This window comes from Cohnella sp. 56 (assembly GCF_037963805.1).
In the GTDB taxonomy this organism is placed as follows: domain Bacteria; phylum Bacillota; class Bacilli; order Paenibacillales; family Paenibacillaceae; genus Cohnella.
On sequence record NZ_JAZDQE010000003.1, the window covers coordinates 1 to 57,671 of the forward strand.

Below are 57,671 nucleotides of genomic sequence, written 5' to 3' on the forward strand. Positions count from 1 at the left end.
CACCTCCGCGTGATTTGTAGTTTACGGGTATCCCTGCAACTCCAGCATACAAAAAACACGCCCAAAGCCAACGGATTTCATGCCGTTTTGTGCCTTGAGCGTAGCGAAAGGAATGGGTATAACGATGGAGAAGATCGAACGCGTAATTGTAATCGGTTGGGACGGCGCGGGGATTTTTGTACAGGATGCGAATACGCCGAATCTGGACCGCTATGTGTCCATGGGCACATTCACGTTCGAGGCACAGACCGAGTCGCCGTCGATCAGCGCGGAGTGCTGGGGGTCGCTCATGCATGGCGTGTCTCCCGACAAGCACGGCCTGAACAACGACAAGGCGGACCGGGAGACGTACCCGGCCGATTCTCCGTATCCTTCGATCTTCCGGGTCGCGCGGGAGGCGTGGCCAGAGGCGAAGCTGGCGGCGTTCAGCGCCTGGCGGCCGATCAATTCGGGCATCGTCGAGGATGGGATCGGCGTGTACAAGGCGTCGATGGACGACGCCGGACTGGCGCAGGCCGCAGCGGATTATATTCGGACCAATCCGGACTTGAAGCTGCTCTATATCGAGCTTGACCTGCCGGATGCGGCCGGGCACCAGCACGGCTACCATACGCCCGGCCAGCTCGCGGCGATCGGGGAGACGGATGCGAATACCGGCGTCATTCTGCGCGCGATCGAGGAAGCCGGTCTGTCCGGCGACAGCCTGCTCATCTTCGTCACCGACCACGGCGGCGGGGGCGAGGACAAGTACGGTCACGGCAGCGATCACCCGATGGACAAGACGATCTACTGGGGCTGCGTCGGTCCCGGCATCGCCGCAGGCGCCGCGCTTCGGGCTGAATTCTCGATCAGGGACACGGCGGCCGTCGTCGTCCATGCGCTCGGGCTCGAGGCGCCTGCGGCTTGGGAAGCGAAGCTGCCGCAGGGCTTGTTCTCGCCGCAGTGAAGGCATGCATGGCATGGCGTGTCATGTCGTGCGTTCGTGGGCACCGCGCACAAGTGCACGATGGATAGCGCCGGCAGGTTTAAATGTCGCTGACGAGACGCTCGACCCTGCACTTTTGGGCGATAGCAGCCCGCGACTCGCCCAACTGCGGCGCTACCTTGTACTTTTGCAGGATCGCCTCCGTACGACGAACGGTGATAGGAGACTCACCCCTCGCTCCAGGCGCAAATTGCACCAACATGCAGGAAGATATTCAGGGAGGAAACCCAAATGACGAGCCGACTGCGCTACAGAGAAGACGGGACCTTTAAGATCGTGCAATTCACGGATGTGCACTGGCAGAACGGGGAGGCCGAGGACCGGCGGACGGAAGACCTGATGCGTCTCGTGCTGCGCGAGGAAGCGCCGGATCTGATCGTCTTCACGGGAGATATCGTATACAGCGAGCATTGCGAGGATCCCCGCCGGTCTCTGCGCGAGGCGGTCAAGACTGCGGACGAGAGCGGCATCCCGTGGGCGGCCGTGTTCGGCAATCACGATGCCGAGGCGAAGGTGACGCGGGAGCAGCTGCTGGACGTGCTCCTGGAGCACGACCGTTGTCTGGCGCGCCACACGCCGGGCATCAGCGGGTTCGGTAATTATGTCTTGACGGTAGCGGGCCCGGACGGGGCAGACGCCGCCGCGCTGTACTTCCTGGACAGCGGCGACTACTCCCCGCTTCCCCAAGTCGGGGGCTACGGCTGGATCCGCAAGGACCAGATCGACTGGTACGCGGCCGAATCCCGCAAGCTCGCGGCGATGAACGGCGGGAGCCCGCTGCCGGCGCTCGCCTTCTTCCATATCCCGCTGCCGGAGTACGCCGCCGTATGGGAAGGCAGCGTCTGCTACGGTACCAAGCACGAAGGCGTGTGCAGTCCGCAGCTCAACTCGGGCTTTTTTACGACGATGGTGGAGATGGGGGACGTCATGGGCACGTTCGTCGGCCACGATCATATCAACGATTATTGGGGAGAGCTGCACGGCATCCGCCTCGCCTACGGCCGCGCCACCGGCTACAATACGTACGGCAAAGAAGGCTTCCCGCGCGGTGCGAGGGTCATTCGTCTGACCCGGGGCGTGCGCGGCTTCGAGTCGTGGCTTCGCCTGGACGACGGCAGCGTCGATCCGCAGCCTACCGCGAACCGCGCTGAAGCCGAAGTCTAGCCGCGGCGAATGATTCGCCCACCGGACCGCTCGGCGCGGTCTTTTTAATACTGCATCATCAGCTTGCGGTATTGGCGGGGAGAGATGCCCTCTGCCTGTCCGAATATCCGGCTGAAGTAATGTCCGTCGGCGTAGCCAACCTGCTGCCCGACCTCTTGAACGGACAAGCTCGTCTCCCGGAGCAGCCTCCTCGCTTCCCTTAACCGCACAGTCTGAACGAAGGCGCCCGGGGCTTGTCCGGCCAGCTTCTTGAACAATTTAATCATATAATCCTCGCTTAGATTCAGCTTGGAGGCAAGCATCCGATTCGTCCACGGCTGGTCTGGCGCCGCTTCGATCTGCTTCAAGAGATCCCGAATGCCATGGGCATGCTGCGAGTCGAAGGCATCGGGCCGGAGCGCCGTGCGGCTGCGGAGCAGCAGGCCGAGCATCTGAAGCAGCAACGCCTTGCAGATAAGCTCATACCCGGGATTTCTCTGATTGAACTCCGTCACGAGGTCTTCCATCAGTTGGACGAACGCCGGCGGGGGCGTCGCCGACACTTCGCCGAATAGCGGAGCATGGCCTTCGGCGACCGCTTCGACGGCGAATCTATCCGGCGGCGCAGCCGTCTCCCGCACGATCATCTGCACGTCGGTCTTGATGTCGAGCTCGTCGAAAAAGTCGAAGTGAATGCCGATGAGCGTCGCGTGAGGAAGGGAGACGATCTCGTTCCGGTGCCGGACGCCGGGCGGGATGCACATCATCTGTCCGGCGCGGCAGACGTGGCGCTGTCCGTCGATCGTCGTCGCCGCCTCCCCTTGCTTGACGTACAGAAATTCGAAGTCGTAAATGCGCCGCTCAAGAAGCTCGCACTTCGGCAACGTCTGCACTTGGGCGTAATGAATGCTGGGCGACCATTCGTGAAACGGAGCGATCCGGCGGCGGGGGATACGGATGTCGGAATCGTCCACAAATTGAACTCCTTTCTCTACATCGTTCTCGCAGGCAACATGATAAAATCGCGTTATCCTTACATTACAATTGAAGATCACTGTCTGGCAAGAAGCGGAATTATGCACGACGGAGGTGCTGTGTATCGGGTGGGGAGCATGCTCCCGTTGCTATAATCGATTCACCTCGTTCGGACGGCGCGCTGCAGGCGTTCACGAACTCCGTTCTCTACGGCCCGCGCGCCGCTGCTGTGAGGACGTGGCGGCAGCTGCTGGAACGGGCCGGCTTCGAGATGCCGGTACATGGAAGTTCTTAAACTGAAGGCCATAAACTGAACGAGAGGTGGGCTAACGCAAGATGAGTCAATATGCGCTCCAAACCCAATGCTTGAGCTCGTTGTCGAAGGTGTTCGCGGACGAGGAGCTTCGGGACGCGCCCGTCGGCCGGGCGTCCGCGCTCCGGAACGAACGTTTCTCCTATCAGGTGGCTTACCGCTCGGAGGCGCTGCTTAAGCCGTTGGAGGTCAGCGTCGTATCCGAGCTGGCGCCGCGCATCTCCATCCGAACCGTCGGGCTCGTCCCGTCGGAGCTGCCTTGCCATGCCGATCACGATAGCGACGTGCTGCGGACGACGCCGGGGCTGTATCCCGATCCGTTGTACCCGCTCGAGCGGGGCAGCGTGTTCGCCGCGATGCCGGGTCAATGGCGTTCGCTCTGGGTGACGATCGAGCTCGACGACTCGGTCGAACCGGGTACGTACCCGGTCGAGATCCGCATCCTCCGGGAGGACGGCGAAGTCGCGGGTGCCGAGACGTTCGAGCTGGAGGTCATCGCCGCGGCGCTTCCTCCTCAGCAGCTCATCCATACCGAATGGTTCCACGTCGATTGCATCGCCGCTTATTACCGCGAGGAGGTCTGGAGCGAGAGACTGTGGGAGCTGCTCGGCCAATATATCCGGACCGCCGTTCGCAACGGCATGAACATGCTGCTGACCCCGCTGTTCACGCCCCCGCTCGACACCAAGGTCGGCGGCGAGCGGACGACGGCGCAGCTGGTCGACGTCGAGCGGACCGGGGACGGCTACCGGTTCGGCTTCGACAAGCTGCAGCGCTGGGTGGAGCTGTGCCTGACAAGCGGCGTCGAGTACTTCGAATTTTCCCATCTGTTCACACAATGGGGAGCGAAGCATGCGCCCAAGATTATGGGGACGGAAAACGGGACGTACAAGCGGCTGTTCGGCTGGGAGACGGATGCGGGCGGGGCGGAGTACCGCAGCTTCCTGGATGCGTTCCTCCCCGAGCTGGTCGCCTTCATCGAGCGCCATGGTCTGAAGGAGCGCAGCTACTTCCACGTCTCCGACGAGCCGGCGATGGAGGCGCTGGATGCCTACCGGGCGGCGAGCGGGATGATCCGCGGTCATCTGGCCGGCTATCCGGTCATCGACGCGCTGTCCGACTATGACTTCTATGCGACGGGGGCGGTCGACATCCCGATACCGGCGAGCGATCACGTGAAGCCGTTCATCGAGCAGGGCGTCGAGCCGCTGTGGACGTATTATTGCGTCTCGCAGAACAAGAAGGTGGCGAACCGGTTTTTCCATATGGCATCCTACCGCAATCGCATACTCGGCATCCAGCTCTACAAGTTCAATGCGGCCGGCTTCCTGCATTGGGGCTACAACTTCTGGAATTCGCAATTTTCCCTGTATCCGATCGATCCGTTCAAGGTGACCGATGCGGGCGGCGGATTCCCGTCCGGCGACGCGTTCGTCGTCTACCCCGGCGAGGACGGACCGATCGAGTCGCTCCGCCTGGTCGTGCTGCACGAGGCGCTGCAGGATCTCCGGGCGCTGCGGCTGCTGGAGTCGATGATCGGCAAGGAAGAGACGATGCGGCTCGTCGAGGAGGGCCTGGCGCAGCCGATCACGTTCGAGGACTACCCGCGGGACGCGAACTGGCTGCGGTCGCTGCGGGAACGCATCAACGAGCGGATTCAGTCGAGCGTGTCGGGCTTGTCCGACCGCGCGTAGGCGGCATTCTCGCGACAGCTCACATATCCGTCGAGCCGATCGCCTCTCGTAGTGCAGGCGATGCGTCCCATCGCGCGCCATCACATTAAGCATCATAAGATCGCCATTCCCGAGGTCTATTGGCCAAGTGGATGGCGATCTTTGTCGTTGAGAACTGCCGGATAGGTGTAAATAACGATAACAAACAGTTTGAACGTAAGAAAACCATTAGAGTATGCAGGTTAATCCGATAGATTTATCGAAAAGTTACAGACGGTGGCATTCCAGCATTAACCAATCAAATATTCGAGGAGAATTGTGATGGGAGAACGCGAGGAAATCGAGATTGAGCTTACGAGTCGCGATATGGTAGATTTCAATTTTTCGTATATGAAGCGCAACGGAGCGATATGGATTTTCCCCTTTTTGGGCATTATTTTTCTCATTAATGTCATTGCTCAACTGTCGCTCGGCAAACCGTTCGGATCTTATGCGTTCAGTTTGTTCTTCGTGATATTCAGTGTTTTGCTGCCGGTCACGATCTACCGAAGTGCGGTCCGCAGCTATCAAAACAAGTTTCTGCAGGAGAAAAAACGCTACGAGTTTACGCCCGAAGGCTTCCGGATGGAATCCGAGTCTACGACTGCCAAGGTGCTATGGCCGGATGTGCAGAGAGTTATCGTGAACAAGAAGGGGATCTATCTGTTCATCGCCAGCAATGCTGCGCATCTTTTTCCGCAACGGTTCCTGACGGGGAAGGATCGCATCCGGACGATGATCATGCAGTATACGACAACGAAAAGCCGTTCACGAGGCAAATCGAAGCTTTGGGTTAGCGTGGTGATTTACCTGCTCATCTTCATCGTCACAGTCGGTATCGTGCAATTTTATATAGCCAAACACGGCAGTTAGTGTCTCTCACCCAAAGTTAGGAGGAACAACGATGCTCTTCATGCTGATCGTCAAAGCCTCGAAAAATTCGGAGGCCGGAAATCTCCCAAGCCCTGCGCTCATGGATGCGATGTCGAAGTACAATGAGGAGTTGGCAGCAGCGGGCGTACGGGTTTTGGCGAAAGGGCTTCATCCAAGTTCGAATGGCATCCGCATCTCGTTTCCGAATCCGGGAGAGGAGCCTGTGGTTACGGAAGGGCCGTTTACGGAGTCGAATGATTTGGTTGCCGGATTCATTCTGATCGAGGTGAAGTCGCGGGAAGAAGCCATCGCGTGGGCCATGCGGATGCCGGACCCGCAGGGGTATGGAGAAGGCCGGATTGAATTGCGCCAAGTGTTCTAGGTGGCAGAGCCGGAGGAGCTGCAACGAGAGGATTTGTCGTCAGAGGTGATTATCATGGCTTGCGTTCATGAATTCGGGATATTAGCGTTCGATCATCAGACAGCAGACATCGATTATGAGCCGCACGAATACAACTGTATTTCTGTTGATGATGATATTATCAATAGTTTGATTCCGAATTTATCGATGATGAGAACCTATTTTCATTCATTTAATCGCCCTGAATATGGTTTGGCTCATTGGGGAATTACCATTATTCCGCCTGAGTCCTTGTCATTATTTTACGATGTAGTCACAGCTTCCAAGTATTTTAAAAGGTCCTCCGGGCTCCATGAACTGGCATCGAAAATTGTGCAGGCAAAAGCGGAAAATAAGCACATGATACACTTTGGAATTTGATGCAGGGCCATAGCGCTCCATAAAAGGAGAAATCGAATGGTAAAGCTGCTGAGCGGGTTAGCCATCTTTTTCGTCGCGGCGGGGATTTTCTCGGGCATCGTCCTGGGACTGTACGACTCCGACGGGTTTGGCTGGGGCCTCGCCATTGCGTATTGGATCGGCGGAGTGATCGCCGGCATCTTGTTCTTCGCGATCGCCATCATCATGGAGTATGTCGAAGATACGAATGCCCGCATACGGAATCTGGAATATGAGCTGCTCCACAAAAACGCATCCCCAACCGCACCGGCCAAAATCGGCAATACCAAAGCCAACCTGAGCAAGCTGCGCGGATTCCAACTTGGAAAGTCGGGTGAGGAATGATGGAAGTCAATGTGACGGAGCGTCTGCCAGACCCGGCAAGCTTAAAAAAGCTGATGAAAATCCAAGCGTCGCTCAACATTATTTTTTGCCAGGATGAATGGCTTCGTTATCATAGCTTTGTTCCGAATTGGGACGCAGATATCGATATGGCCAAAATCGATAATGGCGCGGGGGATCATCTCATTATTTTGTTTTCCCCCGAAGGGTCCATCATAAAAGGCTTCGATCATGAATCCGAATTAAGCCCCTACGCGCAAGATGAACATCAAGTATGGCCGGGAATTTATGATGATGTTCCAAAGGAATTATTAGGTTTGCTGGAAGACGATGCAATTGAACAGGACGATGCGACTTTTTGTATGTGGCGTAAAAACGGTGACACGAACTGGCACCAGGGGAACGTTGAGATTCCGGAAGGGGCAAGCGACGGCTCTGATTTTTTGGTGGGCTGTATATTCCAGACGCCGGAAAATTTTGCAGAGTTCGCAGCAGGTTATTTTGAATTATCACCCTCGTTAGAGGTTGTTGCACAGATTTACGATGGTGCCTCCATTACGGAAGAGATGATCCATACGTTAAATCCCGACTGCGATGTAAAGGAAGTTCTTCAAGAGTTAGAGTCGCTGCGCTTAAGGAATTAGTGAAGGTAAAACTAAAAGCGGCAGAGAGACACTTTACATGATAAATACAGGGAACTTTAAAACTGCGAAACAACTTGCAATTCTAGGCGAATATTATGCTGATTGTATTCAAACTCAAGTAGATAAATCCGTAAATTTTTTGTTCGGTCCTGCCTATAAAGAAATTCCACTAGCAGTTGCTGCATCGACTGCTCTATACAATAACTACTCGGTTGAAACCGATATTCACAAAATTCTTGTAGGCCATGTCCTCCTGTTTTGCTCGGGGACGAATGACCATACAACTGGTTCGTCTTTATATCCAAGTGCAGCGAGCAGATGCTTAACGCAATGAGGCTGTGTATAGGTCGCGCGTATAAAGCTTCAATTCGTTTTTTTTACTTTCGAATTCCGATCGGGCGATTCTTTCCACGTCTTGGTATTTTGGTACGTGATATGAGCCTCGTCCAGAATGACGCGTACCGTTTCAACGGAAATCGCAGGCACGATTTTCTTCTGCTCCACCGCTTCTTTCAGTTTGGCCAGGGACCAATGGGTAAAAGGGTAGCCGAGCACCTTGGGAGGAATTCAATGATGTCAGCCCGCTGCTCTTCGGTAGAGGTGGCAGCCGTCCGCCGCCGTAATTCGGTTTCAGCGAGGCCATCCCTTCCGTGTTAAAACGAAGGATGGTTTTCCGAATATGTTCGCCGGAAATGTGATACAGGCTGATTTCCGGCACCTTCATTTTTTGAGCCGAAGCCAAAATCAGAAGGGCTCGCCGTACCTCAACCGGATCAGCGCCTTTCCTTGCGATTCGCAGCAAGCGATTCCCTTCTTCGCTGCTCAAATCTCGTACAAAAATCGTCATGACTCTCACCCCGTTTGCAAATGCTGCATTCGCCGAGAAAACAATAAATAGGATTGCAATCATCGTTACAAACAGTTTCTTTTGAATTTACATCACAGTCTCCTCCGCTTCATATTTTGATAATCAACTATTCTACCCTCCTTCTTATCAAGCCACTAGGAGTGGTCAATGGAACTGTACGCGCAGCAAGCGTCTGTTCAATGCAGGGAGAAAGTTTGAGGAGATCCCCATGGGCGTACTTGCGGTGTCTATGTTGGAGGAGAACCGCAAAGAAGTCTTCGATGAGACACGCAGGTCCATTGAGCTCATGAAGCCGGACAGATGGTGCCTTTCAATTTCGCTTTATAGATAATACGGAGAACCGTACCACAAGTGACGGCAAGTTTTTTTGGAAAAACTCGCATTGGACGTGAATAGGGGCTTTGCCGGGCATGGTTTGGTTTGACGGCAAAGTCGCCGCAAACGGGCTTCTGTGAGCTTTTTGAGGTCACAGAACGATGCGGCATCTGGAGGGGGACTTTTGCTTGCGGAAAGCAAAAGCCCCCTCCGTCTGTTTGGTGGAAGGGGTAAGTTCAAAAAATGTTTCTGGATGGTCGGGTTAAACTCAAGCTCGATGCCGGACACCTTTTTCCGGTCCTTCATGTGAACATGCTGGGGTGTGGAGCAGCTTCTTCTGCGTCTCGGGAGGGGAGTCCTTCAGCAGCTTGTGGAACTGGGTCAACGCTTTTCGCACTTGCTGTAGGGGAACGGGTTCCGACACGTTGTCCTCCAGTCGGCCCTCGATCTCGCTTCTCCGGGTCAGTAGCCGCTCTTGCCACTCCTTCAACTCGCTAAGCCGCTCCAGAAACAGATCTTCGTCGACACTGCTTGCTTCGAACAGCTTGAAGAAACGATCCCGCTGGCTCTTGATGCTTGAGAGTTCCTTGTCGATCGAAGCACGTTCCCTCTCAAGCGGAACGATGCTCAGGGCGCGATCCTTGTTGATCTTGGTCACGACATCCTCCAGCACTTTCGGCTTCTGAAAGGCTTGGGCGATTCTTTCAAAAACAATGCTCTCGACCAGGTCAGCGCGGACGGAATTCGAACTGCACACCCTACGTCCGCCGTCTTCGCGGTTCAGCCCGACGTTGCCGAGGTTGAGCACGTTGTCTCCCGTTTCGAGAATGACGATGTAGCCGCACTTGTCCAGGCAAAAATCGTTACTATCTTCGTCCTCTTGTTCGTCTCTTAGCTGATGGAAGTATTCCTCGATACGATCGAGAAGTGCCGCCGGAAGTGCTCCGGCGCCGCGCAGGACGTCGAAATCCTGCTGTGTCTTGATGATCCTCATTCTTACATCCCTCCTGAAAAAGTTGAAGACCCCTCGTAGAAGAGGTCTTTGGGTATTCATAATCATGAAATATGTTTTTTTGGTTGGGACTTTTCGAATTTTCTGAAACGCAGCAAAGCAGGACCTTTTCTATGTTCATTAAACGCTTTACAAATCCTGGACTTGGTCATACAATTACTTTATTGTGGTAAAGTGGTAGTGTGATGAAGCATAAAGGGGGGGATTCATTTTGTTTAAAGCGATTTTTCTTGATTTTTATGGCACAGTTGTTCATGAAGATGATGTTTACATTGAAGACATTTGCAAACGTTTATTAAGTTCTTCATCGGTTTCAGCTAATCCCAAGGAAATCGGTGATTATTGGTGGAAATCAATGTCATCCAATTTTAAGACTTCACACGGCAATCATTTTAAATTGCAAAGAGAGTTAGAACTAGAATCTTTAAGTGACACCATCCAATATTTTAGGTCATCCGAGAACCCACATGAAATTAGTGATATTTTGTATGAACATTGGATGCGGCCAGAAATTTTTGAGGATAGTAAGGAATTCATAAAAAGAAATACTATTCCTATTTATGTTCTTTCCAACATTGATCGCTCTGATATAACGAGTGCGATCGCGTATAACAATTTAGAATTTAATTATATTATTACAAGTGAAGATGTCCGTTCTTATAAGCCTAGACCAGAAATGTTCGAAAGAACGCTTAAAGATTCAGGATTGAATCCGAATGAGGTTTTACATGTGGGCGATTCTCTGACGAGTGATGTGAGTGGGGCTAATAGCATGGGAATTCCAGTAGCTTGGGTAAATCGTAAAGGAAGACAAATTCCGGAATTTGTTCGTCCTGACTATGTTATTACAAAACTGACCGAACTACTTACTTTGTAACCGAACTGGACTTAACGAAGGATGTTTGTAAAGTTTTGATGTGAAAGGCCTTCAGTAAAGGATGGCCTTTCTTCAAACTTGCCGTACAGACAGAGCGGAGAACCGTACCACAAGTAGGGCGAAAGAAGCGGGAGTGTTATTGGCAAGCTACCGTTTAAAATGCGCAGTCCGCTACAGGAGAAGCGGGCGTTTTGTCGAATTGTAGCCTATAGTAACGTTAAATGTGGAGGACTCCCATGATCGTGCGGACGAAGCTCTATATCCCCCATATGCGTCACGAGGTGGTGGCTAGACCGAGGCTGACTCGTAAGCTCAATGCGGGAATGCAAGTCAAACTGACGCATATCTCCGCGCAAGCCGGCTATGGCAAAACAACCGCGTTAGGCCAATGGGCGAAACAAGGCGACGCGCTTGTCGCCTGGCTTTCACTGGATGCGAGGGATAACGATTATATTCAATTTTGGAACGGCGTTACGGCTTCGATTCAGGAGGTAGTCCCAGGCTTTGGAGAGGAGATCCGCTCATTCCTTGAAAAGGGGCTTGGGGCGTCCCAGGCGTATGCGGTGCCTTCGCTGCTGAACGATCTGGATCGAATAACGAACGAGCTGGCGGTTGTTCTTGATGACTATCACTTCATCGAGAGCGCTATTATTCATGATTCTTTGGCTTATCTGCTTGAACATCTGCCCTCCCACGTTCATCTCTATATCACGAGCCGCAACGAGTTGGCGATACCGACCGCCAGACTTAGGGCCAAGGGCGAGTTCAATCTCATCACGATGCAGGACATGCGCTTCCTGCTGGACGAAGGGCATGTCTTCTTCCGGAACATGACCGATTTAGGGTTAACTTCAGAGCAAGTGGCGGAGCTGCTTCATCAGACCGAGGGCTGGATCAGCGGGCTGGAGCTGGCGGCGATCTCTCTAAGGAACAGCGATAATATCGCTGAATCCATCCGTCAATTCAACGGGCGACAGCATCATATATCGGATTATTTGCTGGAAGAAGTCTTCCGTCATCTAACGGAAGATATGCGATCCTTTCTCCTGGCAACGTCTATACTAAGTCGAATGAATGATTCCCTATGTCAGGCTGTAACCGGCCGGCCGGATAGCGGGCGCTATCTGGAGAGATTAGAGCAGTTGAACTTGTTCATCATCCCCTTCGACGACCAGAGGAGCTGGTATCGGTATCATCATTTGTTCTCGGACTTTCTGCAGCGCATGGGGGCGAGGACGGATACGAACGACTGGGTGCAAGCGCATGGGAATGCAGCTTGCTGGTTGGAGCGCAATGGACTGGACGAGGATGCGATGGAGCATTACCTGGCAGGACATCACTATGCGGATGCCGTTCGATTAATCGAGAAAAATCTGGATGCGCTGGTGCAGTCCGAGAGTATTGCGTTTATCAGATGGATGAGGGCGATCCCGGAGTCCTTTTTTGCCGAGAAGCCCCTGGTCGAATTGTTCTATATCACGGTGCTGTCGGGCATAGGGGATCATGAAGCGGCTTCGCTTCGGATCGGACAGGCCAGGGCTCGGTTCCAAGCGCTGAAGGAGAAGCTGAATGAGCCGGAATGGAAGCAGGCGATGGGCAATATTTACTTTTTCAGCGCGGTCGACGCTTTTCTGATAAAGGACTTGGTCAAAACCTCCGAATACTATGAGCGATGTGAGCGCTATATGCCGGAGGGGAGCGTCTTCCAAACGATGTGGCGCTACCAATATGTCGGCTATGACCCCTTTACGGATTTTTTGGCGCATATCAATGATCTGCATGCAGCCGATTTGTTCTTATCCCGGTGGGGCGATGCGTTGGGGAACAAGACGCAGTATCCGCTTGCGGGCACCTTCCTCGCGGCTTATAGCCGATTGCTGTACGAGTGGGACCGGCTGGAGGAGGCGGAGCGGTATGCCAATCTGGCGCTTGGACGGAGAGATGTCAAGCCCTACGTACGGATCTTCATTCAGGTCGCCACCAGCGCTTCGTGGATTCAACAGGCCCTGGGCCGCCCGGGCCGGGCGGCCGAGCTGCTGGAGGACTTGAAGTCGCAGCTTGACGCGCCCGAATATCGATTATTCATATTGAAGATCGAAGCCGAGCAAGCTTGTCTGGCGCTGCGTCAAGGCGCTGTCGCAGAGGCGCTTGCATGGCTGCGAGGCTGCGGTTTGTCCCATACGGACGAGGTCGCGCTGCTGCAGGTTCAAGCGTATATGGCCTATGCCAGGGTGCTCTCAGCCGGCGGACAGTGGGAGGAAGCGCTGGGCCTGTTGGACCGGCTGGATGCGTTGCTGCGCAGGGAGGATCGTCTCCGGGACCGAATCAAGGTGCTCATCATGCAAAGCGTGACCTTGCAGCGCATGAGCCGGGCGGCGGAGGCGCTGGCCAAGCTGGAGACCGCGCTCCGGCTGGCCGAGCCCGAAGGCTATATTCGGAGCTTCGTCGACGAGGGCAAGGAGATGGAGCTGCTGTTGTCCGCTTATGGGAATACAAGGCCGGCGGCTCACGTTCGAGATCCGGCAGGAGATGTCCGGGCCTATGCCAAGCGGCTGCTTCAATTGATGCAGTCCGCGGCGGAACCGATGAGAAGCGTGCTGACCGAGCAGGAGACGAAGATCCTGCAGCTGATCGCGGACGGCCTGCCGAATAAGGAGATCGCCCTTCGCCTGAATATTACGGGGGAGACCGTCAAGACGCATATCAAAAGCGTGTACAGAAAGCTTGAGGTAAACAACCGCGTACGGGCACTTCAGCGTGCCAGAGAATTAAGGATATTGGGCTGAGCTCATTCTCCCGCGCATCCCCCGGACGGGGGATTTTTTTTTGTACCATATCGTTTTATAGTAGGTTGAAGTTTCAAGAATCGACAAGAAGTCACCTGAGTAAGCAGTCACCAGAATAAAGAAGTGGAGTGAATGACAAGTTGCTGAAGAAGGGCGCTATCCTTTTATTACTGGCGTTGATGGTGTGGTCCTCATTTTCGTTTGCGTCGCCGGCTTCGGCCGATACGGGTTCCATTGACACGAGCAAGATGTTTAAGTGTGCAGATGAGCTTGACTATTGCAAGTTTCCGGGGACGCAGGTTGTCTATTTTGGCGCGAACGGAGCCTATAATTCTGCTACGTTTACCTCAGGTGTGACATGTATGATCGATTATCTCCATGTCAGCGATCCCATCAATGGTGTAAAGAAAGCGTGTTACGTCGCCAAAGGGAGTGTGGAGTATTACAGCACTGGCGCTGCAACCGGGAGTGCGCCAACCGATAGTAATTCATATGAAGTGGGGGCAACTGTTACGGTTCCGGACCAAGGGGGGCTGGAGAGACCGGGTTTTATCTTCGCGGGCTGGAATACGATGTGGGATGGAACGGGGACTCTCTATCCTGCAGGCACTACCTTCACGATGGGGAATGCCAACTTGAGGTTGTATGACTGGTGGAAGTGGGGAGAGCCTGCAGCGTCCGTGTATAGTGGAACGGGAACAGCGAATGATCCGTTTCAGATTGCAACTCCCCTGCAATTAGATAAGCTCAGAAACTACTTCTTGGAGAGTGACTTGTATTTCAAGCTCACGGCCGATCTGGACCTGAGCGATTATCAGTCAGGAGCAGGCTGGGAGCCCATTGGGGGAGAAAATACGCCATTTAGGGGGAATCTGGATGGCAATGGACACAAGATCACAAACCTCTTTATTGATCGGTCAGCCGGTTTTACAGGGCTATTTGGCTTTATTAACAACGAAAATGCCAGCGTGACCAATCTGAAACTAGTGGATGTGAATATTAAAGGATCTAACTACGTTGGTGGTTTGGCGGGTTGGAATAGCGGAACGATGAGCAACATCTATGTTACGGGAAGTATAACAGGCGTTACGAAGACAGGCGGTTTGGCAGGTGGAAGTGGAGGAGCAATTACCAACAGTTACGTTGCAGGAAGTATATCAGGAAGCTATACTACCGGCGGCTTCGTAGGGCAAAATTATGGTCCGATTGACCAAAGCTATCATACGGGAAGTATAACAGGGATCGAAAGTGTCGGCGGCTTGGTCGGCGAAAATAACGCTCCAATCAGCAACAGCTATCATACAGGGAGTATAACAGGGACCAACAATGTCGGCGGCTTGGTCGGTGAAAATTATGCTCCGATTGACAAGAGCTATGCTGCGGGAAGTGTAACAGGAAGCAGTGAAGCAGGCGGTTTGGTCGGTTATAATTATGCTACGGTTAGCGATAGCTTCTATGACTCGGAAACAACGAACCAATCGGATACAGGTAAGGGCATTGGCTTATTGACTTTAGATATGAGGAAGCAAAGTACCTATGCGGGCTGGGATTTTACAAGCATATGGGGGATAAACGCGTCAGGCAATAACGCATATCCTTATCTGCGTGCGATACAAAAATTTGTGACTTACGATGGTAACGGCAGCGATAGCGGGGTCACACCGGCAGATAGCAACTCGTATGAGCAGGGTGTCACGGCATCGGTGTATGGCAACACAGGCAGCTTGGCCAAGACAGGCTACACGTTCGCGGGCTGGAATACGCAAGCGGACGGCAGCGGCACGGACTATGCCGCAGGCGCTGCGTTCACGATGGGGACGGCGGATGTGACGCTGTATGCGCAGTGGACGAAGAATCCTACGTACACTGTGAGTTATGATGCCAACGGAGCTACGTCCGGAAGCGTACCTGCGGATAGCAGTTTGTACGAGCAGAACGCTGCGGTGTCGGTGTCCGGCAACGTCAGCGGCTTGGCGAGGACAGGCTACACGTTCGCGGGCTGGAACACGCAAGCGGACGGCAGCGGCACGGATTATGCTGCGGGCGCTGCGTTCACGATGGGAACGGCGGATGTGACGTTGTATGCGAAGTGGACGAAGAACCCCGTGCCCGTGCCGGCATACGCCGTGAGCTATGATGCCAACGGAGCAGCGTCCGGAAGCGTGCCTGCGGATAGCGGTTCGTATAAGCAGGGCGACACGGTGACGGTGCCGGGCAACACGGGCAGCTTGGCCAAGGCGGGCTACACGTTCGCGGGCTGGAACACGCAAGCGGACGGCAGCGGCACGGATTATGCCGCGGGCGCTTCGTTCACGATGGGGAAGGCGGACGTGACGCTGTACGCCAAGTGGCTGACGGCGAATACATCCAGCGACAGCGACACGGGATCGACGGGACCAACGGGATCGGCGGCTGCCGGCAATAACGTCGTCTCGTCGGACGGTACGCTCACGCTTCCCGTCGGCAAGTCAGGCGAGGTTAGCCTGGGGAACCGGGTCAGGGTCGTGATTCCCGCCGATGCTTCCGGCAAAGCGCTGAAAATCACGATCCAACAAGTGACGGACACGCAAAATCTGCTCACGAGCAATGACGTGCTGGCCACCCCGATCTATGAAATTCTGAAAAGCTTCACGGAAAACTTCGAGAAGGATATCACGCTGATCTTCACGTTTGATCCGCAAGTGTTAAAAGGCAATCAGATTCCTGCCGTATTTTTCTATGACGAAGCAAAGAAGACCTGGGTCAAGGTCGGAGGCACAGTGAACGGGAATACCATTACCGTCAAGGTGAATCACTTCACGAAGTTTGCGGTATTCGGCGTAGACGAAGGGGCAGACCCGACGGACGGCGCGACGCCGTCGATCAGCCTCGGCGACATCTCGGGACACTGGGCGGAGACGAATATCAAGGAAGCGGTCGGCATGCATATCGTCGGCGGCTATCCGGACGGGTCGTTCAAGCCAAATGCCGCGGTGACGCGCGCGGAATTCGCGGTCATGCTGATGAATGCGTTGAAGCCGCAGCAAGAGGGAGCGGCGCTCGCATTCGCCGATAAGGAGCAGATCGGCGCCTGGGCGCAGCGAGCCGTTGCACAAGCCGTACAGGCCAGCATTATTCATGGATATGAAGACGGCACCTTCCGTCCGAATGCGAAGATTACGCGTGCCGAGATGGCGGTCATGATCTCGAGCGCGCTGGGACAGTCCGTCCAAGCGACGACAACCGGCTTCGCGGATGACAAGGATATTCCGGCATGGGCCAAGGGAGCGGTCGCGGCTCTGAGCCAGCTGGGCATCATCGAAGGCAAGGGCGCGAACCGGTATGCGCCTGGGAACCCTGCAACGAGAGCAGAGGCCGTGACGGTGCTGCTGAACATGCTGGCGCAAGAGAGCAGATGAAAGAATTCGTGAAAGAGAATTCGACACTGATACCTGAAGAGGTCTTCTATGCCGCAAATGTTTGATCATTTTCCACACATTCATGTGTACGATTCACTTCGCAACCCGATCGTTTGCTGTTCGAGGGAAATCAGGAACGTCAAGATGATCCGGCGATAGTGGTCAGACATATCAAGGCACCCATCCGGGTGCCTTTTAATTTCGCTCTATGGATAATACGGAGAACCGTATCACAGAAAACTCAATTCATTACACTTCTAACGGAGAACGATAGCTCAACGCCGCGCTCACACCCCGCTATCCGCACCCCCCGCCTGCTTGCGGAACTGCTGGGGATTGGCGTGGTACACCTTCCGGAACATCCGGGAGAAGTAGGAGAAGTTGTTGTACCCGAGCGTGCGGGCGATCTCGGAGATCGGGAGCGCGGAGCGGGAGATGAGCTCCTTCGCCATCCGCATGCGTTCGCCGAGCAGATAGTCGGTGATGCTGAGGCCCGTCTCCTTCTTGAACAGGCGGGACAGATAAGCCGGGTTCAGGTGGACGTATTCGGCCAGCATCTCGCGGGTGACGTTCTCGCCCAGATGATCGGCGATGTAGGCGCGCAGACGCTGGACGACCGACTCGTTCTGGAACAGGCTGCGGTGGATGGCGCCGATCCACTCCGAGCCGTACTTCTCCATCTGCTCCAGCGTCCGGGGAGGCGAGACGCCTTGGGCGAGGCCGTCGTCCCCCTGCAGCAGCTGGCTGGCCGACAGTCCCTTCTTCTGCAGATGATAGTGAATCATCTGCTGGAACCCCTGGTGGTACGCCTGGAGGGCGTCCGCCCCGAACCGCCGGTCCGCCCCCAGCGCCCGCAGGCTGGCGCGCAGCTCGCGGATCAGCTCGTCGGCCTTGCCGAGCTCGAGCAGCTGCGACCAGACGGCGAAGTCGGGCAGCGGCGGGCTCGCCGCCGCCGGCTCATGCGATTGCTCGGCCAGCCAATTGAGCTGGTTGGCTTCGCTCAGGTTGTTGTACTCCATGGCGAGCAGCGCCCTGTACATGGCGGCGAGCTCGTGCAGCGCCGCGGGCTCGCCGATATAGCACGACAGCTGGCAGTTCAAGTACTGCCGGCAGGCGGCGATATACTCCTGGCAGGCGCCGCTCAGCCGACCCGGCGTCAGAGCCGCGACTTCGTCGGGCGAGAGGAAGAGCAGGGCGACCGTCACGCCGTGCTTCGTCTGGACGACCTCCCCCCGGGCGTCGGCGACCAGCATCTCCAGCGCAGACTGGCGGACAGCGTACTCCATGACCTCCTCGTCGCGCGTGCTGAGCTCCCGCATCCAATTTTCCACGCTGACCAGTATCGGCAGCAGCCGGTCGCCCTCGCGCAGCTGTACGCCGTATTCGGCCGCCGTCGCCGTAGCGGACGATGCGCCGATGACGACGCGCTGTGCCAGCAGGTCGTACCAGAAGCGCTCGCTCAGCAGCATCTTCTTCCGGTTCCACAGATCGTAGTACGGCTTGTAGCTCTCGTTGCGTGCCCGCTCGCTGCGGCGTTCCTCCACGGTCTGCATTGCCCGCTTGATCGTCGCCTCCAAGGCCGGAAATTCGACCGGCTTCATCATATAGTCGAAGCTGCTCAGCTGAATGGCCCGCTGCATGAAGTGAAAGTCCCCGTGGGCTGTCAGGAAGATCGTCTCCGTATCGGGGGAATGCCCGTTCACCCACTCCAGCAGGTCGAGTCCGGTTCCCTTCGGCATCTCGATATCGCAGATCATGATATGGATGGTCTGTTCCTCGAAGTGCCGAACGGCGCCCTTCATATTATAAGCCTCGTACACGGCCGTGACGCCGAGACCTTCCCAGTCAATCGCGTCCTTCATACCCAGCACGGCATACATCTCATCGTCGACAATCAATACGTTCACGATCGAATCCCCTCCGTTGATCGTCGCTTCTTAGGCATGCAATAGGTTGGCGGATGTGTCGGACAGCTCGGCGGGCACCGTCAGATCGATCAGCGCCCCGCCCTCCGCGGCGTTGCCGCAAGCCAGCTTCGCCTCCGGCCCGTACAGCAGCTGCAGGCGGTGATAGCAGTTCCAGATGCCCAGATGCTTGCCGTCGGTCCGGCGGAAGTAATCGCCGCTCTGCATCGCATGCAGCACATCCTCGGGGAATCCGCTCCCGTTGTCGGCGATCCGGATGCGGCAGCGCTGCCCGCCCTCGATCGGCATCGCCTGAATCTCGATATGAAAGGGCTTCTCCATGAAGTCGAAGCCGTATTTGATCGCATTCTCGATGAAGGGCTGCACGATCAGCGGCGGAATCCGAACGCCGCGCGCGTCTGCCGCCAGGTCGATCCGGAACGTGAGTCGGCCCGGGAAGCGGTGCTGCTGAATGCGCAAGTAGCTGTCCATATGGTCGAGCTCCTCGGACAGCATCACGAACGGCTGATTCGTCTGCGTCGCGAACCGGAAGTACTTGACCAGGTTGAGACACATCGACTGGATGATCTCGTAGTTCTTGAGCTGCGCCAGGTTGTAGACGACATTGATACTGTTGAGCAGAAAATGCGGGTTGATCTGCAGCTGCAGATGCTTCAGCTCGGCCTTGTGCGTCCGAATCTGCTCCTCGTAGACGTGAATCTTCAGATCCTGGATCTCGTTGGCCATGCCGTTGAACGCGTCGTTCAGTGAGCTGAACTCCCTGGAGGCGGTGTCGCCCAGCCGAATCTTCCAATCTCCCCGCGTCAGCGTGCGCATGCCCTTGAGCAGGCCGTTCATCGGCCTGATGATGATGTTGTTCAAGTAGAGCAGGTAGAGCAGGAGCAGGGCGAAGGCAAAAAAGGGCACCCAGGCGATGAACTTGCGGAACCAGGCCAAGTTCTGGAGCATCCGCTTCTCGGGAATGAACGCGGCCAGCCCGACGTCGGTCGTGGCGACCGGATTGCTGACCGCGATGTAGGTCTCGTGCTTCCCGCGAATCCGCTGATAGTCCGCCCGGGCATCGACGACGGGCGCGTCTTCGAGACGTGCGGCGTCGTACGTGCCCGATATGAGCCGGCCCTGCCGGTCCGCGAACGCGGCGAAGCCGCCCCCGCCGAGCTGGATCAGCTCCAGCGGCACCATCAGATGGTCCAGGCGGGCCCAGCCGCCCAGATACACGCCGTAGCCGGTATCCACGAGACGGACGAGGCTGTCGACATCGCCGCAGCGCAGTTCCTTCCACCCGGAGAAGCGCGGATCGCCGGGCTTCACGGCCGCGAGCATGCGGTTCAGGCACGATTGAATCGCATCCGTCTCGTCATAGGAGCCGGTGTTGTAGTTCGTTGCAATCAGGTCCCGGTAAGCGGCATGGTAGGCGAATTGAATATCCACGCCGCTGTTGAACCGGATATACTGCTGCAGGCTGTTCCGGATCCGCACCTTGGCGAGCGTATACTCGGTGGAGTCGTCGATCAGCCCGTCCAGCGACAAGATATCCGAATTGTAGGAAGCCAGATCGTATAAATATTTCGACTCGTTGCCCAGCACGGCCTGAATCTGGTTGGCATAGAGGGTGATCATGTTTTTGTTGGCCTCGGCCGCCTGGCCGCGCAGCGCATCGGAGGCCGTGTGGTTGCTGTAGAGCAGCAGACAGACGAGCGGCAGCGCGATTGCGGCGAAGCCGACGGCCAACATCGATCGAAGCGATCTTTTCGGATTCATTTTCATCCCCCGGGCATTTTACTAGACATTATGGCACAACGTCCCACGGGGGGACAGCACAGAGAAAGGGAAAATGGAGCTGAGGCAAGCCCCAGCTCCGTCCGTATTATTTGCCTTGTGACTTCGCCCACTCGTCCAGCTGGCGCTGCTCCTCGGCGAGCACCTTCTGGAAGCCCGCGGCATCCCGCTTCGACTTGTACTTGGCCACCGTGGCGTCGACATCGACCGCACCGGAGTTCAGCACGTTGATGAATTCTTTATCGACGTTCTCCAGCGCAGCCTTCTCCGACTTGACCGGCGTCGGGTCGAAGGTGAAGCCGAGCGCGAGCGACTTCTCGGAGCTCGCGTTGAACTTCTCGAATTGCGCCCACTTGTCCGGATCTTCGTTGGCCCACAGGTAAGAGTTGAACTGGTTGCCGAACATCCAGCCGCCCGGCGTCGGATACCCCGTGTTCTGCCCGTCCACGCCTTCCGGATAGTCGATGACATTATCCGATTTTTTGACGTAATGCTTGCCCTCGACGCCCCAATCGAGCATGTTGAGCAGCTTCGGATCGGTATACAGCAGGTTCAGGAGCATCATCGCCCGATCCGGATCGCCGGAGGTGCGGGAGATGGCGAGCATGGCGCCCTGCGCTTCGCCGGTCGTCGTGTACGGCACGGCGGTCTCCACCTGAACGAGCGGGATGCCGAGCTGCACGGTCATTTCCTTGTCCTTGCCCGGCTTGAGCGATTGGCCGATGGCGAACGCCTTGCCGGCCTTGATCAGATTCTGGGCCTGATCGCTGTCGTTGGAAGTGACGACGTCCTTGTCGAACCAGCCGTTCTGGTTCCACTGGCGCATCCGCTTGAAGAAGTCGATGTACTTGGGATCGGTCAGTCTGTCGATCACCTTCAGTTCCTTGCTGTCGCGCGGCAGATCGCCGTCGTAGTTGGCGGCGCCCCAGGTCTGCGAGAACTTGTTGCCGGCGATCGGGATGATGCCCGGCTCCTTCTCCTTGATCGTCTTGAACATCGCTTCCATGTCTTCGAGCGTCTTGACGCCCTCGGTATTGAACTGGTACTTGTCGACGAGCGACTTGTTCAGCAGGAAGCCGAAGCCTTGGGCGAATTCCTTTTTGGTCGGGAGGGCGAACAGCTTGCCGTTGATCTGCGCGCCCTTCAGGAAGTCGTCGCCGAGCACGCCGGGGATGTCCTTGCCGTTTTTGGCCATCAGATCGGACAGCTCGAGGAATTGACCCTTCGATACGTCGATGGCGTAGTTGTACCAGTTCGCCGTGAAGATCAGGTCGAACTGCTCGCCGGATATTTTCATCAGATTGGTCTTGTCGAGCCAGGAGCCCCAGTCGATCGGCTTCAGCTCGATCGTGGCGTTAATTTTCTCTGTCAGATACTTGCTCATCTCGTCCTGGACGAGCTGCAGATCGGCAGACGCCGAGCCGGGATAGATCAGCGTCAGCTTGTACGGCTTCAGGTTCGCCGCCGCGCCGCCGCCGCCGGCGGAAGCGGTTGCGGAAGACTCCGCGCTCGAGCCGGTCGAAGCCGACGGCGAGCCGGCGGCCTTGCTGCCGCTGCCCGAATTGTTGCCGCATGCGGACAGGAGCAGTGCGCCTCCCGCCAGCAGGGCGATGACTGCTTGCGATTTCTTCATCTTTTGTCCCATTCCCTTCTCTACCTTCTAATATCAAGCATCTATGAAGCTTTGACAACGACAGGTCGCTGGGAATTACCCTTTGACCGCACCGCTGGTAATGCCGCTAATGTAGTATTTCTGGAAAAACGGGTATGCGACGAGCAGAGGCGCGATGCCGATCATGGCCAGCGCCATGCGAATGGTCTCGGTCGGCATTTTGGACAGCAGCTCGCCCGCATTGCTGGAGGAGCTCGACTTTTCGATGAGGAACTGAACGTTCAGCAGCATCTTCGTCATCAGATACTGGATGTTCATCAGTCCCGCCTTGTCGATAAACAGCATGCAGTTGTACCAATCGTTCCAGTAGGACAGCAGGTTGAAAAGGGAGATCGTCGCGACGATGGGAGCCGACAGCGGCATGATCAGCTTGACAAAAATCTTCCATTCGCTCGCCCCGTCGATCGTGCCCGATTCGACGATCGATTCGGGTATCGTATTGGCGAAGAAGCTGCGCATCAGCAGGACGTTGAACGCGCTCAGCAGCAGGTTCGGGACGATCATGGACATCAGCGTATTTTTCATGCCGAACATCGTGACGTAGGTGATGTACCAAGGCGCCATGCCGCCGCTGAACAACATCGTGAAGAACAGAAGGAAGCTCAGCGTTCGTCTCAGCGGCAGTCCCGGACGAGACAGCGGGTAGGCGAACAGGGCGGTGATCAGTACGCTCAGAATCGTGCCGACGAAGGTGCAGATGACGGTGACGCCGTACGACCGGGCAATCTGCGCGAAGTCGTTGAACAGGAAGCTGTAGGCGGCAAAGTTGATCTTGGTCGGGAACAAGGAGTAGCCGTGCTGCACGATCGATTGCTCGTCGGTGATCGATACGATGAAGACAAGCGCAAACGGCAGGAGCGATGCGACGGCGAACAGCACGAAGAACAAGTGTATTAAAGGATTGCGCAAGCGGGTGGCGATGGGCATGCGGCATCATGCCTCCTCTCGTTAGAATAGGGCGTCTTGCTTGCTGATGCGGCGGACGAGCAGGTTGGCGCCGAGGATCAGGAAGAAGCAGACGACGGACTGGTACAGACCGGCCGCGGCGGACATTCCGATATCTCCGAACCCGACCATCGCCCGGTAGACGAACGTATCGATCGTGTTGGTCGTCGGCAGCAGCGGTCCCGAGTTCATCGGTACCTGGTAGAACAGGCCGAAGTCCGAGCGCATGATCGAGCTGATGGCGAGCAGCGTCATGACGACGATGACCGGCGAGATGAGCGGCAGCGTGATGCGGGTCATCTGTCTCCACTTGCTGGCGCCGTCGATCGTCGCCGCCTCGTAATATTCCTTGTCGATGCCGATGATGGCGGCGAAGTAGATGATGGACAGGTAGCCTACGTTTTTCCACGCGTTGACGATGACAAGCACATAGGGCCAGTACTTCGATTCGGTGTACCAGGAGATCGCGTCCGTGCCGAACCACTTGACGATCTGCCGGTTCACGAGGCCGCTGTCCGTGTTGAGGAAGCTGTATACCAGGTACGCGACCACGACCATCGAGATGATGTGGGGCAGCAGGAAGGTGCTCTGATAGAAGCGGGCGGCGACCTTGTCCTTGATCTCGTTGACGAGCAGCGCGGTCAGCAGCGCCAGAATCAGGTTGACGACGATGAAGGCCACGTTGTAAGCGATTGTGTTGCGCGTGATCAGGAAGGCGTCCGGCGAATTGAACAGGAACTTGAAGTTGTCGAATCCGATGAAGGGACTGCCCCAGATGCCCTGCACGTAGTTCAGGTTTTTGAAGGCGAGGATGACCCCGTACATCGGGATGTAGTTGTTGATGATCAAGTAGACGACACCGGGCAGCGTCATGAGCAGCAGAGCCTTGTACTTCTTGATCTGTCTCCATAACGTTCGTGCTCGGGACGTGGGCACGGCTCGGCGGAGCTCCGCCCGCGTCGCGGCCGTTTCTATCGTTGGTAGCGCTGCCAAATGGCTCATCCTTTCTGTCCGTCCGTTGCGGTGAATCGATTATAGCAAGGGGGCAATCGGCGTCACCACTAGGATGATGACTTGATCTTGGTACGCTCGTGACTTGTTGCAAGGATGGCGGAACCGCGTATTGACGCGGTCGAAAGGGGCTCATATGCTAGTGGCGTAACCGAGACGGAGGGGGCGTGCACTCAGATGAGATCGATGCGATTTAAAAATGACGGGACGTTCCGGATCGTCCAATTCACCGATCCGGAGTTCTCGCATCCCGATGAAGAAGAAGCGCGGATGACCGGGATGATGAAGCGGATCATCGAAGCGGAGCAGCCGGATCTGGTCGTCTATACGGGCGACGTCATCGCTTCGGCCGGCCATGCCGATCCGGCGGCCGCGTTCCGGCGCGCCTGCGAGGTGCCGGAGCGGACGCGGACAGCATGGGCGGCCGTCTTCGGCAATCACGATTCGGAGGGGACGGTCACGCGGGAGCAGCTGCATGCCATCCAGCTGACATACCCGCACAATGCGGCCAAGCCGGACGCGCCTGGCGTGCACGGCGCCGGCAACTACGTGCTGGCGGTGGAGGGCCGGGAGCGCGGCGCGGCGGCGGCCTTGTACTTTCTCGATTCCGGCAGCTACTCGCCGCTCGAATACAGCCGGATGGGCTTCTACGATTGGATTCGCCGCGATCAGATCGATTGGTACGCGCGGGAGTCCTACCGGCTTGCCTGCGGCAACGGCGGCGTTCCGCTGCCCGCGCTCGCGTTTTTCCATATCCCGCTGCCCGAATACAACGACGTATGGGACTTCGGCGTCTGCTACGGGGAGCGCCACGCCGACTTCGGCTGTGCGCCGTGGATCAACTCCGGCATGTTCGCCGCCATGATCGAGCAGGGCGATGTCATGGGGACGTTCGTCGGGCATGACCACGCGCACGATTATTGGGGCGAGTGGCACGGCATCCGCCTCTGCTACGGCCGTACGACGCGCAACGCTTGTATAGACATGCCCTTCCTCCCCGGCGCGCGGGTCATCGAGCTGCGCGAGGGCGAGCGCAGCTTCGACACATGGCTGCGGCTCGCGGACGACTCCGTCGTGAAGGCGCAGCCGCGGCATGAGCCGACGGGCCGGACGCCGCAGATCGGGGCGATGGGCACGGACAAGTATCGCAGCTGACGCTGCGGCAAAGGCAGGTTTACATTCATTTTGGCGATAGCAACCTATTCTTTTCTGCTAGAATAGATGGAAAAGAATGACCTAAGGGTCGGTCATGAGGTGAAGCGCATGTGGAGCGAGCGTTGGCAGGCATTGCCGGAGGCAGGGCGAAGGAAGTTGGCGGAGGAACGCTTCCTCCCGTTCCCCCGGTACGAGGACCGGGCGGCCTGGGAGGCCGTGCCTTCGCAGCTGAGAGACAAGTGGGTGCAGGAGGCCGAGCGTTGTCAGCCGGTTCAATGGCCGACGCTGACGGCGGGCGCATACTTGCAATATCGCGACAGCGGCGACCGCAAGCAGTTCGAGAGTCTGTACTTCCGGCGGCGGGGCATGCTGGCGGCGCTGACGGCGGCGGAATGTCTGGAAGGGAGAGGCCGGTTCCTGGCCGACATCGCCGACGGGCTCTGGCTCATCGCCGAGGAGACCAGCTGGTGCGTGCCTGCGCATCTGTCTCTGGCCGATCCGGAGGAGGCTGCGAGCGGGCTGCCCGGCACGGAGCGGCCGACGGTCGATCTGTTCGCGTCCGGCACGGGCGCGATGCTGGCGCTGACGGTGGCGCTGCTGGAGACGCCGCTGTCCCGGATCAGCGTGCAGGTGCCGCGGCGCATCCGGCAGGAGGTGGACCGGCGCATCCTGACGCCGTACCTGGAGCGGGACGACTTCTGGTGGATGGGCTTCGGGGAACTCGTGCCGAACAACTGGAATCCGTGGTGCAACGCCAACTGTCTGGCCGCCATGCTGCTGCTGGAGGGCGATGCGGAGCGCCGGCTGCGGTTCGTGGACAAGGCGGTCCGCAGTCTGGACCGGTATTGGGCCGTCCAATACGAGGACGGCGGCTGCGACGAAGGGGCGTCCTATTGGCATGTGGCGGCGGGCTGTCTGTATGACGCCCTCGAGCTGCTGTCGCTCGCGACCGGCGGCGCATTGCGGACGGATGACGAGCCGCTGCTGCGCCGGCTGGGCGAATATGTGGTCGGCATGTTCATCGACGGAGATTACGTCGTGAACGCGGCGGACGGGGCGGCGAAGTCGTACCCGGATGCCTCGCTGCTGTACCGGTTCGGCAGGGGGACCGGCAGCGAGGCGCTGATGGCGCTGGGCGCATACCGGCTCGACAGGCAGCACGCCGCCGCCGCCCAGGACAGCGCCACGGCGATGTTTCTGTACAGAGACCTGATGGCGCTGTTCACCGCGGGCGAGCTGGAGCGGAGAGCGCATAGCGAAGCGGGACGGCCTCCGGCGGAGCTCTATCTGCGGGAGACCTGGCTGCCGCAGCTCCAGGTGCTGACCGCACGGGAACGCGAGGGCACGGCCCGGGGACTGCACATGGCCGTCAAGGGCGGTCACAACAACGAGAGCCACAATCACAACGATATCGGTCAAGTGTCCGTCAGTCTGGACGGCTTCCCCTGCCTGATCGACGTCGGCGTGGAGACGTACACGGCCCGCACGTTCAGCCTGCAGCGCTACGAGATCTGGACGATGCAATCCGGCTACCACAACGTGCCGGTCATCAACGGCCTGGAGCAGCGGGCGGGAGCGGCGTTCCGGGCGTCGGGGGCGACGGCCGCCATCGACGAGCGCCGGGCGGGCGTCCGGATGGAGCTGACCACGGCCTATCCCGAGCAAGCCGGCATCGCTTCGTGGCAGCGCGAGGCCGTCCTGTACCGGGGGGCGCCGGCATGCATCGAGGTGACGGACACCTACAAGCTGATAGAGAAGCTCGGCGCCAATAGCTGGACCTTCATGACCTGCTGGGAGCCGAGTCAGGGTGAGGATGGGACGATTGTGCTGCATCAGCCGGGGGACGACCGCAGGCTGGTGCTGGCATACGACGCAGCCGCGCTGGAGGTCCGGCTCGAGCCGATCCGCGTCGCGGACGAGAAGCTCGTCAAGACGTGGGGAACGCGGCTGCACCGCATCCGGTTCGAAGAACGGAGCGGCGGGCTCGAGGGAAGCGTGCGATTCCGGATCGCCCGGGGCTAGAGCGGCCGCAGGGATGAAAGGAGCTGCCCGGCCGGAGTCGTCCACGGAGCTCCAGGTTCGGCTTCGCCGGCGGTATCGTGCGACCTAGCGAGCGATTCGCGTCAGCTTGTGCGGGTTGGACACCAGGTAGATCTCGCGGACCATGTCCAGGCGATCGTCCGGGGCGAGCGCGAAGGCGATCGGCGGCAGGCCGTCGCGCTCGAGCAGCAGGCCGCGCTGGCCGCTGATCCGCACGCGGTGCCAGCGGCCGGCGAGCGCGCCCTTGCCCGCGATGCCGACGAAGAAGGCGGCGATGCGCGCCCGGCCTTCGATCGGATTGAGCGCCGCGCGTACGATGCCGCCGCCGTCGCTCAGCAGCATTGCGTCGTCGGCGAGCAGATGCACGAACGCTTCCGCCCGGCCGCTCTCCAGCGCGTCGGCGAACGAGCGGACGAAGCGGTCCATCGCGGGATCGGACGCGTCTTCTTCGGCCGCTTCGCGCTGCGGGTGGCCGATCTTGGCGGAGGCGCGGCTGAAGATTTTGCGGCAGGCGGCTGCCGACTTGTCGAGCATGGCCGCGATGTCGGCATAGTCGTAGCCGAAGGACTCGCGCAGCACGAATACGGCGCGTTCCGGCGGCGTGCATGTCTGCAGCAGGACGAGCAGGGCGTAGCCCAGCCGTTCCCGCCGCATCAGCTGCCCGAGCGGCGCGTGGGGGTCGTCGGCTTCGATGATCGGCTCGGGCAGCCACGGTCCGGGGTAGCTCTCCCGCCTGCGCGGCGCGGCCTTCATCATGTTGAGCGCGCGGTTCGCGACCATTTTGACGAGGTAGGCCTTCGGATGTTCGATCTCTGCGCCGCGCAGGCGGCTGAAGGAGACGAATACGTCCTGCACCGCGTCCTCGGCCTCGCTCATCGACCCGAGCATCCGGTAAGCGATCGACGTCAGCAGCGGCTTGTATTCGCGATAGAGCCGTTCGACGGCAAGCTTGTCTTCGCTGGCATTCACGGGCGATCGCCCCTTCGATTCAGGATGACTTCATCTTATCATAGCAAGACGGCCAAGCCACCCCGAGGGGTGGCTTGGTTGAGATTCGCCTATTGTAACCTGGCGGGCACATCTTACAACAACTACAACGCAATGCCGCAAAGCGCCGCGCACTAGCCGCGCACTAAATGAAGCCTCCCGTCCGCTCCCGAGGTGCCGCGCAAAAGTACGATCTAGCCGAGCGGGCACAGGCGTCGCCCGAGCATACCGTACAAAAGTGCACGCCGGGTGCCGCCGGTCGGCTGCATGTTGCTGAACAGACGCTCGACCCAGCACTTTTGCGCGATCGCAGCCTGCGGCTCGCCCAAATGCGGCGCTGCCGTGCACTTTGGCAGGGGCGCATCCGCCCGGCATGTCCCGGCGCCGGATCAGGCCTGCGTCGCCTGCTTGTCGAAGCAGCCGGGGTACATGCCCGTCGAGATCGCGATGCGGTTCCAGCTGTTGATGGCGTTGACCGCCATCACGACGGCGACGAATTCGCTCTCGTCGAAGTGCCGGCGTGCTTCGTCGTATATAGCCTGCGGCACGCCTGCTTCGGGGATGCGCACGAGCGCCTCGGTCAGGGCCAGCGCGGCCCGTTCCCTCGCGGTGAACTGCGGCGCCTCCCGCCACACGGGAATCAGGGTCATGCGCTGCTCGGTTTCGCCCATTTTGCGCAGGTCGGTCGTATGCATATCGAGGCAGAACGAGCAGCCGTTAATTTGGGATGCCCGGATCTTGATCAGCTCGTAGAGCACCGGATCGAGTCCCATCTTTTGGACCGCATCCTCCAGCTTCAGCAGCGCCTGGAAGGCCGCCGGGTTGGCCGCCTGATAGTTCATTCGCAATTGCATGTCGATTCCTCCGTTTGGCTCGTATTGGTCGTTCCTGCTATCTAAGACAACGAGGCGTCGGGATTTGTGACAGCGCACGAATGTTTTTTATAAAGGCGGCCTTCCCGCTATCCGGTTACCAGTTGTTGCCCGACCCCGACACCGTGAAGCTCGACGAGGTGTTCAGGAATTTGCCCGACGGCGCGCCGTTCACCGTGTTGTTCGTGAAGGTCGAGCTGCCCGTCGCCGTGCCCCGGACATAGACGCCGTACGTGCCTGCGTTGGTGATGGTGTTGCCCGAGTACGTAACGGAGATATTGGGCGCCGGTTCTTCGATAAAGATGCCGGAGTAGGTGCTGTCCTGGATCGTGTTGCCCGATACGGTCACGGTCAGGTTCTGCGCTCTTCCGTTGTTGTTCAGCCAGTACGCCCATATAGCGCCGATCTGATAGCCGTAGTCTTTGTGCTGAGAGCCGGTCCGCAGCAGCATGTTGTTCTGGATCGTCAGCGTGCCCGTCATCGACGGCGGATCGAAGTTCGTGCCGAACGAGATGCCTGCGCCGTTCACGACCGTATCCGTCAGCAGATTCCCGATGACCTTGTTGCCCTGGCCGCCGTAGATCGCGATATTGTTCGCCAGCGTCGGGATCTGGACCGTATTGTAGCTGAAGGTATTATTCGTATCCAGATACACCTCCGACCACATCGCCATTCCGTCGTCGCCGCTGCCCCGGACCGAGTTGTTGGTCACGGTCGTGTTGGTCGTGCCCCGGTTGAGATTGAGGCCGTCGGCCCATACCTGACGGATGCGGGAGTTCGAGACGGTCGCTCCGTTCGTCTGATCCTTGAGCCAGACGCCGACCTTGGCATGCTCGATCCACAGATTGGTCAGCGTGGAGTTGGTGCCGATGCCTTCAATCGCCGTCACACCGTTATAGTCGTCGCGGATGACGTCGTTCGCGCTGATCTTGAAGTCGGAGAGCGTGACATTGCCGGCCCGCATGAAGATGCCCGCATAGTTGCCCGCCAGCGTCGAATACCAGATGCCCGCGCCCTTGATGGAGATGCCGCTGTCCAGGTACAGCCGCGTGCCCGACCCGTCGAAGCCGGCGCCGCGATTGCCGTTGTTCAGATTGAAGATGCCTGCGGGTATCCAGATGCCTTTGAGCGAGCCGCCCGAATTTTTGACCGCATTGATCGCGCTGTTGATGGCCGCCGTATCGTCCGCGCCGTCGTTCGCGACTGCGCCGTAGCTCGCGATGGACACATAGTTCGCCGGCATCGTGAGCGCGGCCGGGATCGGCTCCGCCTCGACGAGATCGACGGTGACGCCGGATACGGAGCTGAAGTTCAGGTTGGACGCGTTGCGCTGGAGCTTGATGACCGTGCCTGCCGGATACTGCTGGTCCAGCACGACGGCGACTTCGTCGTACATGTGGTGCGGCGTATTCGGCGAGGCGTTCGGATTGTTGGACCAGCGGATCTGACCGCCCTCCGTCCCCCATGAGCCATAGATCCAGCTGTACTTGGACGTCAGCGGCACGTCCTTGATCAGCGTGCTGCCGGCGTACAGACTGATGGCGGAGTCGATGCCGGTGCCAGCCGCGTTGTCGGGGATGGAGTAGCGGATCGTCAGCCCCTTGGCGGCTTTGGACAGCGTGAATTGCACGTATTGCCCCGCCGAGGTGAGCCGCACGGCTTTGCGTCCCGAAGCCTCGGAGGCGATGTTGCCGAACGTGGTGTTCGGGCCGACGAGCGTCCCGGTATGCGTCATGCTCTCCGCCTCGTACGTGTCGTACGGCATCGTCGCGCCATACGTGCCGGCCGGCGGCGTCGGGGTGGGCGTCGGGGTCGGCGTAGCGACGACGATCGCGAGCTCGAGCTTGTCGAGATTGACGTTGCCGGTATCGGTCGAATCGTATTTGTAAGCGATCGTATTGCTGCCGGCGTTCAGGGCGACGGTGTCCGTCTTCACGGCCCAGGTATCCCAGTTGGCCGTCGCGGGCAGCGCCGTCTGCGTCAGCTTGGTGCCGTTCGTGTAAAGGCTGAGCGTCTGCGTGACCGTAGAGCCGTTGGCATAGCGCAGGCTAAGCGTATAGTTGCCCGCTGCGGCGACGTTCACGTTGAACTGGAGCGCCGCGTTGCCTTTGTTGGCGTCGGTGAAGCCGCCGACGAAGCCGGAGCCGCTGTAGCCGGTGTGGTCGGTCGCCACGACCGTACCGCCCGAGCGGACGGCGGACTCGGCTTCGTAGGTGCCGCTAGGCGGCGGCGTCGGGGTCGGCGTTGCAGTAGGCGTGGCAGTCGGGGTCGCCGTAGGCGTGGTCGTCGGGGTGGGCGTCGGAGTGGGTGACGTGCCGGAGCCGTACACCTCGAACTCGGCGACCTGCCCGCCGGTGGAGCCCGTATTCGCCGTGAAGCTGAGCCTCACGTACCTGGCGGATGCCGCGGTGAACGAGATGCTCACCGTATTGCCGGAGCCGGGATTGAACGTATAGGACTGAGAGGCTTTGAGCGTGTTGTACGTTGCATTGTCCGAGCTGCCGGATACGGACAGCGTCTGCGTCCGCGAGCCCCAGGAGGCGGGCAGCTTAAGGACGACGGTGCCGACGCTCTGCACGCTGCCGAGATCCACGGTCAGCGTGTTCGGATAAGAGCCGGATGCGCCTTCATAGTAGCTGGACGTATTGCCGTCCACGGCGTTCGCGGCCGGGAAGCCGCTGTAGCTGTTGTTCGCGGTCGCCGTCTTGTTCAGCGCGAGGTTGGCGCCGAGGGACACTTCGACGGCGAGATTGTCGAGGTTGACGTTGCCGGTGTCCGTCGTATCGAACTTGCAAGCGATCGTATTGGCGCCCGCGTTCAGCGTGACCGTCTCCGTCACGGTGCCCCATGTGTCCCAGTTCGCAGTGGCGGGCAGCGAGATTTGCTTCAGCTTGCCGCCGTTCACGTACAGGCTGAGCGTCTTGGCCGAGCCCGTACCGTTCGCGTACCGCAGCGTCGCCGTGTAGCTGCCGGCAGTTGAAGCGCTTACAGAAAAGGCGGTCGAGGCGCTGCCTTTGTTCGCATCCGTATAGCCGCCGACAAAGCCGCTGCCGGTATACCCGGTATGATCGGTCGCCGTGGCGACTCCGCCCGTCTTGGCGGCGGACTCCGCCTCATATACCGTCGGCGCCGCGGATGCGATACTCGGTCCGGGCAGCATCATGACCGGCGCGAGCGTCATCGCCAGCGCAAGCATGAGAGCCGCGGCTTTTTTAAACCTGAATCCATTTAACATGTGATTACCTCCGTTGTCGTCTGAATTGGAAGTCGCACTGCTTCGTTCCTCACGCAGGTCCGCTTGCTCCTCCTCTCCTCCCGAGTGTGTGCGAGTACGATTGAACCCGCATCGTGAACCTATTGTAGGAGCGCCGTCTCCCGGCGGGCTACCAGGCTGGTGACCTTTGCCGCCAGGATTGTGACCTTCGGGGGGGCGTGCCGGCGGCGGCGACAGCATTCGGGAAAAGTTTATACCAAATATAGGTTCGCGCTCATATAATGATATTAACGCCGCCGAGCATGGCGGCTGAAGAGCGCTATCAGGCAAAGGCGGGACATTCATGTCGGGTAATCAAGTATTTAATAGGGAAAAGAGACTCGCTCTGCCGGGGAAGCTGTTCCTCGTCTTCGCGCTGCTGCTGAGCACGGTTCCGAACGGCTGGTCCGCCCGGGCAGCGGACGTCGACGCGCTCGTCGGCACAGTCGACGTCGAGTGGCTGTCGCTGCCCGCCGATGGGACGAGCCGGACGAACGTCACGCTCCGGCTCGCGGATGCAGAGGGCCGTCCGGTATCGCTTCCCGCGGAGCGGATCCGGTTCACGACAACGCTCGGAAGCGTGGGAGACACCGTATCTGCGGCCGTCTACGGGCAGTACGAGGCGGTCTTGACCGCACCGACGACGGCCGGCGTCGCCGTGATCGGGGCCGAGGCCGACGATGTGCCGTTTACGGACGTGGCGCGCATCAGCTTTGAAGCCGGAGCGCCGTCGGCGGCAACCTCGACGATCGAGGCCGCCGCTTCCTCCATCCCGGCGGACGGCAGCAGCCGGACGCTGATCACACTCCGCCTCAAGGACCAGTACGGCAACGCGATCTCCGAGCCTGCCGACTCGGTGCAATTGTTCGCTGCGGGCGGATCGCTGGGCAGCGTGACGCACGCCACCTACGGCCGCTACGAGGCGGACCTGATCTCATCCGCGTACGGACGCCTGGGCGGCTGGACTGCCGAACCCGGTGCAATCGACGAGCTTAATTTACAGCTTGAAGGCGGTGCGATTCCTGCGGATGTGCCGGACGGCAGCGAGCTGCCCGTGGCGCTGTCCCTCGTGTATCGAACCGAAGGCGTCTACCAAGCCGCGCTGACATCGGACTTTACGGTCGGCATGTCCAAGATTACGGCGGAGCTGAACGGCGTACGCATGGACGCGAGCGTGGATGTTGCTTTTACGGACCCTACGGTGCCGACACCGACACCAACACCAACATCGACATCGACATCGACGCCGACGCCGACACCGACACCGACACCGACGCCGACGCCGACACCAACACCAACATCAACACCGACATCGACACCGTCCCCGACGGACGATGCGTTGATTTTGCCGGACGACACGGGCTTTGCGCATCGCATTACGACGCAGGCGATCAGAGAAGGAAGCATAGCCCTCCAATTGCCGGCCGCAGGCGGTCATATTGACATTAACGAAGCCGGACTGCGAGCGATCAGGGCCATCAATCCGCAAGCCATACTCTTGGTATCGGCCGGAGAGGCGACGATTCGCGTTCCTGTGCCCGAGCTGGACGCCGCAGCCTACAGCCGGAGGTTCGCCGTGCCGGAGGCCTCAATTCTTTTCTCTGTGAGCGTCAGACCGCCGGAGCAGCCCGTCGAGCAAGCGATCCGGCAGGCCGCTGCGGATATGCAGGCACGGCTGCTCGTCGCACCGATGGCATTTGAAGTTCAAGTGACCGGGGGCAACGGCAATAGCGTATTCATGAGCGCATTCAACCGCTACGTGATCCGCTCGCTGCCCGTGGGCAAGGAGGCGGTCCCGCAGACTGCAACCGGTGTGCGCTGGTCGGAAGATTCCCATGCTTTTGCATTCGTGCCGACTTCTTTTGAAAAGCGGGACGACGAGTGGGTTGCCAACATGGTACGCCCCGGCGCCAGCATCTATGCGGTCATCGACAGGCCGGCGACCTTCGCGGATGTTCGGGACCACTGGGCCTCCGCCGATATCGAGCTGCTGGCCTCGAAGCTGCTCGTTCAGGGGCGGGCACCGGACAAGTTCGATCCGGATGCGACGATCACGCGCGCGGAGATCGCAGTCTTGCTGGTCAGGGCGCTTGGCTTGAATGAGTCGACAGAGGCCGGCGCGTTCAAGGACGTCCGGAGCGGATGGTACAGCGCCGCCGTGAATACGGCATACCGGGCGGGGCTGCTCACGGGCTATCGGGACGGTACCTTCAAGCCTCAGCAAAAAATTACACGCGAGGAACTCACGGTCATGATGATGAGGGCGATGCGATACCCGGCCGTAGCAACGAGCGATACGTCCGTCCCCTATCTTCCGTATAGTGACGAAGCCGCCATAGCCCGTTGGGCGGCGGCGGACATCAAGGAAGCGCAGGCGGCAGGCATTATTCGGACGGCATCCTCGTTCAGGCCGGGGAGCGATACCTCCCGCGCCGAAGCAGTGGCGATGCTGGCCCGGATGCTCAAAAATATTCGCTTTATTTAGAAAAAACGCGGTTGCGGGAGGAGTCCGACATGAAGATCAAGGGATTCAAATTAGACTTCAAAGGCTATAAAATGAAGATTGCGGCTATCGCTATCGTGGCATTCGCAAGCTTTAATATTCAAGGATCGTGGGCGGCGACGACGGTGCTCAATTCGATCAATGTATGTATCAGCAACGACGGCAAAATGAATCTGATCGATCCGGCAGGCAGTTGTCAGGCCGGCCAGCGAATGTACAAGCTGATGCTCAAGGGCGATCAAGGCCCGATCGGTCCGCAAGGGATCGCGGGCCCAGCGGGTGCAAAGGGCGCCGACGGCGTGACCGGCCCGGCAGGCCCAGCCGGCCCCGCGGGTGCGAATGGCGCCGACGGCGCGACCGGTCCGGCAGGCCCAGCGGGCCCCGCGGGTGCGAATGGCGCCGATGGCGCGATCGGCCCGGCAGGCCCAGCCGGCCCCGCGGGTGCGAATGGCGCCGACGGCGCGACCGGCCCGGCAGGCCCAGCCGGCCCCGCGGGTGCGAATGGCGCCGATGGCGCGATTGGCCCGGCAGGTCCTGCGGGCCCCGCGGGCGCAAATGGCGCCGATGGCGCGATCGGCCCGGCAGGTCCTGCGGGCCCCGCGGGTGCGAATGGCGCCGACGGCGCGATCGGCCCGGCAGGTCCTGCGGGCGCAAACGGAGCCGACGGCGCGATCGGCCCAGCGGGTCCAGCGGGCCCTGCGGGCGCAAATGGCGCCGATGGCGCGATCGGCCCGGCAGGCCCGCAAGGCCCGACGGGCGCTACTGGTGCGACCGGCGCTACCGGCGCGACGGGGCCTCAAGGCCCACAAGGACCGAGCGGCAGCACCGGCATCTATGGCGACGGGAGCGGTGGGACATTAAATGTCAGTGCGGGCCAGACCTTGGATTTGTCCGCGGGGACGATAACTAACCTGCAATTTACGAATATTTCCATCACCGGTACGCTAATCGTACCCAGCGGTGTCACAATTCGAGCGACCGGAGACATCACGATTAACGGTACGATTAGCGTATTGCCTGGCGCGCAAGACAACGGGAGCGGAGCGCCGAGTCCCGGCATCTCCCTCGCGCCGGCCGGACCCGGCAGCGGAGGCATCGGGTTGTCCAAGCTTCAGGCAGCTCAACTGACCAACCCTCCAGCCGCGGCGGGCGGAGCCGGCAGTCGGGAAGCCACTAACGGCGGAGGCAGCGGCGGAGGCTCCATCGTGCTGATCGCAGGCGGCAATGTGCGCGTACAGTCCGGCAGCGTGATCCTGGCCAACGGGCTGGCCGGCACTAATCCGCAGACGGAGGGGCAAGGAATTGTCGGCGCGGGCGGCGGGGGCGGGGGCATCATCGTGATCGGCGCCAAATCAAGCATTCTTGTAAACGGCAGACTGTCCGCCGACGGCGGCTCTGGCGCCAATGCATTCGATGGCAACGGAGGCGCTGGAGAAGGCGGCGGGGGCGGAGGTGGAGGCGGTATCGTTCACTTGCTGTCGCCTGCGGTGTCCGTGTCCGGCACGATTAGTGTCAGTGGCGGAGCGGGCGGTTACAACCAAGGTTCGTCATTCAACGTGAATGCCGGAGGCGGAGGCGGGGCCGGGGGAGGCAGCGGCGGCAATGGCGGCACCGCCTCCAGCCCTGGGGGTTCGGGAACCAATGGCTATACGATTACGACGATTACGCCGTCGCCGGAGAACCTTCTGAATTAACGCATATATTCCAAGCGGAGGTGTGTATATGAGAGCGCTATTCATCGGCGGCACCGGTACGATCAGTGCGGCCATCACGAGACAATTGGCGGAGCGGCAGGACTGCGAGCTGTATGTACTCAACAGAGGCACGCGCAACGACAATCTGCCAGCGAGCGTGAAGACGCTCGAAGCGGATATTAATGACGAAGCGCGCGTAGCGGAGCTTATTCGGGACTTGTCGTTCGACGTGGTGGCGGATTTCATCGCTTTTGTGCCTGCGCAGCTGGAGAGAGATTACCGTCTTTTTGCGGGCAAGACCAAGCAGTTCATGTTCATCAGCTCCGCCTCGGCATACCAGAAGCCGCTGTCCGATTATCGGGTCACGGAGAGCACGCCGCTCGCCAATCCGTATTGGGAGTATTCCAGGAACAAGATCGCCTGCGAGGAATACTTGATCAAGCAATACAGAGAGCGCAGCTTCCCAATTACGATTGTGCGGCCCAGCCACACGTACGACGAGCGTTCGATACCGCTCGGCGTGCACGGGAGCAAGGGCTCGTGGCAGGTAGCCAAGCGGATGCTCGAAGGCAAGCCTGTTATCATTCACGGCGACGGTACCTCCCTGTGGACGATGACGCACAATGAGGACTTCGCCCGAGGCTTCATCGGCCTGATGGGCAATCTGCATGCGATCGGGGAATCCGTCCAGATCACCTCCGATGAGACGCTCACCTGGAATCAGATCTATGAGGCTATCGCGGACGCGCTCGATGTCAAGCTGCGGGCCGTGCATGTGTCGTCCGAATTTCTGGCGGCATGCAGCCGGGAGGACTATACGGGCGGGCTGATCGGCGACAAGGCGAATTCCGTCGTCTTCGACAATGCCAAGCTGAAACGGCTTGTGCCGGACTTCGTCGCGACGACGCGCTTCGATCAAGGTGTCAAGGGGACGATCGCGAACCTACTGGCGCATCCGGAGCTGCAGCGGGAGGACCCGGACTTCGACCGCTGGTGCGACCGGGTGATCGAGGCGCTGGACCGTGCCGCCGATGCCGTGAAGCAATCGCTCGCGGAGTAGAGCGCCGCCTGTCCGCTAGTCTAATGAACGAAGACGCTTCCCGCTGCCTTCATGGCGGCGATCGAAGCGTCTTTTTGATTAATCCGCCCTAAGCGCAAATTTTGCGCCTGCACGCCCACTCCGCCGCCGTCGCCTCGCTCCAAGCGCAAACTTTGCGTCTGCAACGCCTCACGGCGAAGAAGGCTCCGTGGGTGTACGCCGTCTCTCGCATATCCACGATTTCTATGGAGCACACTCTTCTCCCTCGCGTTTTCCCCTATTGTATGGTCCAGACAGCGATGCATTATGCACATACGAGGGCGCCGCGCAAACTTGCGCATTATAGGACGGTAACTGTGTACACTTGACTAAGCAGCAGAGTTGTAACTATAATGGTTACATCGGAAAGGGTGTTGCTTATGCAAATCAGCAGCAGGTTCTCCATTGGCGTACACATTCTGGCTTTGCTGGCGATCCGCCCGCAGGATCATCACACATCGGAGTGGCTGGCGGGCAGTGTGGGGACGAATCCCGTGGTCATTCGCCGGGTGCTGGGACTTCTGAAAAAGGCGGGACTCGCCAACGTCAGAGCCGGCAGCGGCGGCGCTACGCTCGCACGGGAGCTGGACGAGATCACGCTGCTCGACGTATATCGCGCAGTCGACGTGGTGGAGGCGGGCAATCTCTTTCACATGCACGAGCAGCCGAATCCGAATTGCCCGGTGGGCGCCAACATCGAGCAGGTGCTGCGGCTCCTGATGCTCAAGGCGCAGTCGGCACTGGAGGGTGTACTGGCGGCCGTGACGTTGAGAGAGCTCGTCGATGTGCTGGCCATGGAGATTCGGACGAAGGGCGCCGCGAACGGATAGGCGCTTTTTTACCGACAGTGTTGTAACTGTGTCGGTTACATCTGATTGTGCATAAGCGCACTTCATTTCGGAATAACATACCTAGGGAGGCAACGAATATGAACATCGGAATTATCGGAGCGAGCGGCAAGGCAGGACAGGCAATCGCGCTCGAGGCGGCGGGGAGAGGACATCAAGTGACGGCGCTCGTGCGCAATGCGGACAAGGTCGCGGGTCAAGGCTGGGCCGTGCTCGAAAAGGACGCGTTCAGCCTGAAGGCGGAGGACTTGAGCGAGTTCGACGTTGTTGTGAATGCATTCGCCGCGCCGCTCGGTGAGGAGCAGCTGCATGTGGAGGCGGGCCGCGTGCTGATCGCGGCGCTGCAAGAGGCGCCGGACACCCGCCTCATCGTCGTCGGCGGAGCTGGCAGTCTCTACGTCGACGAAGCGAAGACGGTGCTGCTCGTGGATTCGCCGGACTTCCCCGAGATGTTCAAGGGGACGGCGTCCAACCAGGCGCAAAATCTGGAGGAGCTGAAGGCATCCGGCATCCGGTGGACATTCGTCAGCCCGTCCGCGTTTTTCGATCCGGCCGGCAAACGCACTGGCGCCTATCGCCAAGGCAAGGACAACCTCCTCGTTAACAGCAAAGGCAACAGCTACATCAGCTACGCCGATTATGCGATCGCGATCGTCGACGAGATCGAGCAGCGGGCGCACGAGGGCGAGCGCTTCACCGTCGTGGGCGAAGCGGAGTAACCGTCCGACCTGGACTGTCGGTACACGCGCGCCGAGCAGAAGAAGGAACTGCCCGGAGACGCTCCGCGGCGGTTTGCTTGGCGCTGCCAGACAACCGTCTGTCTTGCTTATTCGCCCAGCAGTCCAGGCGCCTGCCGGATGCCGCTTGAGACGAGCGGACCGTAGTTCATGAGCCTTACGATTATCTTGGCCATCTCCTCAGGCGTCAGATGCATGCCGGTATCAAGCCAATGCGTGACAAGCCCGAAGTTGGCGGAGGCGACGAAGGCGACGAGATAATCGGCGGGCATCGACCAATGCGGAGGCGCCACAATCTGCAGCTTCGCGTACATGCGCGAGGACATCAATTCCCGAAGCTGCCTGGCGAAGGCCAGATCGCCCCGAGGCCCGAGCATGATCCGTAGAAATTCCGCATGGCGGCCGATCTCTTCGAAGATGCCGACGCTGGCCGGGTACGGCTCCTTGCGATCGATATACTTCATGGCCTCCGAGATGTCGAGATGCTCGACGCGCGCCTGCACACGCTCGAAGACGTAGTCCTTCATCTGCTGGAGCATGTCCGCCACGTCCTTGTAGTGCAAGTAAAAGGTGCCCCTGTTCACGTCCGCGCGATCGGCGACGTCGGTCACCGTGATCGTCTCCGCGTTTTTTTCCTGCAGAAGCGACATGAGCGCATCGTGGAGCAGCTGGCGGGTTCTGGCTTTGCGCCTGTCTAATTTCTCGGTCATCATAGTTGCTCCCAATTGTTAATGAAGTTGCTGAACATTCAAGCGGTCAATTGTTGATAAATGAACATACCGTCCTCATATTGACGATTGAACTCCTCTTTATCGTTATTATAATGAACATCATGGACATTATTCAACACGATGTTCATTATAAACAGAAAATGAGGAGTGGGATGCAATGGCTATTTTTAAACAAAAAATGCTATGGCTCGGAACCTTGATCGTTCTGGCCGTCCTGGTCATATTCGGCGCAGCGATGATGGGTTCGGTGCTTGGCGCGAAGCCGAAGGAGGTGCCGGTCGCGCTCGTCGTGCTCGACAAACCGGCGGAGCTGCCGGGCGGCGATTCGCTGGCGGTCGGGGAGATGCTGAAGCAGAAGCTGACCTCGAACACGCAGCTGCCGATCGCCTGGACAGTCGTCGGCTCCGAAGCCGAAGCCCGTGCAGGGCTGGACGATCGCAAGTACTATGGCGCGCTGATCGTGCCGGAGAATCTCAGCGCGGGGATCGTCTCCCTGACGAGCGCCTCGCCGCAGCCGGCGACCGTGAAGATCGTCTCGAACGACGGCCTGAATACGCAGGCCGCGACCGTCGTGAAGCAGGGGCTCGGGCAGGCGATGAAGCTGGCGGGCGCCGAGCTGTCGAAGACGATGATCGAGCGGATCGGCGCACAGACGCAGCAGGTGCCGGTGTCCGTCGCGGAGGCGCTGCTCTCTCCAATCGTCGTGCAGGATGAAGCCGTGCATGCAGTCGGCGCGAACAACGCGACCGGCAACGCGCCGGGCCTGCTGACGCAGATTATGTGGATGGGCAGTCTGGTGACGGCGCTGATTCTCTTTTTTGCCGCCGGCGGCGCGATGAAGGCGGGCGCCCGCAGGCTGTCCGCTGTCGTCTGGCAGCCGGTCATGGGCGTCATCATCGTGGGCGTCGCCTCTGGCTTCCTCGTGTGGATGGCCTCGTCCTGGTACGGGATGGAGCTGGCGCAGGCGACGCAGACCTGGCTGTTCCTGTGGCTCGCCGGCTCGGTCTTCTACATGATCCAGTCGGCGCTGCTGAACTGGATCGGGATGCCGGCCATGGCGATCCTCGTGCTGCTGATGTTCTTCTCGATGCCGATGCTGAACATGGCGCCCGAGTTCCTGTCTGCGGCCGCGCATGACTGGATCTACGCATGGACGCCGCTGCGCTTCGCCGCCGTCGGGATGCGCGAGGTCATGTACTTCGGCGGACTCGAGGCGGTATCCGCGAACGCGGCGGTTCTCTGGTGCGTCGGCGGCGGGTTCTTCCTGCTGCTGATCGCCGCAGCGTGGAAGCGGGTCAAGCCGCTGGCGCAGCCGCAGCCGTCGATTGAAGCTGCCTGAGCTTATTTACACCGGCCCCAGGCCCGGATAAAATAGACATATACGGTTTGCGAAAAAGGGGAATATATACTTTATGCCAGTTTCCTTGTAATGGACGAAGCGCACTGCAAATCTCGTGCATCCTAAACGGGATACGTGCGTCTTCATGATCCATTGCGAGGGACTTCGGCCAAGTATGCGGATGATACTTGCGGAGTGCCTTTATTCAGGCGCTCCGTTTTTTTATTGCGCTGCGCTGCACTGCACCGCCTTGTACACGCACCCAAATCACGATAGGAGTGTTTAAAATGACCCTTTCCTTTACGATGGAAATGGATTCGGTCCGGCTGCGCCCGTTCGCGGCTGAAGACGATGAGGCGCTGTATGCGCTCACGCGTCAGACGGAGATCACGGACCTGCTGCCCGACTGGAGGATGACGGAGGCGCAGCTCGCGGATTTCCTGCAGTTTGTCATCGGCAGCTACGCGAAGTTCGATCCGCAGGACGTGCGCATCCTGCTCGCGGTCGAGCACCAGGCGGATGCACGGCTCATCGGCTGGTGCGGCGTCTTCCCGAACGATCTGCTGGACCCTGCCGCGCGCGAGGTCGCCTATGCCATCTCCAAGGATTACCGCAACCGCGGCTACATCACGAGCGCCGTCCGGGCGATTGTGTCCTTCGTCTTCCGGCATTCGGAGCTGGAACGCGTCGCGGCTATCGTCAAGCCGCACAACGCCGCTTCCGGCAGCGTGCTGCGGAAGGCGGGCTTCAGGCTGCTCCAGCGCACGACGCTGGCCAACGGACAGGATTATGACTATTTTGAGACAGAACGCAGAGAACCCGGCGGATCGCTGTGAATGCAGATTGACAATCGACAGGTGCGACTTTATAGTTAAAACGGTGATATTGAGAATCATTATCGTGCATATAGAAAAGGGAGAGTCGACTATGAAAAAGAGCTTCATCGCCCCGCTGATACTGCTGCTGCTCATGACGCTCGTCAGCGCATGCGGCAACAAAGCCAACAACAATAACGCCGGCACATCCGCTTCACCGTCCGCGAGCGCATCCTCAACCGCTTCGGCAAGCTCGTCCGCGGACGCATCCGGTACGGTAGCTTACGAATCCGAGACCGGCACCGTACAGGTCCCTGCAGCACCGAAGCGGATCATCGCGCTGAACAGCGCGCCCAACGTCATCTCGCTCGGCGGCACGCTCGTCGGCGTCGACGAATGGACGGCAGGCAACCCGCTTTTCAAGGATAAGGTTCAAGGCGTCGCCGTCGTCACCGCCGAGAATCTGGAGAAGATCATCGAGCTCAATCCGGACCTCATCATCGTCGGCAGCACGGAGAAGAACATCGACAAGCTGAAGGAGATCGCGCCAACTGTCGTCTACACATGGGGCAAGCTCGATTATCTGAAGCAGCATCTGGAGATCGGCAAGCTGCTGAACAAAGAGCAGGAAGCGCAGGCATGGATCGACGACTTCTCGAAGCGCGCAGCCGATGCGGGCACCGAGATCAAGGCAAAGGTCGGCGCCGACGTGACCGTGACGGTGTTCGAGCTGTTCGACAAGCAGTTCTACGTGTTCGGCAACGCATGGGCGCGCGGCACGGAGATCGTGTATCAGGCGATGGGACTCGGCATGCCGGAGAAGGTCAAGAAGGATGCGCTCGGACCGGGCTACTACACGCTGTCGAACGAGGTGCTGCCCGAGTACGCGGGGGACTACATCATCCTCAGCCGCAGCGCCACGGGCGACAATGCGGTCTTGAAGACCGAGACGTGGAAAAACATTCCGGCCGTCAAAGCCGGACATGTCATCGAGATCGATACCGAAGCTTCGAGCTACAGCGATCCGACGACGCTCGACTACCTGCTGAACATCTTCAAGGAAGGTTTCCTCGGCAACGCTTGATCGAATATGCATGGACGAAGGAAGGGCCCCAGAGCCCTTCCTTTTCTCGTTGGCCGAATCGCTCCGATGGCGAAGCTGTCTTGGGGCAAGACGGGCGCAATGAAGGCGTCGGCGGGCGGGCCTGCCGGTCGATCGCGCCGATCGGCGTGGAGGCTTGTCCGCCGAATGCTGCAGAGCGTGCAGTTGCACGCCGGGCCCCCATCGCTTAGGATAAATGAGACAAGATGATGAGAGGGGCATGACGCCATGAACCAAGCCGTATCCACCGCCCAGGCGCCCGCCGCGATCGGGCCCTACTCGCAAGCCGTGCTCGCCGGCGGATTCCTGTTCGCGTCGGGCCAGATCCCGCTCGATCCGGCGACCGGCGCGATCGTAGAAGGCGGCATCGAGGCGCAGACGCATCGCGTGCTGCAGAACCTGAAGGCCGTCGTCGAGGAAGCGGGACTGACGCTCCGCGACATCGTGAAGACGACGATCTTCCTGGACAGCATGGACGACTTCGCGAAGGTCAACGAGATCTACGCGGGCTACTTCGACGGCGGTGTGCTGCCGGCCCGCGCGACGGTCCAGGTCGGCAAGCTGCCGAAGAACGCGCTCGTCGAGATCGATTGCATCGCGCACCGCGCCTGAATATGACCGCCCGCCAAGGGCGATCTTCTGTGGAGCATTGTTCAGATCGAAGCCGCCTGTCAGGGGCGGCTTTTGCATATGTTTTGATTTTATTAAATATTCCTTTACAGGAATATTCCCTTTGGTGTATATTTGGTTCATCAGGAAGATGACCTTGCGGCGAAGGAGATGGGTACCCAAAGAGACCACTCGTCAAAGAGGTGAGCGGCATGTCGGGGAATCGCCCGGGTATGGACATGGCGGCGCTGAGCGCGCTGGCCGAGCCGAATCGCATGCAGATCGTCGAGCTTCTGCGCGAAGGTCCCCTGACCGTAGGGGAGATTGCCGACCGGCTGGGATTGCGCCAGCCCCAAGCTTCCAAGCACCTGAAGGTGCTGGGGGACAGCGGAGTCGTAGAGGCGAAGGCCGAAGCCAACCGCCGGATTTACAAGCTCCGTCCGGAGCCGTTTCAGGCGCTGGATGCATGGCTGGCCTCGTTCCGGCGCGTCATGGAGGAGAGATACGACAACTTGGACGATTACTTGCGGAAGCTGCAGGGCAAAGATCGATCATAGACGCCGATAACAGGCTGAGGAGGATCATATAATGTCTAATAACGCCATGGAATCCAGCGTGGAAAACGATCGGATACTGGTGCTGGAGCGCGTATTCGACGCGCCGCGGGAGCTCGTGTTCAAGATGTTCAGCGAAGCGGAGCATCTGAGGCATTGGTGGGGACCGAAGGGCTGGGAGATTCCGGTCTGCACCGTGGACTTCCGTCCGGGCGGCGTATGGCATTACTGCATGAAGTGCGCCGACCCGAACCAGGGGCAGTTCTACGGCATGGAATCGTGGGGCAAGGGGATCTACAAGGAGATCGTCGAGGGCGAGAAGATCGTCTACACCGACTACTTCTCGGATGCCGAAGGCACGATTAACGAGTCGATGCCGGCGACCGAGGTCACGTTGGCTTTTGTCGAGCTGGACGGCAAGACGAGGCTGATCAGCCGCAGCGAATACGCCGATGCCGAAGGGCTCAAGTCCGTCATCGACATGGGCATGCTGCAGGGCATCACCGAGACTTGGGATCGATTGGAACATCGTCTGCAAGAAATGAAGTAAGCCAAAGCGGCGGCCCCGGCAATGTCGGGAGCACGCCGCTTTTTCTTTACCGTCCTTACCGCCGCGCAGCTGCCAGGTACTGCGCGTACGCCATCGGCCTTCGGTAGATACGCCTGCCGAGCGCTTCGTCCTCGAGCAGTTTATAGAGCACCTTGTCCGGTTTGCCGTTCAGCTCGATCATCCACAGCTGCTGCTGAGGGTCCAGCAGGAAGTCGACGCTCATCTCCCCGAGCGGTCCGACGCGGGCTTCGACTTCGGCTGCCGCACGGATGCCCGAATCGTGCAGCTCGCGCAGCAGCCGCTCGCTCAGCTGCGGCGCGAACGATCGGCTCAGCAATTCGGCGGCGTCGCATACGTCCTCGCAGACCGACGTGTTGAAGCAGTCCGGGTAGGCAATTCTCGAGGCGAGGGTCGAGACTTTCCATTCGCCGTTCCCGTCTTTTTGCAGCAGCGAGCGGATGTCGAAGTACCTGCCATCGACCGTGCTGGTCGGAATGCCCTGCTGAATGAGGTAGCGCTTCGATTCGAGGAGCCGGGCGATCATCGCGCCGCCTTCCTCCAATGACTGTCCGATATACCGCGGCGACAGATGATGTTCGCCGATCCTGACTTCGTCGCGCTCCGTCCGTTCGACCCGGTACACGCCGTTGCCCCGCGCGCCGTAGCAAGGCTTCAAGTACAGCAGCCGATGGCGGGCGAGCATCTCCTGGAGGGCGGAATGGGAATATAGACGGCTGTCCGGGATCGACGGGCCGAGCGTGGTCGGCTTGAGCCAGTCGTAGAGCGTCCATTTGTCGAAGAAGTTGATGCGGTTGAAGCATATGCCGCCGCCCATGTTCGCTTCCAGGCGCAGGAGCAGGTCTGGGCTGGCGTTGTGGATCCGGTTGTAGACCGTGTCCGGAAAAGGAAAGGAGTACTCGTCGCAGCGATTGCGTCCGTACAGCACGCCGGCGATGCGCAGACGCTCCCAGTCAATGCCGCCGGGGCAGAAGGCGAACAGCGTCATATCCGGCGGGCACTGGCGTCCGTAGGCGCGCAGGATGCGCTGGCGTCCCGCCTTGTCGGGAACCAATATGCCAATGAGCGGGCGAGCTATCACAGAGATCACCTCCTGTCCCATGCTTTGTGTTAGCAGATGCGCAAGGCGGCTTGCCCGCATGGGACAATGGCATATCGGGCCGGAAAAGGGCGTATACATGGGATAGATCGGCGTCTTGCGGATGAACCGCTCGGCCCGAATGACACTGGGGCGCGGGCGGTTCGCCGCCAAATTAGTCAAGGCGGGTGAGGCGAATGGGCAGACAGCCAGGACCACCGGGACCACCGGGGCCGCAGGGGCCGCAGGGTCCGCAGGGTCCGCAGGGTCCGCAAGGACCGCAAGGGCCGCCGGGGCCGCCCGGACCACCGGGGCCGCAAGGGCCGCAAGGGCTGCAAGGGCTTCAGGGCGCCGCCGGTCTTGCGGGGCCGCGGGGCGCGACCGGAGCCGCGGGCGCGACGGGTGCCGCAGGACCGGCAGGTGCGATGGGGGACCCGGGACCGACCGGGGCGACGGGCTTAGCGGGGGCCACGGGCGCGACAGGAGCGGCAGGTGCCGCTGGCGTCACAGGAGCCACGGGCGCCACCGGGGCTACCGGCGCTACCGGCGCCACCGGGGCGACGGGCGCTACGGGCGCAACTGGCGGGACAGGAGCGACGGGAGCGACAGGAGCGACAGGAGCCGGCGCAATCATTCCATTCGCGTCCGGCTTGCCCGTGGTGCTCACGACGATCGCGGGCGGGCTGGTCGGCACCTCCGCCCTGACCGGATTCGGCAGCTCATCCGACGGCGTGAGCATTCTGGGCGGCGTCATCGATCTGACCGGTGCAGCAGGCACGCTGCTGAACTTTGCGTTCTCCGTCCCCCGGGACGGTACGATCACCTCGCTGGCCGCGTACTTCAGCACGACCTTGGCCTTGTCGCTGGTCGGCACCACGCTGACCATCACGGCGCAGCTGTACAGCTCCACGACGCCGGACAATACCTTCACCGCCGTGCCCGGCGCGTCCGCCGTGCTGGCGCCGTCCTTGAGCGGCATTCTGGCGCTCGGCACGATCTCGAGCGGGCTGACGACGGGACTCGCGATCCCTGTGACGGCGGGCACACGCTTGCTGCTTGTATTTTCGGCGACGGCGGCCGGCGTGACCTTAATCAATTCTGCTGTGGGGTATGCGAGCGGAGGGTTGGGGATCAGTTAGCCGGATGACAAAAGGATAAAAAGCCTCCATCCCTGGGCGGGACGGAGGCTTTTTAAGCGGGCTATCGATGGATCAAGGCAGAATGTTGCCGGCCGCGCGGTAGATCTCATACCATTCTTCGCGTGTCAGGTGGACGTCGCTGGCCTTGACGCAGTCACGGATGCGCTCGATGTTCATCGTGCCGGTGACCGGCTGCATGCGTGCCGGATGGCGGAGCAGCCAGGCGATCGCGATCGTCGTATTGCTGACCTCATATTTTTTCGCGATCTCGTCGATCTTCGCATTCAGCTCCGGGAATTCCTCGTTGTCCAGGAACACGCCCTTGAAGAACCCGTACTGGAACGGCGACCACGGTTGGACGGTGATGTCGTTCAGCCGGCAATAGTCCAGGATGCTGCCGTCGCGGTCGATCGCGGACTCATTCTCCATGTTCACATTGACGCCGTTCGAGATCATGTTGGCGTTCGTGATGCTCAGCTGCAGCTGATTCGCCACGAGCGGCTGCTTGACGTGCTTTTTCAGCAGCTCGATCTGCATCGGCTTCTGGTTCGACACGCCGAAGTGGCGCACCTTGCCCGAGGACGCCAGCAGGTCGAACGCCTCGGCGACCTCCTCCGGCTCGACGAGCGCGTCAGGACGGTGGAGCAGCAGAATATCGAGATAGTCGGTCTTCAGGCGCTTCAGGATGCCGTCGACCGAGGTCAGGATATGATCCTTGGAAAAGTCGAACGCGCCTTTGCGGATGCCGCACTTGGACTGCAGAATGATCTGCTCGCGAATGTCGTCGTTCATATGAATGGCCTCGGCAAAAATCTCCTCGCATGCGCCTCCGCCGTAAATATCGGCATGATCGAAGAAATTCGCGCCCGCCTCAAGAGACGCTTGTACGAAGCGTTCGGCCTCCGCCTTCTCCAGCGAATTGATACGCATGCAGCCGACCGCGATTACGGGTACTTCAAGCGAGCTTGTCCCGAGCTTAATCGTTCTCACCAAGCATTCCTCCTGGCTATCTAGTTTCGCTTACGGCTAATATCATAACGCTTTCTTGCCGATTACGCTAGGCGAACACGCGTTTATGGAGGTGAGAAGATCGAAAGTAGGCAAGCTTGTTTCTTCCACTTTACTGGTGGTTATGGATTAATGAGCAATATGCGTTAAATAAGGAGGGGTGAAATTTGCGTCCAAGCGGGTTAAAGCCTGTTGTCGTCGTATTGGCGCTGGGCCTGGCGCTCGCTGCCTGCGCGGAGAAAAAAGAGGGTGCGCCGGCTCCGTCATCGGCCTCGGCATCAGCACCGACATCGGTGTCGGCATCGCACAATGCGTCCGCCTCCGCCGATCAGCGGCCCGAGCACTTGCCGAAGGACTTCCCGATACCGGCAGACGCCAAGGTGAGCACCTCCCATTCGGAGCACAACGAAGGGAAGAAGTCGGCGCTGCTTATATTCACGACGCAGCAGTCGATGTCCACGCTCAGCGAGACTTACAAAAATTACTTCGCGACGCGCATCGGAGACAACGCGGCGCAGACGATCGACGAAAATAACCTGATCATTCAAGGCGACTCGGCGGACGGCAAGGAAAGCTGGTCGCTGATCGGTTCTCCTCTGGCCTCCCGGGAAGGTGTGGTCGAGCTGACATTGACCTGGGCGGGCACTTAATTCGCGGCACACAATTGGACCGTGCATGCCGCTCTTCGCAAAAAAAGCGCATCTGCATTCGAAATTGCGAGATGCGCTTCGCGTCTTAAGCGCCCAGCACGATCTGTCCGCGCTAAATTTCTCATGCCCCTTGATGAGCCGGACCTGATAGGCTTCGTTGCCCTGGAGCTTCGGCGGCTGCCTCCGCCTGCACGAGCTGACGCAGCTCAGCGGCATACAGGATAAGATACGAAGCGGAAGCGGGGGGGCCCCCGCTCCCTTTTTCGTCAAAATCGCGACTGCCGCCCATTGGTTCCGCCTTTGTCAGGATGAATCGCGGCCATCCTCAAGCCTTCCCGCAGACGCCGTAGAAAAACATATGAACCATCCCTTCAAGAAAATCTTCATTGTCCTCGCTGTGCTCGGCCATCTCCAGCAGCGTCTGGTACTGGTTCATGTACAGCTGGATAAAGGTCAGCACATGCCGCACGCTGACGCGCTCCGCGATTTCTCCTGCCGCCTTGCCTTCCTCGATGATGCGAACGGTCATAGGGATCGTCTTTTCCCGGTACATCCGTTCGATATAGGCGGCCATCTCCGCATCCTCCGCCAGCATCTCCTTGATGAGTCCGGGCGGGAATTCCCGGTACGATTCCTTCTCCAGCCGCAGTATATGCCCGATTTTCTCGCGCATCGTATGGCCCTCGTTCATGTAGGCTTCGAAGCTTTCGACCGCGCGATCGATATACGACTTGAAGACCTCGCGGACGAGCGCTTCCTTGCTGCCGAAGTAATTGTAGATCGTGACCTGCGAGACGCCGGCACGCTTCGCGAGATCTGCGATCCGCAGCTTGGCCGAGCCCGATTCGCGCAGCATCTCCGTCGTGGCCTGCATAATTTTCTGTTTGATTTGCTGCGCCCGTTTCTCAAACCCGTTCATTTCAAGCCGCTCCTATTTTAAAATAATGAAATTTATACGTATAAATATTTCATAAATCCGTTGACGATGGCATCGTCGAGGTCTAGTATAACATATGAAATATTGATGGTTTTATATTTCATAAATCATCGACTGGAGGCGCCGTTATGCTGACGGTGGAGCATCTGACCAAGACGTTTGCCAATGGGAAAGGGATCGCCAACGTATCCTTCGAAGTTCGCCGCGGGGAGGTGTTCGGATTCCTGGGCCCGAACGGGGCGGGAAAGTCTACGACGATCCGGCATATCATGGGCTTCATGAAGCCGGACAGGGGACGTGTCGTCGTGGACGGCAAGGACGCGTGGCTGCAGCAGGGAGAGGTGCAGTCGGGCATCGGCTACCTCCCCGGGGAGATCGCCTTCATCGAAGGGATGACCGGCCGCAGCTTCCTCGAATTTCTCGCCGGCATGCAGCGGACGAAGGACCGCGCGAGAAGGGAGCGGCTGATCGAGCGGCTGCAATTCGACGCCAATACGCCCATCCGCAAAATGTCCAAGGGCATGAAGCAGAAGGTGGGCATCGTCGCCGCGTTCATGCACGATCCGGAGGTTGTCATTCTGGACGAACCGACATCCGGGCTCGATCCGCTCATGCAAAAGGTGTTCGTCGAGCTCGTGCTGGAGGAAAAGGCGAGGGGCAAGACATTTCTCATGTCCTCGCACAGCTTCCCCGAGATCGAGCGGACATGCGACCGCGCGGCAATCATCAAGGACGGCGTCATCGTGACGATCGCGGATATTCACGAGCTGCAGCGTCTGCAGCGCAAGCTGTTCGAGGTGGCCTTCGAGACGGAGACGGAGGCAGCCGCCTTCGCGGCATCCGATCAGCGGGTAGAGTCGCTCGACGGCTGCCGCGTGCGGGTGGCGGTGCAGGGCGACTACGGCCGTTTCATAGCGGAGATGGCGAAGCGCCGTGTGCGCAACATCGACGTTTTCACGCAAAATCTCGAGGACATATTCATGGATTATTACGATCGGCAGGAGGCGAGGGCATGAGCGGGGCGCTGTACAAGCAGATGATGAAGGTGAATTTGAAGGGCTTCCTGAACTACGCCGTCGGCTCGGCCTTTTATATCCTCCTCATGTTCTGGCTGTACCCCGGTATCGCCAAAAACACCCGCGCGCTCGACGATATCGTCGCGACGATGCCGGCGGGCGTCGGCGAAGCCTTCAATCTGAGCGGGTTCGACAGCGCCGAGGCGTTCATCTCGGGCGAGTACTACGGACTCGTCCTCGTGATTATTCTGGCGATCGTCTGCGTCCAGCTGTCGACGCAGCTCATGGCGCGTATGGTGGACCGCGGTTCGATGGCCTATCTGCTCTCCACGCCGACGACGCGGGTCCGGGTGGCGGCGACCCAGGCATGCGTGCTGGTGTCCGGGCTGTTCATCATCGTGGGCGCGACGACGCTCGCGGGCTTCGCAGGCCAAGCCTGGCTGCTCGGCGACCGTTATGTCTTCGACGGCGGGCGCTTCCTCTTGCTCAACGCCGCTGCCTTTCTGATGTTTTTCGCCGTAGCGGGCATCGCATTTCTTGTCTCCGCGGTGTCGAACGACGAGAAGAAGGCGCTCGGCATCTCGGGTATGATCGTCTTCGGGTTTTACAGTCTCGATCTGCTCGGCAAGCTCGGCGACAGCGTCTCCTGGATGCGCGACCTCTCGATCTTCTCCCTGTACCGGCCGGGCGACATCGTGGGCGGCGGGTCATCGCCGGCGCTTGGCCTCGCTGCGCTCGGGGCCATCGGGCTAGCTGCGCTGGGCTGCGGCATCGCGCTGTTCGCGCGCAGGGATCTGCCGCTCTAGCCACGCGCGCGGCCGGACCGCAGATCCCGGCAGCAGGCTGACATACGCCAAAAAGGAGCCGTCCCGTCGATATAAATGCGGGACAGCTCCTTTTGGCTATTTAACGGCTCGAATGCGGGCTATCGTCAGTTCGCGTAGCCCAATGCGCGCAGCGCCCGCATCACGGTGACGACGATCTGCTCGCGGGTGACGGTCGCCTGAGGCGCGATCGTCGTCTTGGACATGCCGCGGATGATCTGCTCGTCGACCAGCCAGGCGACGGCATCCCGGGCATACGCCGCGACGGACTGCCGGTCCTTGAAGCCGCCCAGCGCAGCGCTGGATGAAGCGTTTGTCTTGCCTGCGTAGCTCAGCGCATTGGCCAGCATGACGGCCAGCTCCTGGCGGGTCACGAACCCGTCCGGATCGAACGTCGTGCCCGTCCTGCCCTTGACCAGACCCGCGTCGTACGCCGCTGCGATATCATACGCGTACTTCGAGGCCGCGGGCACGTCCGCGAACACGGATGCGTCGGCGCCCGGTATGAGACCGAGTCCGCGCACGATCATCGAGACGATCTCGCCGCGCGTCACGTTCTGTTTGCCGGCGAGCTTGCCGGAGCCGTCCGTCGTCAGGATGAGCTTGGCGGCGGCCTGGGCGACGTCGTCCTGTGCCCAGAGGGCGGGCGCGTCGGCGAATGACGGAGCGCCGGACGCTGCGAGCGCGTAGCTGCCGCTGGTCGTCGCGATCTGCTCTACGGCGACGCTGCCGTCGGCGTTGACCTTCGTCAGCGTCGGCACGGGACGGTAGCCGACGACGGCGGAATCGTACACGACGCCTGCAATCGTGATGCTGGCGCCGACGCTCTTGGCGTCCAGCGCGGCGGCGATGCGCACGGGCGACTTGCCGAACGCCTTGAGCACGGTCGCGGTCTTGTCGGCGGCGATCCGTTCGAGCTTGAAGACGGTCGGCTCGGACAGCAGCTTCTTGCCGCTCAACGCAGTGTTGATCGCAGCCGCGTCGGCCGCCGGCGCGGTCAGCACCGATACGCGGATCGTGTCCGACGTCGCGATCAGCGCCGCCGGAATGCGGTACTCCCGATCGCCGACGAGCAGCGACAGGCTGGCGGTTGCGCCCTTCTTCGCGAGCGCCGCGGCGACCTCCGGCGGAATGTCCAGCTCCGCCTGCTTTGCGCCTGTCCCGGCTTGAACCTTGAAGCCGGTACCGCTTGAGGCTTCGATCGCCTTGACGGCTGCTGCAGCCTGGAGCGTGATCGAAGCCTTGTCGCCGTTCAGCGCGACATTGGCTGCGAGCTGCCCTTCGACTGCGGGAGCAGTCGGCGTGCCCGGCCACGATCCGGGTCCCGGATTGACGACGTCCTCCGACGTCGATACGGTCAGCTTCGCGGAGGCGGGCGATACTTCTGTCACTGTGCCGTCTTTTGTCTTAGCGAGCGACAGCAGATGAATGCTGTAGCTCGTATTCGGCTTAAGCGAGGAGACGGCATAGGTCGTACCCGCGACCGAGGCGACCATCGTGTCGTTCACGTAAACCTCGTAGCCGTTGGCGCCCGCCGACGGATACCAGGCGAGCTGGACGACACCGCCGCCTTGGCTGGCGGCAGTCAGTCCGGTAGGCGCCTTCAGCTGCGAAGCGTCGAATTTTCCATCGATCGGCAGATCCTGCACGAGCTGCGTCGTCAGCGTCTTGTGGCGGTCGCCGCTGATGTCCCAGCTCATGACGCCCGCGATATCGAGCGACTTGACGAGCGAGGACGTGTACATCATCGTCGTCTTGTCGTTATAGGTGACGAAGCCCTTGGTGACCGGGCTGTACAGATACGGCACCTTGGCTTGGTCGTTCCAATAGCGCACATAGCCGTTTTTGCCGATGAACTTGTCCTCGATATCCGTATAGTCCAGAATGCCGGATTCCCAGGAGCCGTCCATAATGCCGCCGCAGGTCTGATACTGTCCGTTCGCCGGGCAATCCGACCAGGCCTTGCCGTAGTATGGCACGCCCGTCACCAGCTTGTACGTCGGCACGCCGCCGTTCAGGTGGCCCTGCAGGCCGCCGCGCACGTTGTTGCGGGGAGCGGAGGTGGCCGCCCTCGGGTGAGCCGGATCGTAGTACAACGGCGCATTGTGATGCGCGAGCGTCTCCCAGCTGCCGCTGTAGTCGTAGGCCATCATGTTGACGAAGTCGAAGTACTTGGACGAGGTGCCGAGATCCGCATTGCGGACGAAGTTGTCGCCTTGACCGGAAGCGATCGTCAGCAGGTAATACTTGCCGTCCTGCTGTCCTGCCGCATCGAACGCTTCGCGAATCGACTTCATGAGCAGCGGGAAATACTGCGGGTCGTTCGGGCTGTGGACGGTGTCGTCCTCGCCGCCTTCGACCGGATACTCCCAGTCGATGTCGACGCCGTCCAGCTGATGGTCGCGAATGAACTTGACGGTCGAATTCGCGAAGGAGCGGCGTCCCTCCTCCGTAGCGGCGACATTGGACCAGTTGTTGGACCAGGACCAGCCGCCGACGGAGATGAGCAGCTTCAGGCTCGGATGCGCGTCGCGCAGCTTCCTCAGCTCCGCGAAGTTGTTCGGATCGGCCTCGGGGTCGCCCATCAGAATCTCGCCGTCATAAACGTAGCGGTTCTGTTCGGAGACGGACGCATCTTCACATGGCTTGGCGTTGCTGCCGTACTTCTTCCAGCATACATCCGAGAACGCGTAGTTGATGTGCGTGATCTGGGATACGTCCATATCGGCGACCTGGTAGTTGCGCGCGGTGTTCGAGGACGCCCATGACATATAGTAGGTGACATTCGTATATTCGGCGCCCGGCACGACAGTCAGCGCGTCGCTCTCGGGAGAGGTCCACAGTTCGTTCCTCGCCACGACCTTGTACTGGTAAGAGCGGCCCTCGGTCAGGTTGAGCGCGGCATAGCGGTTGTCGGCGCTCGTGCCGACCAGACTGCCGTCCTGGTAGACATCGTAGTAGGTGGCGCCCGCTACCGAAGCCCAGCCCAGCGCAGCCGCCGTACGCGTGGCGGTTACGGTCTGCAGCGCCTGGGGCTTGGCCAGCTCGCCCCACTTCACCTCGACTACATTGCTGTCCTTGGAGGACTCCAATGGCGTCTTTTTGGAATTTTGCGCGCGGGCCATGAATTTATAGGTCGTTCCCTTCGTCAGACCGGTTACCGTATAGGAGGTCTGGGGGGACGTGGCCTTCCATCCGCCATTCACAAAAAAATCGTAGTTGTCCGCGTCCGGGCTGGCGCCCCAGCTCAGGGTGGCCGTATCGGCGGTCACATTCGCGATTTTTAAGTAGCTCGGAGGGGCGAGCGGGATGTCCTTGTATTGGCTCGTATCCTTGGCGGTCGTAAAGGTGAAGACATCGCTCTTTTTGGCGCGTTGGCCGTCCCAGGAGAGCACGGCCTGGTATGTCGTCTCCGGCTTGAAGCCGCCGGCGAACGTTTTTTTGCTGCCGTTGCCGAAGTCCTTGTAGTCGTCCGGCACGAGGAAAAACCATACGTCGTTGTTGCCGCTGGTCGGGTCGTCCCAATCGAGCGTGACGGAGTTGTGCGTGACGCTCACGACTCGTATGTTCTGCGGCGTCTCCGCCCGCGGTGCCGGTGCCGCCTGTCCGCCGCTTCCGCCTTCGCCTTCCGCCGCCGCCGTCCTCAGCCCCAGGAACGGGGAGATTAGCAGGGCGAATGCGAGCAGCGCCAGCAGCCACCGGTTCGAACGCTTTCTGTGCAAAGTCACCTGGATCACCTCAATGAGTTAGTTGGAAAAGTCCGCTTTCGAAGCGTTTGCTTGTTCTCCTTCCCTCCGTAATCAAAGGCTATGAAAGCGTGTGCTATCTTCATCATGGAGGGCCGCGGGAAAATGGTGAAGAGGGACAATTTTACACTTGAGGGATACAATATGTTAATTTTTATAATCGGTCCGCATTTGTGATACTTATCAACGATCACGTGCATGGCCGCCGGGGCCAGACAGGCGGTTCGATGAGGATGCGGGCGTAGTGCTACCGTCCGTACCGCCGCATAATATAGTATACTGGGGTCGATATGGATCGAATCTGAGCGAGGAGGCTGTGCCTATGGGATTCCTGGACAAAGTCAAATCCGGATTGAACGATGCGGGCAACAAGGCCAAAATTCTGGTCGACGTGAACCGGCTCAAGCTGCAGAACAGTACGAAGCGCAAGGAGATCGAGGAGCTGCAGCAGCAGATCGGCCAGCTGGTGTTCGAGGCGGCGGTCGGCAGGCGGCCCGAAGCGGGCATCGACGAGCTGCAGCCGAAGTACGACCGGATTGTGGCGCTCGAGCTGGAGATTCAGGAGAACAAGGCGCAGATCAATGCGCTGTCCGATGAAAAGGAGTGCGTCTGCGGCAAAACGGCGCCGCTGGAGGCGAAGTTCTGCTCCGCCTGCGGCAGAACGTTCGGCACGGACCCGGGGCTGTAAACGGATGGCGGAGATGCCGGTCGTCATGCGAGAAAAGGGAGCGGGCTGCCTTCTCGCATCGGCCGGCATTTATTATTTTGACAAAACTAATATAGTTAGTTATTATAAAACTAATAACATTAGTTTTTGGAGGCGAAGATCGTATGGAAGCGATAAAAATGATGAATCTGGTCTTAAGATTTGCGCTTGAACTGGCCTTGCTCGCGGCGTTCGGCTACTGGGGCTTCAAGACCGGCGGCAGACTGCCGGCCCGCTGGCTGCTCGGCATCGGCGTGCCGCTCCTGGCGGCTGTGATCTGGGGGATGTTCCTGTCGCCGAAGGCGTCGCTGCCGCTGGAGGCTCCGCTGCGGCTGGCGATCGAGCTCTTGCTGTTCGGCTTGGCGGCTGCCGCGCTGTACGCGTCGGGTCAACCCGGCTGGGCTGCCGCGCTGCCGTTCCTATGGGCCGTCAACCGGATTCTGATCGCGGTCTGGCACCAGTGAACGGCCCTTAAGGCCCGGCGCTCGCCAGGCCCGTCCGGCAGGGATGGACGACGGTCATGCACGGCTTCCCGCCACGGCCTTCAGTTAAACAGCAGCGCGAGCAGGATCACGTCCATGAACTTCTTGGTGACCTCGTGCATCAGGTAGTGCTTCAGCAGCCCTTCCTCCTGGAAGCCCAGCTTCCTCAGCATTTTCAGCGATGCCGTATTGTCGGGATGGACCTCCGCCTGAACCCGGTGCGGTCCGATGAACGAACGGCTGAACTCAAGCGCGGCCCGTACCGCCTCGGAGGCGATGCCCCGGTTCCAGAAGCTCGGCTTCAGGTCGTACCCGAGCGCGAGCGGGAACCGCGGGAGATCCTCGAAGCTGCCGCGCGTCGGCATGAGCGTCACCGTCCCGATCAACGGCGGCCGTCCCCGGAGCGTCACGCCCCAAGCCATCAACCGCCGCTCGGCATAGCCCTGCCGCCAGCTCTCGATGATCGCCTGCGTCTCCTCGATCGAGGCAGGGCCGTTCCAGTCCTGCAGCCGGGTTACCTGCGGGTCCGAGCTTAGCGCGTACAGCTCCTCGGCGTCGTCCGGCTCCACGGGGCGCAGGAGGAGACGATCCGTGCGGATCGGGGGCACTTGCGGTGCAATTATATGCATGATGTCACTGACCTTCGCATTGTCGGATAATACCCGCCATTATAACGCGTCAGCCTTAAAATAAGATGAAATATCGGCCTAAGCCGGGCTAGGACGGGGCCGCTTCCTTGGCGGGCGGGCAGGCGCAGGACGGACTCGCTTCGACGGCGGACCGCGTCGGCTGCGCTCGACCCCGGCAGCCGGCGATGAGCAGCATG

48 protein-coding genes (1 of these 48 running past the window's edge) are annotated in these 57,671 nt (G+C 59.6%); 30 read left to right on the forward strand and 18 right to left on the reverse strand.

The genetic code is table 11. The features are described from left to right. The first annotated feature begins 124 nt into the window (after window positions 1–124). Together VQ071_RS05735 and VQ071_RS05740 are read left to right on the forward strand one after the other, a co-directional pair. The gene (locus VQ071_RS05735) at window positions 125–946 is read left to right on the forward strand and encodes an alkaline phosphatase family protein (protein ID WP_340512931.1); all 822 of its coding nucleotides are present in this window, start codon (window positions 125–127) and stop codon (window positions 944–946) included. 270 nt (window positions 947–1,216) lie between these two features. Beyond that, the gene (locus tag VQ071_RS05740; RefSeq protein ID WP_340512932.1) at window positions 1,217–2,149 is read left to right on the forward strand and encodes a metallophosphoesterase family protein; all 933 of its coding nucleotides are present in this window, start codon (window positions 1,217–1,219) and stop codon (window positions 2,147–2,149) included. 44 nt (window positions 2,150–2,193) lie between these two features. Here VQ071_RS05740 and VQ071_RS05745 read toward each other — a convergent pair whose 3' ends face one another. Further along, the gene (locus VQ071_RS05745; RefSeq protein ID WP_340512933.1) at window positions 2,194–3,102 is read right to left on the reverse strand and encodes an AraC family transcriptional regulator; all 909 of its coding nucleotides are present in this window, start codon (window positions 3,100–3,102) and stop codon (window positions 2,194–2,196) included. Window positions 3,103–3,439: 337 nt separating this feature from the next. Here VQ071_RS05745 and VQ071_RS05750 point away from each other — a divergent pair, with 337 nt between their 5' ends. The 6 genes from VQ071_RS05750 (at window position 3,440) to VQ071_RS05775 (ending at window position 7,786) form a co-directional block, all read left to right on the forward strand. Then, window positions 3,440–5,110: a DUF4091 domain-containing protein gene (locus VQ071_RS05750; RefSeq protein ID WP_340512934.1), complete on the forward strand. Its 1,671-nt coding sequence runs from the start codon at window positions 3,440–3,442 to the stop codon at window positions 5,108–5,110. A gap of 300 nt (window positions 5,111–5,410) precedes the next feature. Further along, a complete protein-coding gene (locus VQ071_RS05755; RefSeq protein ID WP_340512935.1) occupies window positions 5,411–6,001 on the forward strand; it encodes a YcxB family protein in 591 nt (196 codons plus the stop codon). A 31-nt stretch (window positions 6,002–6,032) separates the two neighbouring features. Next, on the forward strand, window positions 6,033–6,383 hold the full coding sequence (locus tag VQ071_RS05760) for a YciI family protein (RefSeq protein ID WP_340512936.1): 351 nt from the start codon (window positions 6,033–6,035) through the stop codon (window positions 6,381–6,383). Window positions 6,384–6,437: 54 nt separating this feature from the next. Then, window positions 6,438–6,782 (forward strand): short-chain dehydrogenase, encoded by a 345-nt coding sequence (locus VQ071_RS05765; protein WP_340513453.1) that lies wholly within the window; start codon window positions 6,438–6,440, stop codon window positions 6,780–6,782. A gap of 36 nt (window positions 6,783–6,818) precedes the next feature. After that, window positions 6,819–7,145 (forward strand): hypothetical protein, encoded by a 327-nt coding sequence (locus VQ071_RS05770; RefSeq protein ID WP_340512937.1) that lies wholly within the window; start codon window positions 6,819–6,821, stop codon window positions 7,143–7,145. Further along, window positions 7,145–7,786, forward strand: a complete 642-nt coding sequence (locus tag VQ071_RS05775) for a hypothetical protein (protein ID WP_340512938.1) — start codon at window positions 7,145–7,147, stop codon at window positions 7,784–7,786. Before VQ071_RS05770 ends, VQ071_RS05775 begins: the two co-directional genes overlap by 1 nt. Window positions 7,787–8,252: 466 nt before the next feature. On the opposite strand, the gene VQ071_RS05780 is transcribed toward VQ071_RS05775, so the two are convergent. Beyond that, window positions 8,253–8,633, reverse strand: coding sequence for a helix-turn-helix domain-containing protein (locus VQ071_RS05780; RefSeq protein ID WP_340512939.1), 381 nt, complete (start codon window positions 8,631–8,633; stop codon window positions 8,253–8,255). A 604-nt stretch (window positions 8,634–9,237) separates the two neighbouring features. Then, entirely contained in the window at window positions 9,238–9,963 is a 726-nt protein-coding gene (locus VQ071_RS05785) for a hypothetical protein (RefSeq protein WP_340512940.1), read from the reverse strand. Between the two features lie 229 nt (window positions 9,964–10,192). Between VQ071_RS05785 and VQ071_RS05790 the strand changes: the two genes are divergently transcribed. The 3 genes from VQ071_RS05790 to VQ071_RS29265 all read left to right on the forward strand — a co-directional run bounded on the left by VQ071_RS05790 (window position 10,193) and on the right by VQ071_RS29265 (window position 17,042). After that, complete coding sequence (locus VQ071_RS05790; RefSeq protein ID WP_340512941.1) at window positions 10,193–10,858, forward strand: HAD family hydrolase; 666 nt, start codon at window positions 10,193–10,195, stop codon at window positions 10,856–10,858. 236 nt (window positions 10,859–11,094) lie between these two features. Next, the gene (locus VQ071_RS05795; protein ID WP_340512942.1) at window positions 11,095–13,644 is read left to right on the forward strand and encodes a LuxR C-terminal-related transcriptional regulator; all 2,550 of its coding nucleotides are present in this window, start codon (window positions 11,095–11,097) and stop codon (window positions 13,642–13,644) included. Between the two features lie 362 nt (window positions 13,645–14,006). Next, complete coding sequence (locus tag VQ071_RS29265; protein WP_445293269.1) at window positions 14,007–17,042, forward strand: InlB B-repeat-containing protein; 3,036 nt, start codon at window positions 14,007–14,009, stop codon at window positions 17,040–17,042. 287 nt (window positions 17,043–17,329) lie between these two features. On the opposite strand, the gene VQ071_RS05805 is transcribed toward VQ071_RS29265, so the two are convergent. The 5 genes from VQ071_RS05805 to VQ071_RS05825 all read right to left on the reverse strand — a co-directional run bounded on the left by VQ071_RS05805 (window position 17,330) and on the right by VQ071_RS05825 (window position 24,299). Then, window positions 17,330–18,949: a helix-turn-helix domain-containing protein gene (locus tag VQ071_RS05805; RefSeq protein ID WP_340512944.1), complete on the reverse strand. Its 1,620-nt coding sequence runs from the start codon at window positions 18,947–18,949 to the stop codon at window positions 17,330–17,332. Between the two features lie 30 nt (window positions 18,950–18,979). Next, window positions 18,980–20,728 (reverse strand): sensor histidine kinase, encoded by a 1,749-nt coding sequence (locus VQ071_RS05810; RefSeq protein ID WP_340512945.1) that lies wholly within the window; start codon window positions 20,726–20,728, stop codon window positions 18,980–18,982. Window positions 20,729–20,834: 106 nt separating this feature from the next. Next, window positions 20,835–22,379 carry an ABC transporter substrate-binding protein gene (locus VQ071_RS05815; protein ID WP_340512946.1) on the reverse strand — a complete coding sequence of 515 codons (1,545 nt, stop codon included), beginning with the start codon at window positions 22,377–22,379 and terminating at the stop codon, window positions 20,835–20,837. Between the two features lie 75 nt (window positions 22,380–22,454). Then, the gene (locus VQ071_RS05820) at window positions 22,455–23,345 is read right to left on the reverse strand and encodes a carbohydrate ABC transporter permease (protein ID WP_340512947.1); all 891 of its coding nucleotides are present in this window, start codon (window positions 23,343–23,345) and stop codon (window positions 22,455–22,457) included. Between the two features lie 21 nt (window positions 23,346–23,366). After that, complete coding sequence (locus VQ071_RS05825) at window positions 23,367–24,299, reverse strand: ABC transporter permease (protein ID WP_340512948.1); 933 nt, start codon at window positions 24,297–24,299, stop codon at window positions 23,367–23,369. Between the two features lie 252 nt (window positions 24,300–24,551). Here VQ071_RS05825 and VQ071_RS05830 point away from each other — a divergent pair, with 252 nt between their 5' ends. Both VQ071_RS05830 and VQ071_RS05835 read left to right on the forward strand, forming a co-directional pair. Beyond that, window positions 24,552–25,529: a metallophosphoesterase family protein gene (locus VQ071_RS05830; protein ID WP_340512949.1), complete on the forward strand. Its 978-nt coding sequence runs from the start codon at window positions 24,552–24,554 to the stop codon at window positions 25,527–25,529. 108 nt (window positions 25,530–25,637) lie between these two features. Then, window positions 25,638–27,551 carry a heparinase II/III family protein gene (locus VQ071_RS05835; protein WP_340512950.1) on the forward strand — a complete coding sequence of 638 codons (1,914 nt, stop codon included), beginning with the start codon at window positions 25,638–25,640 and terminating at the stop codon, window positions 27,549–27,551. 84 nt (window positions 27,552–27,635) lie between these two features. On the opposite strand, the gene VQ071_RS05840 is transcribed toward VQ071_RS05835, so the two are convergent. From VQ071_RS05840 to VQ071_RS05850, 3 genes are all read right to left on the reverse strand, one after another. Next, complete coding sequence (locus VQ071_RS05840) at window positions 27,636–28,538, reverse strand: sigma-70 family RNA polymerase sigma factor (protein WP_340512951.1); 903 nt, start codon at window positions 28,536–28,538, stop codon at window positions 27,636–27,638. Window positions 28,539–28,945: 407 nt separating this feature from the next. Beyond that, entirely contained in the window at window positions 28,946–29,410 is a 465-nt protein-coding gene (locus VQ071_RS05845) for a carboxymuconolactone decarboxylase family protein (RefSeq protein ID WP_340512952.1), read from the reverse strand. Between the two features lie 115 nt (window positions 29,411–29,525). After that, window positions 29,526–32,663, reverse strand: coding sequence for a CBM35 domain-containing protein (locus tag VQ071_RS05850; RefSeq protein WP_340512953.1), 3,138 nt, complete (start codon window positions 32,661–32,663; stop codon window positions 29,526–29,528). Window positions 32,664–32,985: 322 nt separating this feature from the next. Here VQ071_RS05850 and VQ071_RS05855 point away from each other — a divergent pair, with 322 nt between their 5' ends. The 5 genes from VQ071_RS05855 (at window position 32,986) to VQ071_RS05875 (ending at window position 39,523) form a co-directional block, all read left to right on the forward strand. After that, window positions 32,986–35,166 carry an invasin domain 3-containing protein gene (locus VQ071_RS05855; RefSeq protein ID WP_340512954.1) on the forward strand — a complete coding sequence of 727 codons (2,181 nt, stop codon included), beginning with the start codon at window positions 32,986–32,988 and terminating at the stop codon, window positions 35,164–35,166. 29 nt (window positions 35,167–35,195) lie between these two features. Next, a complete protein-coding gene (locus VQ071_RS05860; protein ID WP_340512955.1) occupies window positions 35,196–36,878 on the forward strand; it encodes a hypothetical protein in 1,683 nt (560 codons plus the stop codon). 28 nt (window positions 36,879–36,906) lie between these two features. Then, entirely contained in the window at window positions 36,907–37,938 is a 1,032-nt protein-coding gene (locus VQ071_RS05865; protein WP_340512956.1) for an SDR family oxidoreductase, read from the forward strand. A gap of 398 nt (window positions 37,939–38,336) precedes the next feature. Then, entirely contained in the window at window positions 38,337–38,786 is a 450-nt protein-coding gene (locus VQ071_RS05870; RefSeq protein WP_340512957.1) for an Rrf2 family transcriptional regulator, read from the forward strand. 98 nt (window positions 38,787–38,884) lie between these two features. Beyond that, a complete protein-coding gene (locus tag VQ071_RS05875) occupies window positions 38,885–39,523 on the forward strand; it encodes an NAD(P)-dependent oxidoreductase (RefSeq protein ID WP_340512958.1) in 639 nt (212 codons plus the stop codon). Between the two features lie 107 nt (window positions 39,524–39,630). Here VQ071_RS05875 and VQ071_RS05880 read toward each other — a convergent pair whose 3' ends face one another. Then, entirely contained in the window at window positions 39,631–40,251 is a 621-nt protein-coding gene (locus VQ071_RS05880; RefSeq protein ID WP_340512959.1) for a TetR/AcrR family transcriptional regulator, read from the reverse strand. A 178-nt stretch (window positions 40,252–40,429) separates the two neighbouring features. Here VQ071_RS05880 and VQ071_RS05885 point away from each other — a divergent pair, with 178 nt between their 5' ends. The 6 genes from VQ071_RS05885 (at window position 40,430) to VQ071_RS05910 (ending at window position 45,241) form a co-directional block, all read left to right on the forward strand. Next, window positions 40,430–41,611, forward strand: coding sequence for a YhgE/Pip domain-containing protein (locus VQ071_RS05885; RefSeq protein ID WP_340512960.1), 1,182 nt, complete (start codon window positions 40,430–40,432; stop codon window positions 41,609–41,611). Window positions 41,612–41,898: 287 nt separating this feature from the next. Then, window positions 41,899–42,447: a GNAT family N-acetyltransferase gene (locus VQ071_RS05890; protein WP_340512961.1), complete on the forward strand. Its 549-nt coding sequence runs from the start codon at window positions 41,899–41,901 to the stop codon at window positions 42,445–42,447. Between the two features lie 91 nt (window positions 42,448–42,538). Then, entirely contained in the window at window positions 42,539–43,510 is a 972-nt protein-coding gene (locus tag VQ071_RS05895; protein WP_340512962.1) for an iron-hydroxamate ABC transporter substrate-binding protein, read from the forward strand. A gap of 246 nt (window positions 43,511–43,756) precedes the next feature. Beyond that, the gene (locus tag VQ071_RS05900; protein WP_340512963.1) at window positions 43,757–44,140 is read left to right on the forward strand and encodes a RidA family protein; all 384 of its coding nucleotides are present in this window, start codon (window positions 43,757–43,759) and stop codon (window positions 44,138–44,140) included. 209 nt (window positions 44,141–44,349) lie between these two features. After that, window positions 44,350–44,694 (forward strand): ArsR/SmtB family transcription factor, encoded by a 345-nt coding sequence (locus tag VQ071_RS05905; RefSeq protein WP_340512964.1) that lies wholly within the window; start codon window positions 44,350–44,352, stop codon window positions 44,692–44,694. A 31-nt stretch (window positions 44,695–44,725) separates the two neighbouring features. Continuing rightward, on the forward strand, window positions 44,726–45,241 hold the full coding sequence (locus VQ071_RS05910) for an SRPBCC domain-containing protein (RefSeq protein ID WP_340512965.1): 516 nt from the start codon (window positions 44,726–44,728) through the stop codon (window positions 45,239–45,241). A gap of 55 nt (window positions 45,242–45,296) precedes the next feature. On the opposite strand, the gene VQ071_RS05915 is transcribed toward VQ071_RS05910, so the two are convergent. Then, complete coding sequence (locus tag VQ071_RS05915; protein ID WP_340512966.1) at window positions 45,297–46,340, reverse strand: YheC/YheD family endospore coat-associated protein; 1,044 nt, start codon at window positions 46,338–46,340, stop codon at window positions 45,297–45,299. Between the two features lie 194 nt (window positions 46,341–46,534). Between VQ071_RS05915 and VQ071_RS05920 the strand changes: the two genes are divergently transcribed. Then, a complete protein-coding gene (locus VQ071_RS05920) occupies window positions 46,535–47,476 on the forward strand; it encodes an exosporium glycoprotein BclB-related protein (protein ID WP_340512967.1) in 942 nt (313 codons plus the stop codon). Window positions 47,477–47,548: 72 nt separating this feature from the next. Here VQ071_RS05920 and VQ071_RS05925 read toward each other — a convergent pair whose 3' ends face one another. Beyond that, window positions 47,549–48,466 carry an aldo/keto reductase gene (locus tag VQ071_RS05925; protein ID WP_340512969.1) on the reverse strand — a complete coding sequence of 306 codons (918 nt, stop codon included), beginning with the start codon at window positions 48,464–48,466 and terminating at the stop codon, window positions 47,549–47,551. Window positions 48,467–48,651: 185 nt separating this feature from the next. Here VQ071_RS05925 and VQ071_RS05930 point away from each other — a divergent pair, with 185 nt between their 5' ends. Continuing rightward, complete coding sequence (locus VQ071_RS05930; RefSeq protein WP_340512970.1) at window positions 48,652–49,134, forward strand: hypothetical protein; 483 nt, start codon at window positions 48,652–48,654, stop codon at window positions 49,132–49,134. Between the two features lie 325 nt (window positions 49,135–49,459). On the opposite strand, the gene VQ071_RS05935 is transcribed toward VQ071_RS05930, so the two are convergent. Then, on the reverse strand, window positions 49,460–50,053 hold the full coding sequence (locus VQ071_RS05935) for a TetR/AcrR family transcriptional regulator (protein WP_340512971.1): 594 nt from the start codon (window positions 50,051–50,053) through the stop codon (window positions 49,460–49,462). A gap of 146 nt (window positions 50,054–50,199) precedes the next feature. Here VQ071_RS05935 and VQ071_RS05940 point away from each other — a divergent pair, with 146 nt between their 5' ends. Together VQ071_RS05940 and VQ071_RS05945 are read left to right on the forward strand one after the other, a co-directional pair. Beyond that, window positions 50,200–51,087: an ABC transporter ATP-binding protein gene (locus VQ071_RS05940; protein ID WP_340512972.1), complete on the forward strand. Its 888-nt coding sequence runs from the start codon at window positions 50,200–50,202 to the stop codon at window positions 51,085–51,087. After that, on the forward strand, window positions 51,084–51,893 hold the full coding sequence (locus tag VQ071_RS05945; protein WP_340512973.1) for an ABC transporter permease subunit: 810 nt from the start codon (window positions 51,084–51,086) through the stop codon (window positions 51,891–51,893). The genes VQ071_RS05940 and VQ071_RS05945 overlap by 4 nt, the downstream gene beginning before the upstream one ends. A 125-nt stretch (window positions 51,894–52,018) precedes the next feature. Here VQ071_RS05945 and VQ071_RS05950 read toward each other — a convergent pair whose 3' ends face one another. After that, window positions 52,019–55,639: a glycosyl hydrolase family 18 protein gene (locus VQ071_RS05950; protein WP_340512974.1), complete on the reverse strand. Its 3,621-nt coding sequence runs from the start codon at window positions 55,637–55,639 to the stop codon at window positions 52,019–52,021. A gap of 340 nt (window positions 55,640–55,979) precedes the next feature. Between VQ071_RS05950 and VQ071_RS05955 the strand changes: the two genes are divergently transcribed. Together VQ071_RS05955 and VQ071_RS05960 are read left to right on the forward strand one after the other, a co-directional pair. Then, a complete protein-coding gene (locus VQ071_RS05955; protein WP_340512975.1) occupies window positions 55,980–56,345 on the forward strand; it encodes a zinc ribbon domain-containing protein in 366 nt (121 codons plus the stop codon). A 143-nt stretch (window positions 56,346–56,488) separates the two neighbouring features. Then, the gene (locus VQ071_RS05960) at window positions 56,489–56,827 is read left to right on the forward strand and encodes a YrdB family protein (protein ID WP_340512976.1); all 339 of its coding nucleotides are present in this window, start codon (window positions 56,489–56,491) and stop codon (window positions 56,825–56,827) included. Between the two features lie 80 nt (window positions 56,828–56,907). Here VQ071_RS05960 and VQ071_RS05965 read toward each other — a convergent pair whose 3' ends face one another. Next, a complete protein-coding gene (locus tag VQ071_RS05965) occupies window positions 56,908–57,474 on the reverse strand; it encodes a GNAT family N-acetyltransferase (RefSeq protein ID WP_340512977.1) in 567 nt (188 codons plus the stop codon). A gap of 88 nt (window positions 57,475–57,562) precedes the next feature. Continuing rightward, window positions 57,563–57,671, reverse strand: partial view of a DMT family transporter gene (locus VQ071_RS05970; protein ID WP_340512978.1) — the end only. 581 nt of this gene lie beyond the right edge of the window; the window shows 109 of its 690 coding nt (coding positions 582–690); the start codon falls outside the window, past its right edge; its stop codon occupies window positions 57,563–57,565.

Bases quoted from the DNA above. Each gene is read 5' to 3' on its own strand.
- VQ071_RS05735 (WP_340512931.1), top strand. From the start codon at position 125: ATGGAGAAGATCGAACGCGTAATTGTAATCGGTTGGGACGGCGCGGGG.
- VQ071_RS05740 (WP_340512932.1), top strand. From the start codon at position 1,217: ATGACGAGCCGACTGCGCTACAGAGAAGACGGGACCTTTAAGATCGTG.
- VQ071_RS05750 (WP_340512934.1), top strand. From the start codon at position 3,440: ATGAGTCAATATGCGCTCCAAACCCAATGCTTGAGCTCGTTGTCGAAG.
- VQ071_RS05755 (WP_340512935.1), top strand. From the start codon at position 5,411: ATGGGAGAACGCGAGGAAATCGAGATTGAGCTTACGAGTCGCGATATG.
- VQ071_RS05760 (WP_340512936.1), top strand. From the start codon at position 6,033: ATGCTCTTCATGCTGATCGTCAAAGCCTCGAAAAATTCGGAGGCCGGA.
- VQ071_RS05765 (WP_340513453.1), top strand. From the start codon at position 6,438: ATGGCTTGCGTTCATGAATTCGGGATATTAGCGTTCGATCATCAGACA.
- VQ071_RS05770 (WP_340512937.1), top strand. From the start codon at position 6,819: ATGGTAAAGCTGCTGAGCGGGTTAGCCATCTTTTTCGTCGCGGCGGGG.
- VQ071_RS05775 (WP_340512938.1), top strand. From the start codon at position 7,145: ATGGAAGTCAATGTGACGGAGCGTCTGCCAGACCCGGCAAGCTTAAAA.
- VQ071_RS05780 (WP_340512939.1), bottom strand. From the start codon at position 8,633: ATGACGATTTTTGTACGAGATTTGAGCAGCGAAGAAGGGAATCGCTTG.
- VQ071_RS05785 (WP_340512940.1), bottom strand. From the start codon at position 9,963: ATGAGGATCATCAAGACACAGCAGGATTTCGACGTCCTGCGCGGCGCC.
- VQ071_RS05795 (WP_340512942.1), top strand. From the start codon at position 11,095: ATGATCGTGCGGACGAAGCTCTATATCCCCCATATGCGTCACGAGGTG.
- VQ071_RS29265 (WP_445293269.1), top strand. From the start codon at position 14,007: ATGATCGATTATCTCCATGTCAGCGATCCCATCAATGGTGTAAAGAAA.
- VQ071_RS05810 (WP_340512945.1), bottom strand. From the start codon at position 20,728: ATGAATCCGAAAAGATCGCTTCGATCGATGTTGGCCGTCGGCTTCGCC.
- VQ071_RS05815 (WP_340512946.1), bottom strand. From the start codon at position 22,379: ATGAAGAAATCGCAAGCAGTCATCGCCCTGCTGGCGGGAGGCGCACTG.
- VQ071_RS05820 (WP_340512947.1), bottom strand. From the start codon at position 23,345: ATGCCCATCGCCACCCGCTTGCGCAATCCTTTAATACACTTGTTCTTC.
- VQ071_RS05830 (WP_340512949.1), top strand. From the start codon at position 24,552: ATGAGATCGATGCGATTTAAAAATGACGGGACGTTCCGGATCGTCCAA.
- VQ071_RS05835 (WP_340512950.1), top strand. From the start codon at position 25,638: ATGTGGAGCGAGCGTTGGCAGGCATTGCCGGAGGCAGGGCGAAGGAAG.
- VQ071_RS05845 (WP_340512952.1), bottom strand. From the start codon at position 29,410: ATGCAATTGCGAATGAACTATCAGGCGGCCAACCCGGCGGCCTTCCAG.
- VQ071_RS05850 (WP_340512953.1), bottom strand. From the start codon at position 32,663: ATGTTAAATGGATTCAGGTTTAAAAAAGCCGCGGCTCTCATGCTTGCG.
- VQ071_RS05855 (WP_340512954.1), top strand. From the start codon at position 32,986: ATGTCGGGTAATCAAGTATTTAATAGGGAAAAGAGACTCGCTCTGCCG.
- VQ071_RS05860 (WP_340512955.1), top strand. From the start codon at position 35,196: ATGAAGATCAAGGGATTCAAATTAGACTTCAAAGGCTATAAAATGAAG.
- VQ071_RS05865 (WP_340512956.1), top strand. From the start codon at position 36,907: ATGAGAGCGCTATTCATCGGCGGCACCGGTACGATCAGTGCGGCCATC.
- VQ071_RS05870 (WP_340512957.1), top strand. From the start codon at position 38,337: ATGCAAATCAGCAGCAGGTTCTCCATTGGCGTACACATTCTGGCTTTG.
- VQ071_RS05875 (WP_340512958.1), top strand. From the start codon at position 38,885: ATGAACATCGGAATTATCGGAGCGAGCGGCAAGGCAGGACAGGCAATC.
- VQ071_RS05880 (WP_340512959.1), bottom strand. From the start codon at position 40,251: ATGACCGAGAAATTAGACAGGCGCAAAGCCAGAACCCGCCAGCTGCTC.
- VQ071_RS05885 (WP_340512960.1), top strand. From the start codon at position 40,430: ATGGCTATTTTTAAACAAAAAATGCTATGGCTCGGAACCTTGATCGTT.
- VQ071_RS05890 (WP_340512961.1), top strand. From the start codon at position 41,899: ATGACCCTTTCCTTTACGATGGAAATGGATTCGGTCCGGCTGCGCCCG.
- VQ071_RS05895 (WP_340512962.1), top strand. From the start codon at position 42,539: ATGAAAAAGAGCTTCATCGCCCCGCTGATACTGCTGCTGCTCATGACG.
- VQ071_RS05900 (WP_340512963.1), top strand. From the start codon at position 43,757: ATGAACCAAGCCGTATCCACCGCCCAGGCGCCCGCCGCGATCGGGCCC.
- VQ071_RS05905 (WP_340512964.1), top strand. From the start codon at position 44,350: ATGTCGGGGAATCGCCCGGGTATGGACATGGCGGCGCTGAGCGCGCTG.
- VQ071_RS05910 (WP_340512965.1), top strand. From the start codon at position 44,726: ATGTCTAATAACGCCATGGAATCCAGCGTGGAAAACGATCGGATACTG.
- VQ071_RS05920 (WP_340512967.1), top strand. From the start codon at position 46,535: ATGGGCAGACAGCCAGGACCACCGGGACCACCGGGGCCGCAGGGGCCG.
- VQ071_RS05935 (WP_340512971.1), bottom strand. From the start codon at position 50,053: ATGAACGGGTTTGAGAAACGGGCGCAGCAAATCAAACAGAAAATTATG.
- VQ071_RS05940 (WP_340512972.1), top strand. From the start codon at position 50,200: ATGCTGACGGTGGAGCATCTGACCAAGACGTTTGCCAATGGGAAAGGG.
- VQ071_RS05945 (WP_340512973.1), top strand. From the start codon at position 51,084: ATGAGCGGGGCGCTGTACAAGCAGATGATGAAGGTGAATTTGAAGGGC.
- VQ071_RS05955 (WP_340512975.1), top strand. From the start codon at position 55,980: ATGGGATTCCTGGACAAAGTCAAATCCGGATTGAACGATGCGGGCAAC.
- VQ071_RS05960 (WP_340512976.1), top strand. From the start codon at position 56,489: ATGGAAGCGATAAAAATGATGAATCTGGTCTTAAGATTTGCGCTTGAA.
- VQ071_RS05965 (WP_340512977.1), bottom strand. From the start codon at position 57,474: ATGCATATAATTGCACCGCAAGTGCCCCCGATCCGCACGGATCGTCTC.